This is a genomic window from Parvibaculum sp., from assembly GCF_049651025.1.
GTDB lineage: Bacteria > Pseudomonadota > Alphaproteobacteria > Parvibaculales > Parvibaculaceae > Parvibaculum.
Genome location: NZ_JBASBH010000062.1, coordinates 1 through 55,009, shown reverse-complemented (window position 1 = coordinate 55,009; position 55,009 = coordinate 1). Strand labels below are relative to the sequence as shown.

General features: G+C 60.6%; 60 protein-coding genes and 1 tRNA gene (1 of these 61 cut by a window edge). 28 read left to right on the top strand and 33 right to left on the bottom strand.

The features are described from left to right. From cysW to cysP, 3 genes are all read right to left on the bottom strand, one after another. Positions 1-80, bottom strand: partial view of a sulfate ABC transporter permease subunit CysW gene (cysW, locus tag WA943_RS08685; RefSeq protein WP_424469472.1) — the 5' end (the start) only. Its footprint begins 778 nt before the window's first position; 80 of the gene's 858 nt are visible here — the first part of the coding sequence; the start codon lies at positions 78-80; the stop codon falls past the left edge of the window. Continuing rightward, positions 77-913, bottom strand: a complete 837-nt coding sequence (cysT, locus tag WA943_RS08680; protein WP_424469471.1) for a sulfate ABC transporter permease subunit CysT — start codon at positions 911-913, stop codon at positions 77-79. The genes cysW and cysT overlap by 4 nt, the downstream gene beginning before the upstream one ends. 88 nt (positions 914-1,001) lie before the next feature. Continuing rightward, complete coding sequence (gene cysP / locus WA943_RS08675; RefSeq protein ID WP_424469497.1) at positions 1,002-2,015, bottom strand: thiosulfate ABC transporter substrate-binding protein CysP; 1,014 nt, start codon at positions 2,013-2,015, stop codon at positions 1,002-1,004. 316 nt (positions 2,016-2,331) lie between these two features. Here cysP and WA943_RS08670 point away from each other — a divergent pair, with 316 nt between their 5' ends. Continuing rightward, positions 2,332-3,108, top strand: a complete 777-nt coding sequence (locus WA943_RS08670; RefSeq protein WP_424469470.1) for an enoyl-CoA hydratase/isomerase family protein — start codon at positions 2,332-2,334, stop codon at positions 3,106-3,108. Between the two features lie 46 nt (positions 3,109-3,154). Here the strand turns inward: WA943_RS08670 and WA943_RS08665 are convergent, their stop codons facing one another. Beyond that, entirely contained in the window at positions 3,155-3,880 is a 726-nt protein-coding gene (locus tag WA943_RS08665; protein ID WP_424469469.1) for a histidine phosphatase family protein, read from the bottom strand. A 105-nt stretch (positions 3,881-3,985) separates the two neighbouring features. Continuing rightward, positions 3,986-5,299: an adenylosuccinate lyase gene (gene purB, locus WA943_RS08660; RefSeq protein ID WP_424469468.1), complete on the bottom strand. Its 1,314-nt coding sequence runs from the start codon at positions 5,297-5,299 to the stop codon at positions 3,986-3,988. 163 nt (positions 5,300-5,462) lie between these two features. On the opposite strand from purB, the gene WA943_RS08655 reads away from it, so the two are divergent. Next, positions 5,463-6,941 (top strand): amidase family protein, encoded by a 1,479-nt coding sequence (locus tag WA943_RS08655; RefSeq protein ID WP_424469467.1) that lies wholly within the window; start codon positions 5,463-5,465, stop codon positions 6,939-6,941. 17 nt (positions 6,942-6,958) lie between these two features. Here WA943_RS08655 and radC read toward each other — a convergent pair whose 3' ends face one another. Then, entirely contained in the window at positions 6,959-7,660 is a 702-nt protein-coding gene (radC, locus tag WA943_RS08650) for a RadC family protein (RefSeq protein WP_424469466.1), read from the bottom strand. Beyond that, positions 7,653-8,474 carry a type I methionyl aminopeptidase gene (gene map / locus WA943_RS08645; RefSeq protein WP_424469465.1) on the bottom strand — a complete coding sequence of 274 codons (822 nt, stop codon included), beginning with the start codon at positions 8,472-8,474 and terminating at the stop codon, positions 7,653-7,655. Before map ends, radC begins: the two co-directional genes overlap by 8 nt. Before the next feature lie 154 nt (positions 8,475-8,628). Between map and WA943_RS08640 the strand changes: the two genes are divergently transcribed. The 4 genes from WA943_RS08640 to WA943_RS08625 all read left to right on the top strand — a co-directional run bounded on the left by WA943_RS08640 (position 8,629) and on the right by WA943_RS08625 (position 11,449). After that, the gene (locus WA943_RS08640) at positions 8,629-9,411 is read left to right on the top strand and encodes a competence/damage-inducible protein A (RefSeq protein ID WP_424469464.1); all 783 of its coding nucleotides are present in this window, start codon (positions 8,629-8,631) and stop codon (positions 9,409-9,411) included. A 241-nt stretch (positions 9,412-9,652) separates the two neighbouring features. After that, a complete protein-coding gene (locus WA943_RS08635) occupies positions 9,653-9,904 on the top strand; it encodes a hypothetical protein (RefSeq protein WP_424469463.1) in 252 nt (83 codons plus the stop codon). A gap of 128 nt (positions 9,905-10,032) precedes the next feature. After that, positions 10,033-10,119: transfer RNA gene (locus WA943_RS08630), tRNA-Leu, on the top strand. 40 nt (positions 10,120-10,159) lie between these two features. After that, positions 10,160-11,449 (top strand): NRAMP family divalent metal transporter, encoded by a 1,290-nt coding sequence (locus WA943_RS08625; protein ID WP_424469462.1) that lies wholly within the window; start codon positions 10,160-10,162, stop codon positions 11,447-11,449. A gap of 21 nt (positions 11,450-11,470) precedes the next feature. Here the strand turns inward: WA943_RS08625 and WA943_RS08620 are convergent, their stop codons facing one another. Continuing rightward, positions 11,471-11,719, bottom strand: coding sequence for a zinc-finger domain-containing protein (locus WA943_RS08620; protein ID WP_424469461.1), 249 nt, complete (start codon positions 11,717-11,719; stop codon positions 11,471-11,473). 203 nt (positions 11,720-11,922) lie between these two features. On the opposite strand from WA943_RS08620, the gene WA943_RS08615 reads away from it, so the two are divergent. Together WA943_RS08615 and WA943_RS08610 are read left to right on the top strand one after the other, a co-directional pair. Beyond that, positions 11,923-13,344 carry an MFS transporter gene (locus WA943_RS08615; RefSeq protein WP_424469460.1) on the top strand — a complete coding sequence of 474 codons (1,422 nt, stop codon included), beginning with the start codon at positions 11,923-11,925 and terminating at the stop codon, positions 13,342-13,344. Positions 13,345-13,397: 53 nt separating this feature from the next. Beyond that, positions 13,398-14,762, top strand: a complete 1,365-nt coding sequence (locus WA943_RS08610; protein ID WP_424469459.1) for an MFS transporter — start codon at positions 13,398-13,400, stop codon at positions 14,760-14,762. 2 nt (positions 14,763-14,764) lie between these two features. On the opposite strand, the gene WA943_RS08605 is transcribed toward WA943_RS08610, so the two are convergent. Continuing rightward, positions 14,765-16,027, bottom strand: coding sequence for a M20 family metallopeptidase (locus tag WA943_RS08605; protein WP_424469458.1), 1,263 nt, complete (start codon positions 16,025-16,027; stop codon positions 14,765-14,767). A gap of 101 nt (positions 16,028-16,128) precedes the next feature. Between WA943_RS08605 and WA943_RS08600 the strand changes: the two genes are divergently transcribed. Continuing rightward, positions 16,129-16,875: an alpha/beta fold hydrolase gene (locus WA943_RS08600; RefSeq protein WP_424469457.1), complete on the top strand. Its 747-nt coding sequence runs from the start codon at positions 16,129-16,131 to the stop codon at positions 16,873-16,875. Between the two features lie 112 nt (positions 16,876-16,987). On the opposite strand, the gene WA943_RS08595 is transcribed toward WA943_RS08600, so the two are convergent. The 6 genes from WA943_RS08595 to WA943_RS08570 all read right to left on the bottom strand — a co-directional run bounded on the left by WA943_RS08595 (position 16,988) and on the right by WA943_RS08570 (position 22,547). Then, entirely contained in the window at positions 16,988-17,776 is a 789-nt protein-coding gene (locus tag WA943_RS08595; protein ID WP_424469456.1) for an SDR family NAD(P)-dependent oxidoreductase, read from the bottom strand. Between the two features lie 81 nt (positions 17,777-17,857). Then, the gene (locus tag WA943_RS08590; protein ID WP_424469455.1) at positions 17,858-18,208 is read right to left on the bottom strand and encodes a hypothetical protein; all 351 of its coding nucleotides are present in this window, start codon (positions 18,206-18,208) and stop codon (positions 17,858-17,860) included. Between the two features lie 71 nt (positions 18,209-18,279). Further along, complete coding sequence (locus WA943_RS08585; RefSeq protein ID WP_424469454.1) at positions 18,280-19,137, bottom strand: SDR family NAD(P)-dependent oxidoreductase; 858 nt, start codon at positions 19,135-19,137, stop codon at positions 18,280-18,282. Positions 19,138-19,170: 33 nt separating this feature from the next. Then, positions 19,171-19,965: an enoyl-CoA hydratase gene (locus WA943_RS08580; RefSeq protein WP_424469453.1), complete on the bottom strand. Its 795-nt coding sequence runs from the start codon at positions 19,963-19,965 to the stop codon at positions 19,171-19,173. Between the two features lie 146 nt (positions 19,966-20,111). Then, complete coding sequence (locus WA943_RS08575; RefSeq protein WP_424469452.1) at positions 20,112-21,650, bottom strand: sulfatase family protein; 1,539 nt, start codon at positions 21,648-21,650, stop codon at positions 20,112-20,114. 93 nt (positions 21,651-21,743) lie between these two features. Next, positions 21,744-22,547, bottom strand: a complete 804-nt coding sequence (locus WA943_RS08570; protein ID WP_424469451.1) for an alpha/beta fold hydrolase — start codon at positions 22,545-22,547, stop codon at positions 21,744-21,746. Positions 22,548-22,752: 205 nt separating this feature from the next. Here WA943_RS08570 and cysE point away from each other — a divergent pair, with 205 nt between their 5' ends. Further along, the gene (cysE, locus tag WA943_RS08565; protein ID WP_424469450.1) at positions 22,753-23,595 is read left to right on the top strand and encodes a serine O-acetyltransferase; all 843 of its coding nucleotides are present in this window, start codon (positions 22,753-22,755) and stop codon (positions 23,593-23,595) included. A gap of 152 nt (positions 23,596-23,747) precedes the next feature. Here the strand turns inward: cysE and WA943_RS08560 are convergent, their stop codons facing one another. Beyond that, complete coding sequence (locus WA943_RS08560; protein WP_424469449.1) at positions 23,748-25,025, bottom strand: NAD(P)/FAD-dependent oxidoreductase; 1,278 nt, start codon at positions 25,023-25,025, stop codon at positions 23,748-23,750. Between the two features lie 8 nt (positions 25,026-25,033). Next, positions 25,034-25,318, bottom strand: coding sequence for a hypothetical protein (locus WA943_RS08555; RefSeq protein ID WP_424469448.1), 285 nt, complete (start codon positions 25,316-25,318; stop codon positions 25,034-25,036). A 122-nt stretch (positions 25,319-25,440) separates the two neighbouring features. Here WA943_RS08555 and WA943_RS08550 point away from each other — a divergent pair, with 122 nt between their 5' ends. Together WA943_RS08550 and WA943_RS08545 are read left to right on the top strand one after the other, a co-directional pair. Next, positions 25,441-26,244, top strand: coding sequence for an SDR family oxidoreductase (locus WA943_RS08550; RefSeq protein WP_424469447.1), 804 nt, complete (start codon positions 25,441-25,443; stop codon positions 26,242-26,244). 96 nt (positions 26,245-26,340) lie between these two features. Next, complete coding sequence (locus tag WA943_RS08545; RefSeq protein WP_424469446.1) at positions 26,341-26,553, top strand: DUF3126 family protein; 213 nt, start codon at positions 26,341-26,343, stop codon at positions 26,551-26,553. A 5-nt stretch (positions 26,554-26,558) separates the two neighbouring features. Here the strand turns inward: WA943_RS08545 and WA943_RS08540 are convergent, their stop codons facing one another. Beyond that, positions 26,559-27,323: a hypothetical protein gene (locus WA943_RS08540; protein ID WP_424469445.1), complete on the bottom strand. Its 765-nt coding sequence runs from the start codon at positions 27,321-27,323 to the stop codon at positions 26,559-26,561. Positions 27,324-27,562: 239 nt separating this feature from the next. Between WA943_RS08540 and WA943_RS08535 the strand changes: the two genes are divergently transcribed. After that, positions 27,563-27,856 carry a hypothetical protein gene (locus WA943_RS08535; protein WP_424469444.1) on the top strand — a complete coding sequence of 98 codons (294 nt, stop codon included), beginning with the start codon at positions 27,563-27,565 and terminating at the stop codon, positions 27,854-27,856. Positions 27,857-27,858: 2 nt separating this feature from the next. Continuing rightward, positions 27,859-28,188, top strand: a complete 330-nt coding sequence (locus WA943_RS08530) for a DUF6949 family protein (RefSeq protein ID WP_424469443.1) — start codon at positions 27,859-27,861, stop codon at positions 28,186-28,188. Positions 28,189-28,191: 3 nt separating this feature from the next. On the opposite strand, the gene WA943_RS08525 is transcribed toward WA943_RS08530, so the two are convergent. Continuing rightward, positions 28,192-29,247 carry a hypothetical protein gene (locus WA943_RS08525; protein ID WP_424469442.1) on the bottom strand — a complete coding sequence of 352 codons (1,056 nt, stop codon included), beginning with the start codon at positions 29,245-29,247 and terminating at the stop codon, positions 28,192-28,194. Between the two features lie 154 nt (positions 29,248-29,401). Between WA943_RS08525 and WA943_RS08520 the strand changes: the two genes are divergently transcribed. Genes WA943_RS08520 through WA943_RS08510 form a run of 3 tightly spaced genes read left to right on the top strand, consistent with a single transcriptional unit; the run spans position 29,402 to position 31,965 of the window. After that, the gene (locus WA943_RS08520; protein WP_424469441.1) at positions 29,402-29,932 is read left to right on the top strand and encodes a gamma carbonic anhydrase family protein; all 531 of its coding nucleotides are present in this window, start codon (positions 29,402-29,404) and stop codon (positions 29,930-29,932) included. A gap of 31 nt (positions 29,933-29,963) precedes the next feature. Further along, positions 29,964-30,788 (top strand): enoyl-CoA hydratase/isomerase family protein, encoded by an 825-nt coding sequence (locus WA943_RS08515; protein ID WP_424469496.1) that lies wholly within the window; start codon positions 29,964-29,966, stop codon positions 30,786-30,788. Between the two features lie 25 nt (positions 30,789-30,813). Next, complete coding sequence (locus WA943_RS08510) at positions 30,814-31,965, top strand: hypothetical protein (RefSeq protein ID WP_424469440.1); 1,152 nt, start codon at positions 30,814-30,816, stop codon at positions 31,963-31,965. On the opposite strand, the gene WA943_RS08505 is transcribed toward WA943_RS08510, so the two are convergent. Then, entirely contained in the window at positions 31,962-32,387 is a 426-nt protein-coding gene (locus WA943_RS08505) for an FKBP-type peptidyl-prolyl cis-trans isomerase (protein ID WP_424469439.1), read from the bottom strand. The two genes, WA943_RS08510 and WA943_RS08505, sit on opposite strands and share 4 nt — an antisense overlap. A gap of 115 nt (positions 32,388-32,502) precedes the next feature. After that, entirely contained in the window at positions 32,503-33,162 is a 660-nt protein-coding gene (locus tag WA943_RS08500) for a hypothetical protein (protein WP_424469438.1), read from the bottom strand. A gap of 248 nt (positions 33,163-33,410) precedes the next feature. Here WA943_RS08500 and WA943_RS08495 point away from each other — a divergent pair, with 248 nt between their 5' ends. Further along, positions 33,411-34,187: an enoyl-CoA hydratase-related protein gene (locus WA943_RS08495; RefSeq protein ID WP_424469437.1), complete on the top strand. Its 777-nt coding sequence runs from the start codon at positions 33,411-33,413 to the stop codon at positions 34,185-34,187. A 99-nt stretch (positions 34,188-34,286) separates the two neighbouring features. Here WA943_RS08495 and WA943_RS08490 read toward each other — a convergent pair whose 3' ends face one another. The 4 genes from WA943_RS08490 to WA943_RS08475 form a co-directional block, all read right to left on the bottom strand. After that, a complete protein-coding gene (locus WA943_RS08490) occupies positions 34,287-35,072 on the bottom strand; it encodes a transglutaminase-like cysteine peptidase (RefSeq protein ID WP_424469436.1) in 786 nt (261 codons plus the stop codon). Between the two features lie 373 nt (positions 35,073-35,445). Next, a complete protein-coding gene (locus WA943_RS08485; RefSeq protein ID WP_424469435.1) occupies positions 35,446-35,949 on the bottom strand; it encodes an RT0821/Lpp0805 family surface protein in 504 nt (167 codons plus the stop codon). 83 nt (positions 35,950-36,032) lie between these two features. Continuing rightward, positions 36,033-36,737 (bottom strand): crotonase/enoyl-CoA hydratase family protein, encoded by a 705-nt coding sequence (locus WA943_RS08480; protein ID WP_424469434.1) that lies wholly within the window; start codon positions 36,735-36,737, stop codon positions 36,033-36,035. Positions 36,738-36,806: 69 nt separating this feature from the next. Continuing rightward, positions 36,807-37,409, bottom strand: a complete 603-nt coding sequence (locus WA943_RS08475; RefSeq protein WP_424469433.1) for a PilZ domain-containing protein — start codon at positions 37,407-37,409, stop codon at positions 36,807-36,809. A gap of 299 nt (positions 37,410-37,708) precedes the next feature. On the opposite strand from WA943_RS08475, the gene WA943_RS08470 reads away from it, so the two are divergent. After that, entirely contained in the window at positions 37,709-39,352 is a 1,644-nt protein-coding gene (locus WA943_RS08470) for a choline dehydrogenase (protein ID WP_424469432.1), read from the top strand. Between the two features lie 92 nt (positions 39,353-39,444). On the opposite strand, the gene WA943_RS08465 is transcribed toward WA943_RS08470, so the two are convergent. Further along, on the bottom strand, positions 39,445-40,104 hold the full coding sequence (locus tag WA943_RS08465; protein WP_424469431.1) for a PAS domain-containing protein: 660 nt from the start codon (positions 40,102-40,104) through the stop codon (positions 39,445-39,447). A gap of 485 nt (positions 40,105-40,589) precedes the next feature. Between WA943_RS08465 and WA943_RS08460 the strand changes: the two genes are divergently transcribed. The 3 genes from WA943_RS08460 to WA943_RS08450 all read left to right on the top strand — a co-directional run bounded on the left by WA943_RS08460 (position 40,590) and on the right by WA943_RS08450 (position 42,917). Next, entirely contained in the window at positions 40,590-41,594 is a 1,005-nt protein-coding gene (locus WA943_RS08460) for a hypothetical protein (RefSeq protein WP_424469430.1), read from the top strand. A 189-nt stretch (positions 41,595-41,783) separates the two neighbouring features. Beyond that, on the top strand, positions 41,784-42,101 hold the full coding sequence (locus WA943_RS08455) for a DMT family transporter (RefSeq protein ID WP_424469429.1): 318 nt from the start codon (positions 41,784-41,786) through the stop codon (positions 42,099-42,101). A 456-nt stretch (positions 42,102-42,557) separates the two neighbouring features. Continuing rightward, positions 42,558-42,917, top strand: coding sequence for a hypothetical protein (locus WA943_RS08450; protein WP_424469428.1), 360 nt, complete (start codon positions 42,558-42,560; stop codon positions 42,915-42,917). Between the two features lie 200 nt (positions 42,918-43,117). Here the strand turns inward: WA943_RS08450 and hfaB are convergent, their stop codons facing one another. After that, entirely contained in the window at positions 43,118-44,182 is a 1,065-nt protein-coding gene (gene hfaB, locus WA943_RS08445) for a holdfast anchoring protein HfaB (protein ID WP_424469427.1), read from the bottom strand. A gap of 367 nt (positions 44,183-44,549) precedes the next feature. Here hfaB and WA943_RS08440 point away from each other — a divergent pair, with 367 nt between their 5' ends. The 3 genes from WA943_RS08440 (at position 44,550) to WA943_RS08430 (ending at position 46,347) form a co-directional block, all read left to right on the top strand. Further along, positions 44,550-45,152, top strand: a complete 603-nt coding sequence (locus WA943_RS08440) for a 2-hydroxychromene-2-carboxylate isomerase (protein WP_424469426.1) — start codon at positions 44,550-44,552, stop codon at positions 45,150-45,152. Further along, complete coding sequence (locus WA943_RS08435) at positions 45,145-45,951, top strand: rhomboid family intramembrane serine protease (RefSeq protein ID WP_424469425.1); 807 nt, start codon at positions 45,145-45,147, stop codon at positions 45,949-45,951. Before WA943_RS08440 ends, WA943_RS08435 begins: the two co-directional genes overlap by 8 nt. A gap of 84 nt (positions 45,952-46,035) precedes the next feature. After that, positions 46,036-46,347 carry a DUF4389 domain-containing protein gene (locus WA943_RS08430; RefSeq protein ID WP_424469424.1) on the top strand — a complete coding sequence of 104 codons (312 nt, stop codon included), beginning with the start codon at positions 46,036-46,038 and terminating at the stop codon, positions 46,345-46,347. Here the strand turns inward: WA943_RS08430 and WA943_RS08425 are convergent. Further along, positions 46,344-47,030 carry a TetR/AcrR family transcriptional regulator gene (locus WA943_RS08425; protein ID WP_424469423.1) on the bottom strand — a complete coding sequence of 229 codons (687 nt, stop codon included), beginning with the start codon at positions 47,028-47,030 and terminating at the stop codon, positions 46,344-46,346. The two genes, WA943_RS08430 and WA943_RS08425, sit on opposite strands and share 4 nt — an antisense overlap. An 84-nt stretch (positions 47,031-47,114) precedes the next feature. Here WA943_RS08425 and WA943_RS08420 point away from each other — a divergent pair, with 84 nt between their 5' ends. After that, complete coding sequence (locus tag WA943_RS08420; RefSeq protein ID WP_424469422.1) at positions 47,115-48,560, top strand: carotenoid oxygenase family protein; 1,446 nt, start codon at positions 47,115-47,117, stop codon at positions 48,558-48,560. 3 nt (positions 48,561-48,563) lie between these two features. Here WA943_RS08420 and WA943_RS08415 read toward each other — a convergent pair whose 3' ends face one another. Both WA943_RS08415 and WA943_RS08410 read right to left on the bottom strand, forming a co-directional pair. After that, on the bottom strand, positions 48,564-49,193 hold the full coding sequence (locus WA943_RS08415) for a GDYXXLXY domain-containing protein (RefSeq protein WP_424469421.1): 630 nt from the start codon (positions 49,191-49,193) through the stop codon (positions 48,564-48,566). Continuing rightward, a complete protein-coding gene (locus WA943_RS08410; RefSeq protein ID WP_424469420.1) occupies positions 49,190-50,470 on the bottom strand; it encodes a DUF2157 domain-containing protein in 1,281 nt (426 codons plus the stop codon). Before WA943_RS08410 ends, WA943_RS08415 begins: the two co-directional genes overlap by 4 nt. A 219-nt stretch (positions 50,471-50,689) precedes the next feature. On the opposite strand from WA943_RS08410, the gene WA943_RS08405 reads away from it, so the two are divergent. Further along, positions 50,690-51,118: a CBS domain-containing protein gene (locus WA943_RS08405; protein ID WP_424469419.1), complete on the top strand. Its 429-nt coding sequence runs from the start codon at positions 50,690-50,692 to the stop codon at positions 51,116-51,118. 6 nt (positions 51,119-51,124) lie between these two features. Here WA943_RS08405 and WA943_RS08400 read toward each other — a convergent pair whose 3' ends face one another. The 3 genes from WA943_RS08400 to folE form a co-directional block, all read right to left on the bottom strand. Then, entirely contained in the window at positions 51,125-52,168 is a 1,044-nt protein-coding gene (locus WA943_RS08400; RefSeq protein WP_424469418.1) for a patatin-like phospholipase family protein, read from the bottom strand. Between the two features lie 111 nt (positions 52,169-52,279). Then, positions 52,280-52,735 (bottom strand): phosphoribosyl-AMP cyclohydrolase, encoded by a 456-nt coding sequence (gene hisI, locus WA943_RS08395; RefSeq protein ID WP_424469417.1) that lies wholly within the window; start codon positions 52,733-52,735, stop codon positions 52,280-52,282. 127 nt (positions 52,736-52,862) lie between these two features. After that, positions 52,863-53,486, bottom strand: a complete 624-nt coding sequence (gene folE, locus WA943_RS08390) for a GTP cyclohydrolase I FolE (RefSeq protein ID WP_424469495.1) — start codon at positions 53,484-53,486, stop codon at positions 52,863-52,865. 500 nt (positions 53,487-53,986) lie between these two features. Between folE and cysS the strand changes: the two genes are divergently transcribed. Beyond that, positions 53,987-55,009: cysteine--tRNA ligase (gene cysS / locus WA943_RS08385; RefSeq protein WP_424469416.1), on the top strand; the 1,023-nt coding region annotated here is incomplete at its 3' end.

The window sequence follows — 55,009 nt, the reverse complement described above, 5'->3', positions numbered from 1 at the left end:
GTGATGAGGGTCCATTTGACGCGCGGCGATGCGCCGACGCGATTGCTTGGTTCTTGCCGCGTTCTGGTTTTCACCGTCATGCCTCGGCCTTTTTCGTGTAGCGAAGTTGCCAGACCTGAATGAGGTTTGTGAACAGCATCAGCGCGAAGGCCATGACGAGCAGCACGGTCGCGTAAGCGGCGGCGGCCTGATAATCGAATTCCTCGAGGCGGATGAAGATCAGCAGCGCCGTGATTTCGGTTTGCATCGGCAGATTGCCGGCGATGAATATCACCGCACCGAATTCACCGAGGCTGCGCGCGAAGCCGAGCGTACAGCCTGCAAGGAAGGCAGGCAGGATGGTGGGGAAAATTACGCGGGCGAATATCAGCAGATCGCTTGCGCCGAGCGAGCGGCCTGCTTCCTCCGTTTCGATGTCGATGTCTTCAAGCACGGGCTGCACGCTGCGCACGATGAAGGGGAGGCTCGTAAAGGCCATGGCGATGGCGATGCCCGCGGGCGCATAGGCGATCTTGATCCCCAAGGGTTCGAGATATTGTCCGAGCCAGCCATTGCGTGCGAACAGAGCGGTGAGCGCGATGCCTGCAACGGCGGTTGGCAGGGCGAAGGGCAGATCGACCAGCGCGTCGAGCAGGCGGCGGCCGGGGAATTCATATCGCACCAGAATCCATGCGAGCAGCAGGCCGAAGACGCCGTTGAAAAGCGTCGCGTAAAAAGCGGCGCTCAGCGTTACGCGAAATGATGCGAGCGCGCGGGGCGACGAGATGATGGCATAGAATTCGGCAGGGCTAAGGCTTGCGGCCTTCATCAGCAATGCGGCGACAGGCAACAGCACGATCAGCGCGAGATAGACGCCCGTGGTACCGAGTGTCAGGCCAAGGCCTGGCAGGGCGCGTTTTTGCCGTCGTGACATTGATCTATTTACTCAAGGATCGGAGAGCCCGAAGAGGACGAGGCCGCGCCGGTTGTGGCACGGCCTCCGGTCTTGCCGCCAATGCGTTTTAGCGGAGCGTGAAAAGCTGGTCGAGGATGCCGTCGCTTTTCAGATGTTCATCATTGACGCGCTTCCAGCCGCCGAAGACCTGATCCACGGTCAGAAGCTTCACTTGCGCGAACTGGCCAGCGTTCTTCTTCGCAATCGCTTCGTCGCGAACGCGGTAGAAGTGCCTTGCGATGATCTCCTGCGCGGCAGGCTCGTAAAGGAAGTTCAGATAGGCGGTTGCGACTTTGCGCGAGCCGCGCTTGTCCACGACCTTGTCGACGACGGCGACGGGGAATTCCGAGACGAGGCTCTGCGGCGGCGTCACGACTTCATAGCCGTCCTTCGCATATTGCCGGGCGATGCCATAGGCCTCTGCTTCGAAGGTGATGAGCACATCGCCGATGCCGCGCTCGGCAAATGTCGTCGTCGCGGCGCGTCCGCCCGTGTCGAAGACCTTCACGTTCTTGAAGAATTTGCGGATGAAGTCTTGCGTCTTCTTCACGTCGCCGCCATTCGAGTCCAGTTCCGAGGCATAGGCCGCGAGATAGGTGTAGCGGCCATTGCCGGAGGTCTTGGGGTTGGGGAAAACGATTTCCGTGCCGTCTTTGGCGAGATCGCTCCAGGTCTTGATGTTCTTCGGGTTGCCCTTGCGGACGAGGAAGACCTGCACCGAATAGAAGGGCGAGGCGTCATGCGGGAACTGCTTGCGCCAGTCGGCACTGACGAGGTTGCCCTTGTCATGCAGCACGTCGATATCGGTGACCTGATTGAAGGTAACGACGTCGGCCTGAAGGCCTTCGAGAATGGCGCGGGCCTGCTTCGACGAGCCGCCATGCGACTGGGTGATCGCAATGTCATGCCCGGATTTGGCTTTCCATTCTTTCTGGAAAACCGGGTTCAGCTCTGCGAACAGCTCGCGCGCCACGTCATAGGAGACGTTCAGGATGCTGTCGGCATCGGCGGCTTGTGCAGGCTGGGCCGAGAAGGCGGCGAGCCACATGGCAAGGGCGGCGGCGAGGGATTTCAGGATCATGCGGGGAGGTTGCGTCGAAATGGAGGTCATTAATACAAACTTTAAATGTTATTATGAGGTTAAACTATATCAAAATTGTAGAATATATAAACATCAAAAATTTAACGTGAAATAGACGCCGGACGCCATGCCTCACCCGGGGAAACCGACACGACCGGTTCGCGCCTTGCGGAGGCAAAGAGCGGTCAGTTCATTCTGGTGGACACGACGTAGCACCAATCATGCACAGCATGATTTGGCTTTTGTTCGGGTTTCACCGCTGCGGCTTGCTTTGCTTAATGTAGCATTTGAGCCGAACAAGAAGGGGAGGGCGTCTATGGCCAACTACAATAACGTATCGATTGAAAAGAACGGCGCGGTGGCGCTTGTGAGGTTTGACCGGAAGGGCGCGCGCAATGCGTTCAATCAGGAAACGATCCTTGAGCTGACCGATGTTGCCCGACAGTTTCAGGAGGACCTCACCGTCCAGGCCGTAGTTCTGACAGGAACGCGGGAAGCCTTTTCTGGCGGTATCGATCTAAAGGAGCGCGCTTCGCGGACGGTGACGGCGGGCTCCGATCTTGAATTGCGCCAGACCTATTATCGAGGCGTCAAACTTTGCCAGGCTTGGGAAGACATGCCGCAGATAACGGTGGCGGCGATCGAAGGCATGGCAGTCGGCGCAGGCGTCGCGCTGCCGCTGGCTCTTGACTGGCGCGTGATGGGGCGCGACGCGTTTCTTTATGTGCCGGAAGTGAAAATCGGCATCAATCTGCAATGGGGCGCGTTGCCACGCCTTGTGACACTGGTGGGGCCCGCACGCGCCAAGCGTATCTGCATCCTTTGTGAACGGATGGGATCTGCACATGCGCTTGACTGGGGGCTGGTCGATGAGCTGGCCGACGATGGCAAGGTCGTCGAGGCTGCTTTGGCGCTGGCGGGCAAGGCAGCGGCTATGCCCGCACCTGCGGTACGCATGGTGAAAGAGGCGGTCAATGCAACGGCGAACGCGTTGCACAAGGTGAGCGCTTATGCAGATGCGGACCAGAGCCAGTTGTCCACGAATTTCCGCTCGGCGCAGGCGGAGAGTGACAAGTTCGTGAACAAGAAGTGAGGGCAGGCGGATGGAAATTCATCCATCCGCCCTCATCAAGTTCAAATCACAAGGCAGGAACCGCTTTCCTCAACCGCATGGCGATCTGCTCCAGCGAGAGAAGGTGGTTGCCCTCCTTGGCGACGTCATAGACGGCGGTGTTCACGGAGCGGACGAGCTTGCGAACGATCGCGCCGGTTTCCGGATGCGTATCGACGTCGATGACGTTGAAGCAGCAGGTGTTCTGATCGATGGAGGCGAATGAGGCGAGGCCCGTGTCGAAGGCCCAGCCGAGCACGAGGCGATTGATGCCCCCATGCGCGACGAGGGCGAGCGTGTCCCATGTGTCTTCGGCCAGCAGCAATTCGAGGCCGGCGATGACGCGGGCATTTACTTCTTCAAAGCTGTCGCCGCCGACATAGCGGGCGCCGGGAATGGCGGCATCCTTGAAGGCATAGGCAAGCTGGTTGAGGTCGGTGACGGCATTGCGCGTCGAGCTGTCGCCCTGAAATTCGACGAAGGCATCGTTCTTTTCGACGTCGATGCCGCGGCCTTCGAGGATCAGCGTTGCCGTTTCAACCGAACGCGGGAAGCTTGAAGAGACGGCGCGATCGAAGGGGATGTTCGCCAGCGCCTTGCCGGTCATCGTCGCCTGCTCGCGGCCCCAGGGCGTCAGGGGGACAATGGTTGAATCCGCAACGCGGATGCCCTGATCGTTGATGTAGGAGACGTCGCCGTGGCGAAACAGATAGATGCGGCGGCGGCGCGAGCCGTCGAAAGCGGTGCGAAGCATGAATCAGGCCCTCGAATGAATGTCGATGGCTGCAGTATAGGGCGGAATGTGACGGGGACGTGAAGGAAGATGGGTCCCGGGACCAAGTCCCGGGACGACACCTGATTATTTGCCCGCCTTGCCGAACACGCGCGCGAAAATCGTGTCGACGTGCTTGGTGTGATAGCCAAGGTCGAAGAGGTCTTCGAGTTCCTTGTCGGAAAGCTTCGCGGAGACGTCCTTGTCTGCTTTCAGCAGTTCAAGGAAGTTTCCTTCACCGCGCCAGACGGGCATGGCGTTACGCTGGACGAGGCGGTAGCTGTCTTCGCGGCTGACGCCTTTTTGCGTGAGAGCGAGAAGCACGCGCTGCGAGTGGACGAGGCCGCCGAGCTTGTCGAGGTTCTTCTGCATGTTCTCGGGATAGACGAGAAGCTTGTCGATGACACCGGCAAGGCGCATCAGCGCGAAGTCGAGCGTCACGGTCGCGTCCGGGCCGATCATGCGTTCGACGGAGGAATGCGAGATGTCGCGCTCATGCCAGAGGGCGACGTTTTCCATTGCGGGGATCGCCATGCCGCGCACGAGACGGGCGAGGCCGGTCAGGTTTTCCGTCAGCACCGGATTGCGCTTGTGCGGCATGGCCGACGAGCCCTTCTGGCCTTCGGAGAAGAACTCCTCGGCTTCGAGCACTTCCGAGCGCTGCAGATGGCGGATTTCAGTGGCGACGCGTTCGACGCAGCTTGCGATGACGCCAAGCGTGGCGAAATACATGGCGTGGCGGTCGCGCGGGATCACCTGCGTCGAGACGGGTTCGGGCGCGAGACCCATTTTCTCGGCGACGTGTTCTTCAACGCGCGGGTCGATATTGGCGAAGGTGCCGACCGCGCCGGAGATGGCGCAGGTCGCGACTTCTTCGCGCGCGTGAACGAGGCGCGTGCGGCAACGCTCGAACTCGGCATAGGCTTGCGCGAGCTTCAGACCGAAGGTCGTCGGCTCGGCATGAATGCCGTGGCTGCGGCCGATGGTTGGCGTGTCCTTGTATTCATAGGCGCGGCGCTTCAGGGCGGCGAGCACGGCGTCGATATCCGACAGCAGAAGATCGGCGGCGCGGACAAGCTGCACGTTGAGGCAGGTGTCGAGCACGTCGGATGAGGTCATGCCCTGATGGATGAAGCGGCTTTCGTCGCCGACGAATTCCGACAGATGCGTCAGGAAGGCGATGACGTCATGCTTCACTTCGCGTTCGATCTCGTCGATGCGCTCGACGTTGAACTCGGCCTTGCCGCCCAGTTCCCAGATCTTCTTTGCCGCATCCTTGGGGATGACGCCAAGTTCCGCCAGCGCATCGCAGGCATGGGCTTCAATCTCGAACCAGATGCGGAATTTCGTTTCCGGGGTCCAGATCGAAACCATTTCGGGCCGCGAATAGCGGGGGATCATGGGCAAAGCCTTACGGTAAGTGCAGGGAATGACGAGGGTTTAGCAGATGGGGGGAGGGGGCTCAAGGGCGGCTCCGGTTCAGGCCATTTTGGGGCTGAACCCGGCCATTTCCCGGGTATGCTCAAGCCCTAAAAGGGAGCCGACTCAAAAACAGGGGGAGATAATGACCGTTCGTCTCAATCGCCGCACGTTTCTGGGCACTGCGGCTGCGAGCGCCATTGTTGCGGGCGCTGCGAGCCTCAGGCCGCCATTTGCCTATGCCAAGGAAAACTTCGGCAAGCTTGACGCAATGGCGCAGGCCGAACTCGTGCGTAAGAAGGAAGTGACGGCGCTCGAACTCGTCGACGCAGCAATCGCGCGCATCGAGGCCGTCAACCCCAAGGTCAATGCGGTGGTGACGGAGTTTTTCGACAAGGCGCGGGCGGCGGCCAAGGGCAAGCTGCCGGACAGTCCCCTGTCGGGCGTTCCCTATCTCATCAAGGATCTCGACGATGTGAAGGGCACGCGGCACACAAGCGGCTCGCGGCTTTTTGCAAACATGATTTCGGACAAGACCTCGCCTGTGCCGGAAAGCGCGATCAAGGCGGGGATGGTCATTCTCGGCAAAACCAATACGCCGGAATTCGGGCTGCTCGGCACGACGGAATCGCTGCTGCTCGGGCCGTGTCACAATCCGTGGAATCTCGAACATTCAAGCGGCGGCTCGTCGGGCGGTGCTGCGGCGGCCGTGGCATCGGGCATGTTGCCGGTCGCTCATGCATCGGATGGCGGCGGATCGATCCGTATTCCCGCATCGACGTGCGGTGTTTTCGGCATGAAGCCGAGCCGGGGGCGGATGAATATCGGATTGAAGATGGCCGCCGATATTGGCGTCGAGAACTGTGTCAGCCGCACGGTGCGCGACAATGCCATGGTGTTTTCGCTGTCGGAGGATCGTTCGCCGCTGAAGCCGGTGGGCTTTATCTCCGGCCCGTCAAAGAAGCGCCTCAAGATCGCTTTCAACACGGTCAATTATTACGGCAAGGAGCCGCATGAAGATGTGAAGGCGGCGGTGGAGGCGACTGCAAAGCTATGCGCCGGACTTGGACATGAAATCATCGAGGTGCAAAATCCGGTAAATGGTGAGGAGATGATCGACGCTTTCCTTACCGTCTGGGCGTCTGGCCCGGCCGATCTTCTACAGCTTGCAAAGAGCAAGGGGCTGAAGCCGGAAGACGTGCTGGAGCCCTGGACCATCGGTCTCGCCGAATTCTTTGCAAGGAAGCCGAAGGACGCGCTGCAAAAGTCGCTCGCCTATTTTGCGGAGGCCGAAAAGAAGGTGAATGCCTTCATGGCGAATTACGACACGTGGCTGACGCCGGTGTTGCAGACGCCTGCGCCGAAGCTCGGCGACCAAGCGCCGACGGTTCCCTTCGATACGCTTTACAAGCGCACAATCGAATATGTCACCTACACGCCCATCCACAATATCGCGGGAACGCCCGCCATGTCGGTGCCGCTCGGCATGAGCAAGGACGGCTTGCCGATCGGCAGCCAGTTCGCGGCGGCGATGGGTGGCGAAGGGCTTCTCTACGCGCTCGCATACGAACTTGAGCAGGCACAGCCCTGGGCGGACAAGCACGCGCCGACTTACGCGAGCTGAATTCGCACTCGTAAGCTTCAGATCAACCCAAGCGATCTGAAGCTTGCGTGGCGGCCTTTGCCGATGACGAGGTGGTCGTGAATGGCGATGCCGAGCGGCTTTGCCGTTTCGATGATCTTCTTCGTCATCTCGATGTCGGCGGTCGACGGCGTCGGGTCGCCGGATGGATGATTGTGGACAAGGATGATCGACGATGCATTGAGCGCGAGCGCGCGCTTGACCACTTCGCGCGGATAGACGGGCGTATGGTCGATTGTGCCGGTCTGTTGCACCTCGTCGGCGATCAGCACGTTCTGGCGATCGAGAAAGAGAATGCGGAATTGCTCGAGCGCATTGTGGGCCATCGATACCGAGCAATAGTCGATGAGCGCCGTCCATGACGAAATGACTTCGCGCTTCATCACCTTGGCTTGCGTCAGCCGCAGGCTCGTTTCGCGCGCGATGTGGAAATCGATAATCGTCGCATCCTTAATGCCTTTGACTTCGCGCAGACGAGCGGGGTCGGCGTGAAGCACGGAGCCGAAGCTGCCGAAAAGGGCGATCAGCTCTTTGGCAAGCGGCTTCACGTCGCGGCGCGGAATGGTGCGGAAGAGAATGAGTTCAAGAAGTTCGTAGTCGGGAACGGCATTAGGCGCGGCCATGAAGCGCGCGCGCAGTCGCTCGCGATGGCCTGCGTGATGATCCACAAGTTGAGGGGCAGGCGTCGACGCGTCAGGCATAGGGAGGGAGGTCTAGTCCTGCAGGCGATTTGGTGAAGATTTCGCAGCCGTCAGCCGTAACGCCGATGGAGTGCTCGAACTGGGCCGAGAGCGAGCGGTCGCGCGTGACCGCCGTCCAGCCGTCGGCGAGGATTTTCACGCCCGGTTTGCCGAGATTGATCATCGGCTCGATGGTGAAGATCATGCCTTGCTTCAGCTTTGCGCCTTCGCCGCGTCGGCCGTAGTGCAGAATGTTGGGCATGTCGTGAAAGACGAGGCCGACGCCGTGGCCGCAGAATTCGCGCACAACGGAGCAGCGTTCGCTTTCGGCATATTCCTGGATCGCCGCGCCAATGTCGCCAAGGCTCGCGCCGGGCTTCACAGCTGCGATGCCGCGCATCATCGATTCATATGTAACTTCGCAAAGGCGCGCGGCTTTGCGCGGCACATCGCCGACGTAATACATGCGGTTGGTGTCGCCGTGCCATCCATCCAGAATATAGGTGACGTCGACATTGACGATGTCGCCTTCGCGCAAGGTGCGGTCGCTGGGGATGCCGTGGCAGACGACGTGATTGATCGACGTGCAGCAGGAATGGCGATAGCCGCGATAGCCGAGCGTCGCGGGGAGCGCGCCATTGTCGAGGCCGAACTCATAAACCGCACGATCGATATCGTCGGTCGTGACGCCCGGCTTGATGAAGGGCACGAGCATGTCGAGCGCGGCGCCCGCGAGGCGGCCAACCTTGCGCATGCCTTCGAAAGCTTCCGGGCCGTAGAGCTTGATCTGGCCGGTGTTACGCACCGGGGCGTCGAAAGCGTCGATGTAGTTCATGGACTTGTCCGCGAAATGTAGATTTCTACCAGCATAGGGCTTTGGCGGCCTCCGGCCTAGTGTCTTAAGTTTTACGATGGATTGGCGGTCAGGATTTGTCCGTTGGACCTTCGCGGCGCTATTGTGGCGGGATAATAATTCTTGAGGACAGGTCATGCCGGAAGCTGCGGTGCCATCGCGCCAGAAACTCGTTACAGCCTGTGTGCTGCTGATCGGCGACGAGGTGCTTTCCGGGCGGACGCGCGATTCAAATCTTCCCTATATCGCAAAGCATTTAAACCAGATCGGCGTTCAGGTGCGCGAGGCGCGCATCATTCCCGATATCGAGGCGGAGATCGTCGCCGCGGTCAACGAGGTGCGCGCGCGCTACGATTATGTGTTCACGACCGGCGGCATTGGGCCGACGCATGACGACATAACGGCGGATTCGGTCGCCAAGGCTTTCGGCGTGCCCATAGGCCACCATCCGGAGGCGCTTGCCATTCTGGACGCGCATTACAAGGAAACGGGCGGCGAATTTACCGACGCGCGCAAGCGCATGGCGCGCATCCCTGAGGGCGCGTCCCTGATCGCCAATCCCTTGAGCAAAGCGCCGGGCTTTCAGATCGGCAATGTCTTCGTCATGGCCGGCGTGCCAATGGTCATGCAGGTCATGCTGGACAGTTTGACGGCGCGGCTGGAAGGCGGGGCGACGATGCAAAGCCGCACGGTGAGCGCGCAAGTAGGCGAAGGGCAGATTGCCGAGAAGCTCGGTCAGTTGCAGCAGCGCTACCCGGAGATTGGAATCGGCTCCTATCCCTACTACCGGGGCAAAATATTCGGGACGAGTCTCGTCATGCGCGGCACGGACCCGGCAACGCTCGACCGCGTCGTCGAAGAAGCATCGGAATTGCTGCGAGGCTTCGGTGCGGAACCCATCAGCGGCGATCCGGTCTGACGTCCCCCGGATTGTCGCCATTTTGCAACAGATTCACCCCGACATTACGAAAGATTCAGCTTTCAAACCGTGACTAGGGGATACAATCTAGGCAGAGTCAGTTACAGTTTCCGCCTGACAGGATCTAAAGTTCGCCGAAAAATGTCCCGCAAGGGGCGCCGCTGGGGGGCATCTTAGATCTTGAAAAAATAAGGCTTGAGAACGAGTTTTGGGTCAGCGATACCCGGAGGGAGAGACGCTAATGAAGAAGATGGTTGGAATTTTGGGTCTTGCAGTCGGCGCGACCATGATGCTGTCCAGTTCGGCCTTTGCGCTGGACTCAAGCTTCGACGCCATGTCGAAGGCTGGCAAGCACAGCTTCTACGTCTGGTGCACCGGCGGCAAGAGCAAGGTCGAGAGCGCCGATGGCGCGAACGCCAAGGAAGCTCAGGCGAAGCTCGCCGCTTCCGCCGGCAATAGCTGCTGGCCGGTTTGGCAGGGCCTTGAGGGCTAATTGCCTCTCAACCTGCGAAATTCAACGGCGGTCCCTCGGGGCCGCCGTTTTCTTTTGTGCCAAACAGACGCCGCTGCTGCGTTGCGCGGATCAATTCAAGCGGGCATATGTGGGGGCATTACTAGGCGGGCCCCTTGGCGAAACTGGTATACGCAGCAGACTTAAAATCTGCTTCTCGTAAGGGAGTGCGGGTTCGAGTCCCGCAGGGGCCACCAGTTCGATCGGTTCGTGGCGACAACTTGCGCGCGGGTCTTCATGACAGACAAAGAGACCGTCGACGAAGCCACGGAATCACGCACGCAGCGCATGCTTTCGATTCTGGGGCCGGGGCTTACGACGGGGGCGTCTGACGACGATCCAAGCGGCATCGCCACTTATTCGCAGGTCGGTGCGCAGTTCGGCTATGGGCTTGCCTGGACGCTGGTGTTCAGCATGCCGCTGATGATTGCGATACAGGAAATCAGCGGGCGCATCGGGCGCGTTTCGGGGCGCGGGATCGCAGGCAATCTTCGTCTGTATTACCCACCATCCGTTCTTTACGCCATCGTTTTCCTGCTTGTCGTTGCAAACACAATCAATATCGGCGCGGATCTCGGCGCGATGGCGGCAGCGTTGAAGTTGCTGATAGGCGGGCCGGTGCTTGTCTACGTGGTGCTGTTTGGAACCTTGAGCGTGATAGCAGAGGTTTTCATCAGCTATGCGCGCTACGAGCCAATTCTGAAATGGCTGACGATTTCATTGCTTGCTTATGTGGCAACGGTTTTTGTTGTCGATGTGCCATGGGGGCATGTCGTTCAACTGATCGTCTTGCCGTCCGTTGTTTTCGATGCGAGCTATTTCACAGCCATTGTCGCGATCTTCGGCACGACGATAAGCCCCTATCTTTTCTTCTGGCAGGCGGAGCAGGAGGTGGAGGAGACAGAAGAAAAGCCCGATGAGCGGCCGCTTTTCGACGATCCTGCCTCGGCGCCTCGCGAGTTCCGGCGTATCGACATCGACACCATGGTCGGCATGGTACTTTCCAATGTGATTGCGCTGTGCATCGTCATCACGACGGCGGCGACGCTGCATCTTCACGGCATTACCGATATCCAGACTGCCGAGCAGGCAGCGCAGGCGCTGAAACCGATTGCGGGGCATTTTGCCTTCGCAATTTTCGCCATCGGCATTATCGGCACGGGGCTGCTGGCTGTGCCTGTGCTTGCGGGGTCTGCTGCCTATGCAGTTGGCGAGGCGATGCGCTGGCCGTCAGGTCTTGCGCGCAAGCCGGGCGAGGCCAAGGCCTTTTACGGTGTCGTGGCCGTCGCGACTTTTGTCGGCGTGGCGATGAATTTTTCGACGGCGATCAGCCCGTTCAAGGCACTATTCTGGAGCGCCGTCATTAACGGGCTCGTCGCTGTACCGGTCATGGTGATGATGATGCTGATGACGAGCCGTGAGCAGATCATGGGCGAGTTCACGCTGCCGCGCGGACTGCAGATCATGGGCTGGCTCTCCACCTTCGTCATGGCGCTGACGGCGGCGGGGCTTTTTCTGACGATGTGAAAGGCTGGAGGTCGCCTCGCCTCAGGCGTGCGCCTTGGCGTGGTAGAAAGCGCTTGCGGGCACCGCCTCGCTGGCTTTCAGCGTCGCGTCGAACTTGTAGAGCGTCGAGCAATAGGGGCAGATGCTTTCGACCCCACGACCCATATCGAGAAAAATATGCGGATGGTCGAAGGGCGGGTTCGCGCCGATGCATTCGAACTCCTTGACGCCGATGCGGATTTCAACCGCGCCTGCGTCATTGGTGAACTTCGGTGTGCCTTCGCCGTGCATTGGATCATCCTCGTCGTCTGGATTGGGCGCTAAGCTAGTCTGCCACGCCGGGCTTTTCCAGCCGAAACTCGACTCGGGCCTAAGGCATATGGACGCTGCGTAATGAGGGCTTGGCCCTCGTTTCGGCGTTCGGCATACTCAATGCGGCGGAGCGAGGGGGGCGCGAAGACCTTTCCGGAGCCGCGAGATTTTCGGGAGGATTCATGTCGGCTGGAATGGCGGGGCGCGAAGCGCCCCTATCGCGTTGGACTTTGCTGGCGTTCGCGTTTCCTGCGGCGCCAATTTCAGCCATGGGCTTGCCGCTCGTTGTGCATCTGCCGCCGTTCTATGCCGGGTCGCTCGGGCTCGGGCTGACCGTTGTCGGCGCGATCTTCATGCTGGCGCGCTTCTGGGACGTGATCACGGATCCGGTGCTGGGCGTCGTCTCCGACCGGTTTGAAACAAGATGGGGCAGGCGGCGGCACTGGATCGTGCTGTCTGTGCCGATCATGATGCTGTCGGTCTATATGATCTTCATGCCCCAGGGGCCGGTGACGGCGGGCTATCTCGTCTTCTGGCTATTCGTTCTCTATGTGGGCTGGACGCTGCTCACCATCTCGCATATCTCCTGGGGTGCCGAGCTGACGCCCGACTATCATGACCGGTCGCGTGTGCAGGGCGCGCGTGAATTGCTGTTGATCATCGGCATGGTCTGCGTGCTGGCGCTGCCCGCTGTGATCGAACTCGCCAACCCCGAAAATCTGGCTGCTGCGCGCGTCGCCTCGATGGGATGGTTCGTTCTCATTCTGCTGCCGATTTCCGTCGCCGTCGCGGTCTGGAAAGTGCCGGAGCGCAAGGCGCCGCGGCCCGAGCATGTGCCGTTCGGGCAGGCGGTGAAAGTTCTGATCGAGAACCGCCCGCTGCGTTTCGTGCTGCTCGCCGATCTCATCTCCGGTGTCTCCGGCGGCATTGTCGCAAGCTTGTTTCTCTTTCTCGCCGAGGACGTGTTGAGGCTCGGCAAGTTTTCCAGCGCGCTGCTGCTTTGCTATTTCATATCCGGCGTGATGTTCATTCCGCTCGTTCTCTGGATCAGCCGCCGTTTCGGCAAGCACAGGACGGCAGCGGGTTCGGCGCTTTTCAACGCGATCACAGTGCCGCTCATTTTGCTGATCCCTGCCGGCCATCCGGAGTTGGCGCTTGGCGCCTTCCTGTTGTTTGGCGTCAACATGGCGGCGGGCCCGTTCCTCTTCCGCTCGATCATGGCGGATGTTGCCGATCATGACTCCGTGCAAACGAAGCAGACGCGTACCGGGCTTTTCTTTGCGATGCTGACATCGACGAACAAGGTGGGCGCCGCTGTTGCGATTGGCCTTTCCTACATGATGCTCGACGTGGTCGGCTTTGTTCCCGGCGGTGAAAACAGCGCAGCCGCTCTGGACGGGCTTCGCGCCGTTTACGTCTGGCCGGCGACGATCATCAGCGCGGCCGTTGCGCTGATCCTGTGGCGCTTCCCGCTCGACGAGGCGCAACAAAAGGCCAATCGCGAAATTCTCGACCGACGGATGCTCGATGCCGCTGCGGCGGCTGTCGAGACGCGCACGCTGCACCCCGGCGATGCGCAATCATCCGGCGCACCTGCCGACTGATACTTCAACGGGACATTCGTCGCCGTTGCTCTCACTCCAGGAGCTAACCGGCTATGGCCGACCCTAAACTTTCCGCGATGAGGCTGCTCGCATTCTCCGGGCCGTCCATACCCATCGCTGCGCTTGGACTGCCACTAGCTGTTTATCTACCGCCTTTTTATGCGGGATCCATGGGGCTTGGTCTTGCGGCGGTCGGCACGATCTTCATGCTGGCGCGGCTTTGGGACGTGGTTGTCGATCCGGTACTTGGAATTTTATCCGACAGATTTATCACCCGCTGGGGACGGCGTCGGGTCTGGGTCGTGCTCTCCGTGCCGATCATCATGGTGTCGAGCTATTACATCTTCATCCCCACTGCGCCGGTGACTGCGGAATATCTGCTCTTTGGCCTCCTGGGACTTTATCTCGGTTTCACGATGATCCTGCTTGCCCATATGTCGTGGGGCGCGGAACTCAGCGACGAATATAACGAGCGCTCGCGCATTCAGGCCTGGCGGGAAGGGCTGACGACGCTTGGTGTGCCGCTGGTTCTGATGCTGCCTGCGATCATTGAAAAAGTCGGCGGCGAGAATGTTGAAACCGACCGCGTTGCCGTCATGGGCTGGTTCATCATTATTGCGCTGCCGCTGACGGTGCTGCTCGCCATCTTCAGCATGGGGGAGCGTGAGGTCAGGCCGCAGCCGAAAATTTCATTGGCCAAGGCGATCGGGCCGCTGTTTTCAAATCATGCCTTGCAGCGTCTCGTCGTATCCGATCTGGCAAGCGGCTTCTCCGGCTCGGCGCTTGGCGCGATGTTCATCTATGAAGCGACCTATGTCTGGCAGGTCGGAAATTATGCGAGCCTGTTGCTGCTGCTTTATTTTTTCGCGGGCGTCGGCTTCATTCCGGTGGTGCTGAAACTCAGCTATCGCTTTGGCAAGCATCGCACCGTGATCGGAGCGTCGCTCTTCAACGTCATTTTTGTGCCGACGCTGTTTCTCATTCCGCCGGGGAATATTCTTGTCGCCTCGCTTGTGCTGGTATTTCTCGGCGTCAATGTCGCCAGCCTGACGGTGCTTTATCGTTCGATCATGGCCGACATCGGCGACTATGACGAAGTGCATACGGGGCAGCGGCGCACCGGGTTGTTCTATGCGCTGCTCACCTTCACCGCGAAGGTCGGCAGCGCCATTGCCATCGGCGTTGTCTATTGGGCGCTCGATTTCATCGGGTTCAATCCGACAGGCACGAACAGCGCGGAGACGCTTCAGCACGTCAATATTCTTTATGTGGCTGTGCCGTTCTTCTGCAATCTCTTCGTGATGGCGGTGATGTGGAATTTCCCCATCGGCCTCAAGGAGCAGCAGGAACTCCGCAAGATCCTCGACGAGCGCGTCGTCGAGGAAATTGAGAGCATGGAGATGCCGCCGCTGCAGTAGGCCTAGTGGCCGCCGCAGCCGCACCCGCCGATAAGCGCGTTTCCATGGGCGTCATAGGCGCTGGCAACGGAGCGCGCTGAGGCGTCGGCGCTTGCGGCGAACTCGTCTCGAGCCGCTTGGCGCAAGCTTGCGTCCGTCATGAAGTCGAGTGCCGTCATGGCAAGCGCTTTCGCGCCATCGATGCATGCTTTGTCGCCAAGTTCGCCGCCCGCCCAGCGTGCGAATTCGGGATTGTGAATGACGACATTCGGCGGCGCGCAGGAGATCATCGGATGGATCGAGGGCACGCGATGGCTGACATTGCCCATATCCGTGCTGCCCGCCGACCCGCCCGGCAGTTTTTCAAGCGGGAAGAATTTGCGACCCACGGTATTCATGTTCGCTTCGTATGAACGCGCGATCGGCATACTGGTCTTGAGGTCGAGGTAGTCGGCCATGGCCCATTTGATTTCGACCGTGCAGCCGGTTGCCAATGCGCCCGCCTCGAAGCAGGCCTGCACGCGCTTCTTCAGTGCCGCGAGTTCTTCGGCTTGTGCCGCGCGCACATAGAAGAAACCCTCCGTCTCGTCCGGCACGATGTTCGGCGCATTGCCGCCCTTGGTGATGATGCCGTGAATGCGCTCGGTCGATTTGATGTGCTGGCGAAGCTGGGCGATGGATTGGTAGGCGGTGATGAGAGCGTCAAGCGCATTGAGACCGGCATGCGGAATGGCGGAGGCATGGGCGCTCTTGCCCTTGTAAACGACGACGACTTCCGAAACGCAGATGCAGGGCATGGTGATGAGGTCGATGCCTGCTGGATGCACCATCATGGCGGCGTCGAGGCGGTCGAACGCGCCTTTCTGCGCCATCAATTCCTTGCCGCCGCCACGCTCTTCGGCGGGCGTGCCGAGATAGCGAACGCGGCCGGGAAGGTTTTGCCCGAGCTTTGCAAGCGCCAGCGAAGCGCCGAGGCCCGTCGTTGCAATGATGTTGTGGCCGCAGGAGTGGCCGATGCCGGGCAGGGCGTCATATTCCGAAAGGATTGCGACTTCGGGCTTGCCCTCGGGGCCAAAGCTCGACGCATAGGCGGTCGGCAGGCCGAAGGCGCCGCGCGTTACGGAGAGGCCCGCGGCTTCGATACGCGATGTCAGGAGTTTGGCGGCCTCGAATTCCTGAAAGGCGAGTTCGGGTTTTGCGTGAATTGCGTGGCTCACCTCGATGAGCGCGGGTGCCATCGCGTCGATCGCATCACAAACTTCACGTTTCAAAGTTGCAACTGTCATTGTTCATCCTCCCGATTTTGGTGAATTCTAGCCCCGCGCCGCGCATCTTTCCACCTGTCGTTCCTGTCCCTAGACTGGAGCGATTGTTTGAGAGGTGTCCCATGAAATATTTCGACTCCGACGGATTGAAACTTGCCTATCGCATGGTGGGTGAAGGCTCGCCGATTGTGCTCGTTCACGGGTTTGCCTCGACGCATGAGGTGAACTGGGTGGCGACCGGCTGGTCGCGTGCGCTGGTCGATGCGGGGCGACGCGTCATCATGCCGGACGGGCGCGGACATGGTGCGAGCGACAAGCCGCATGACGCTGCCGACTATACGCTTGAGGCGATGGCAGGCGATGTCATCGCATTGATGGATCATCTGGGTGAGCCGGGCGTCGACCTCATGGGATATTCCATGGGGGGTATGGTGTCACTGGTGGCGGCTGCGACGTGGCCGGAGCGTTTTGACAGGGTGATCGCGGCGGGCGTCGGTGAGCGGCTGCTCGACAAGGACAAGGAATCCGCTTCGGTTGTCGATGCTTTGCTGACTGACGATCCGTCGTCGATCCATAGCCCCGGCGCGAAGCTGTTCCGCACCTTTGCCGATCAGAACAAGCAGGACCACCTCGCGCTTGCCGCTTGTTTTGAGGCGGTTCGCGATGATTTTCCGGCAGACAGCCTTGCGCGCATTACGCGGCCCGTGCTGATCGTTGCGGGGGAAACCGACGATCAGGCCGGACCAGCCGCGCCGCTTGCCGCGCGCATACCCGGCGCGACGAGCTTCACGGTGCCCAAACGCGATCACATGCGAACCGTCGGCGATCACGCCTATAAGGACGCGGTGCTGAAGTTTCTGGAGGAGTGAGGGGAAAATATTTCTGCTGTCATCCCGGGCTCGTTCCGGGATCCAGAGCCACAAACGCAGCGTGCGCGGCCCCTGGACCCCGGGACAAGCCCGGGGTGACAAATAATTGAAACTACCTCGCCACCAGCGGCGCGAAGCCCAGATGCATTCCTGCGTCGGTGATGAGCGTTTCGCCGGTGATGTGGTCCGAGCCTTCGCCGGCAAAGAACACGACGGATGTCGCGATGTCGTGCGGCGTGCCAGCGCGGGCGAGCGGGGTGGAGGCTTCCTGCTGCTTGATGATTTTCTTGTACTGCTCCTCGCCGAAGCGGTCGGAGAACCAGCGCGTGCCGATGAAGCCGGGGCAGACGGCGTTGACGCGGATCACGGGTGCGAGCGAACGGGCGAGCGAGAGCGTCATGGTATTGAGCGCGCCCTTGGACGCTGCATAGGCGACGGAGGAACCGATGCCGGTGACGCCCGCGATTGACGAGATGTTGACGACGGAGCCCTTGCCCGTCTTTTTCATTTCGGGCGCGCAGGCGCGGATCATCTGATAGGCACCGACGACATTCACCTTGTAGATCCAGAGGAAATCCTCCGCCGTCAGTGCGTCGAGATCGGAGTGGCTTGCGAACTGCGTGGTGCCAGCATTGTTGACGAGAATGTCGATGCGGCCCCATGCGTCGACGGCAGCCTGCGCGATTTTCTTGCAGTCGTCGTCATTGCCGACATCGCCCTGGGCGAGAATGGCGTCAACGCCCTTGGCCTTGCAGAGGGCGAGCGTTTCTTTCGCTTCCTTTTCGCTCTTTGTGTAGTTGATGACGACCTTGCTGCCGCGTTCGGCCAGCATGATGGCAACGGCAGCGCCGAGGCCGGTGGCCGAGCCGGTAACGATCGAAACCTTGTCCTTGAGTGTCATGTGAGCTCCCCGGAGGTATGAGTTTTGCGGAGAGTGTAGCGGCTCGGGCGGCTCAGGCCCACAAGCGAGATGCGCCTCTGACTACTCGTCAGGCGGGAAATGGAAGGCGGCCAGGATCAGCTTGTCGGCGAGGCGGTCGCGTTTTTCCGGCGCGGTCGTCAGTTCGATGCAGACGAGGTTGTCTTCGTGACGGACCGCGCGGCCAAGGGCGCAGCCGACATTCGGCACATCAAGCGCGAGCTGCGCGCCAAGCGCGGGGAGGGGCAGGCATTCGACAAGGGCCCCGGTCGCCGACATTTCATGGACGATGCAATCGCTGTCGACGCCCGCAAAGACGATGCGGCCCTCAATGCGTGTACCAATACGTCGAAAGCCGCGGCGGTCGCGGGCTTCATCGGTGCTGACAGGGGGCAATTCGGAGTGTTTCGGCATGGGCATCGTCCCGGACCGGAGCGGTCCGGGAGCGAGCCTAGGCGCGGATGGTTGCCAAAACGTTTCCGGCTTCAGGCGCCTTGTTTCGGCAGGTCCGCCAGGAAGTCGCCGATGACTTTTTCGAAGTCGATCCGCTTGCCGAGCGTGGCCATCGGGCCCGCCGTCAAGCCGCCATCGACGGCGATGGTCTGGCCGGTGACGAAGCTCGATGCGTCGCTTGCGAGGAACAGGGCCGTTTCGGCGATGTCGCTGGGCAGGCCGGAGCGCGGCGTCGGCTGGATTTTGGCGAGGTGGATTTTCATCACTTCGGCGAGCTGGTCGGCAACCTGCGTGCCGAGGCCCAACCCCGAGCCGAAGATCGAGGTGGCGATGCCGCCGGGGCAGATCGCATTCGAGCGGACGAAATGCGGCGCGAGTTGCAGCGCGGCGCAACGCGAGAAGTGATGCACGGCGGCCTTGCAGGCGCTGTAGACGAGGGGGCCGTAGCCCGCCTGCAATCCGGCGACAGAGGCCGTCGAGATGATGCTGCCCGACTGCTGCTTCGTCATATGCGGCACGGCGTATTTATAGCCGAGCACGACGCCTTTCAGCAGTACGCCGACGGTTTCGTCAAAGCCGTTCATGTCGATCTCGTGCAACTCGCCGCCGACGCCGCCATAACCGGCATTGTTGAAGAGTACGTCGAGGCGACCGAACTTGCCGACCGTGTGGTCGACCAGATTTTTTACTTCGGCTTCGATGGCGACATTGGCGCGGCAATAGGAGAAGTTTTCTCCCAGCTCGCGCTCCATCGCTTCGCCCTTGTGATCCTGAAGATCGCCGGCGACAACTTTCGCGCCTTCCTTCAGGAACAGATCGACCGTGCCGCGACCGATGCCGCTGGTGCCGCCTGTGATGATTGCAACTTTGCCTTCTAGTCTTCCTGCCATGATTTTCTCCCTGTGGTGTTTTCTGGTTTTTTGTCAGCGGCCCTTGAAGACGGGCTTTCTCTTTTCCATGAAAGCCGTGCGGCCTTCTGCATAGTCTTCGCTCGCAAAACAGCGGGCGATCAGTTGGTCGCAATAGTTGGCATCGAAATTTTCGGGTGCCTTGCGCGTTTCGTCGACGATCTTTTTCGCCGTCATGACCGTCAGCGGCGCGTTGTCGCCGATGATGGCGCAGGTCGCTCGCGTCTCGGCCTCGAGCGCCTCGCGCTTGAAGACGCGATTGATGAGGCCCATGCCATGCGCTTCCTCATGCGTGAAGCGTCGCGCGGTGAAGAAGATTTCTTTCGCGTAGGCGGGGCCGACGACATCGACAAGACGGCGCGTGCCGGAGGATGCATATGCGAGGCCGAGTTTTGCGGCGGGTATGCCGAAGGTCGATCCTTCGGCGGCGAAACGCAGGTCGCAGGAGAGCGCGATGCCAAGGCCGCCGCCGATGCAGTAGCCGTCGATCATGGCGATGGTCGGGCGCTCGGCACGGGCGATGGTTTCAAAGGCGATCATGGTTGCGTCTTCATAAGTGATGACGCTAGCCGGATCGCCGCGCTGGGCCTCGAACTGGGAAATATCCGCGCCTGCGACGAACGCTTTCCCGCCTGCGCCGGTCAGCACGATCACCTTGATTTCAGGGTCGGCCTCGAAGTCGGCGATGATTTTCGGCACCGCCTCCCACATGTCGAGGCTGACGGCGTTGAGGCGCTCGGGATTGTTGAAAATCATCCAGCCGATCGCGCCGTCTTTTTTCGCGATCATGCGAGGGGTGGGAGAGGGCATGGGGGCTCCGGTCAGTTCACGCTTTTCACTTCTTCGTCATACGCGGGCTTGCCCCGCGTATCCACGTCTTCCTTGCTTCATCACATAAAGAAAGACGTGGATGGCCGGGTCAAGTCCGGCCATGACGATAAGAAAAAGCGTGGGCACTATACCGACGCGACGCATTCCAATCTGGGCTCGCGGACCTCCGGCAGATTGTCCTTCAGGTCCGCAAGCAGGTCGGACTTGAGAGACGCATAGGCCGGGTCGTTCCAGAGATTCCGCCATTGCTGCGGATCGTTCTTGTGGTCGTATAGCTCGCCTTCGCTGCCGTCATAAAGCGTGCCGGGCAGATAGGCGGTGATGGTGTAGCCGTCGCGATAGATGGTGCGAAGGCCGACCGTCGTGCCATCGACATGCGTGCAATCCCATTCGGTGAAGACACGCTCGCGACCCTGTGCTGCGGCTTCCGTTTCCGTTTGCGGCATGGGTTTGCCTTGCATCCAGTCCGGTACGGGCAGGCCCGCGATCTGGCAAAATGTCGGCGCGAGATCGACCTGGCCGACGGGGGCTTCGACGCTGCCGGATGCGACGCCCGCCGACTTCGCCGGACGCCAGATCATCGGCAAGCGCATCAACGCATCGACGTGATAGGGCCCCTTGAAGAGCAGGCCGAACTCGCCCTGAAACTCGCCATGGTCGGTTGTGAAGATCACGTCCACATCATCGCCCCAGCCGCGCTTTGCAATCGCTGCCATGACTTTCGCCACCGCCTCGTCGATCAATTCATTTTCGACATGGGTGAAGGCGTTGATCTCGCGCACCTGATCGGCGGTCATGTCGCAAGCGCGGAACTCGGGCGGTGCTTCGAAGTTCGTCACGCGCTCGCCCTTGTACCACTCCATCCAGTGGCGCGGCTTGCCCGCCAGCACTTCCTCGATCTTGGCTTTCGAGCCGGGATAGAATTCCGGCATCGGTGTTTCTTTCCACGGGTGGCGGCCAAGCTCGCTCGCGGGCGGATCCCACGGGTGATGCGGATCGGGAAAGCTCATCCAGCAGAACCAGTCGTCATCGGCCTTGATGCTGTCGAGCCAGGCGATGGTGCGGTCGGCGACCCAGTCGGTGTGATAGTGCTCGCGCGCAACCTGATTGAAGTGCAACTGGCAGCCGCCCGTTTCGCCGCCGCCTGCTGCGTTCACTTGAAATTTCGCATCGAGGTTTGGATAGAACTTTATGAAAGCATCCGGGTCGTGCGTCTTCAACCATTCGGCGTAATGCAGGATCAGCGGCGAATGGCTTGCAAGCTCCATATGCTCGAAGCCACGATGGGGCCCGTACTCGCCGAGCCGCGCCATCTGGGTCTCATAGAATTGCTGCTTGAAATCCAGCATCGGCTCGAAATGCGCCTTGCCGATCAGCGCCGTGCGATAGCCGCCCTTTTCGTGGAGATATTGCGCGACACTCGGCGCATCGACGGGAAGGGGCACGCCGTTCATCCAGACGCCATGCGTCGAGACATACTGGCCGGTGATCATGGTTGAGCGCGCGGGCATGCAGACGACGTTCTGATTATGCGCGCGCGTATAATTGATGCCGTTCGCGGCAAGTGCATCGATCGCCGGTGTTCGCGCCACCTTGCCGCCATTCGCGCCGATCGCGTCGAAGCGCATCTGGTCGGTGGTGATGAAAAGGATTTTCCGGGCCATCGTGTTTCCTTTATCCGGCTTGGCGACCAATGGATTAATGAAATCAATTAATTTTTAGATGGTGGAGGACGCGGCGGCAAGCCCGATTTGATCTCAGGCCTCGCCTTTGAGGAAGTGGATCATCGCCGGCAGCGCTTCGCGATCCTGAAGCATGAACAGATGCCCACCATTGAAGAAGCGGAGTTCGGCGCCCGGAATGCGGCTCGCCATTTTCTCCTGTGTCTCGGGTAGGGCAATGCCGTCCGTTCGTCCGGCGCAGATCAAGGTCGGGCAGTGGATCTGGTCGAGGCGGTCCCACGCATCATGGGCGGCGCGGGCTTCGAGTTGGCGGCGTTGGCCCATGGCGTGGCCGGGTTCGTCGGCATAGGGATCGGCGGCGGCGAAGGCGACGAATTGTTCGTAGAGGGCGGGATTGGCTTTGGCCCAGGCCGCATCGCGCGTCGTGTCGGAGATGCCGATCATGTGGCGGGCGCGGTCTTCGCGGCTCATGTGCTGGAGCGTGTGGAGGGGATAAGACGCGCCGCCTTCTCCGCCGGGTGAGGTGCAGGCGAGCACGAGCCCTTCGACCATATGAGGATGGCGGATGGCGAGTTCCTGCGCGACCATGCCGCCGAAGGAGACGCCGACGACAAGGGCGGAACCCCAGCCTATGGCGGCCATGAGGCCCACGGCGTCGTCGGCATATTCGGCCATTGTGTAGGGGCGGTCGGGCTTGGACGTGCGGCCCAGCCCCCGCTGGTCATAGGCGAGGGTGTCGAAATGCTTGGGGAAGGGGCCATCCATGACGTTCGGCTTTGCCCTGAGGTCGCTGCCTGTGCCGGAAATAAAGAGCAGGCGCGGGCCGTTTCCGGCGCGTTCATAGTAAATTTCGATGTCGCGGACGTTCGCGGTCGGCATCGGATTTTCCCTTACAAATTTTGTCGGAGGCGACCATATCATCTGAGCCGGGCGGCGAAACGGCACGGTTGCTTGCCAGATTTTTTTAGTTCTCTTTCAGAACTTGGTGTAAATCTGTTTTTGCGCTCGTTATAAAGGTCGCCATGATGCATTGGCTCGCCGGCCCACGCGGTGGGGCGGTTTTGAGGTCAGTAGGGAGCATCGCATGTCGAAGTCTGTGGAAAGAAGCCGCGCCTCGGAAGCGCTCACAGTGTGCGATCCCGTTTGGGAGCGTTTGCGGGCCGAGACACAGGAAATGGCGCTGAGCGAGCCCGCGCTTGCGAGCTTCCTGCACGTCACCGTGCTTCATCACCGCAATTTCAATGCATCGCTTAGTTATCAGCTGGCGCAGAAGCTCGGCACGACCGAGGTTCGGGCGATGCAGCTTCGCGAGATTTTCGAGGAAGCGCTGAAGGAAGATCCCTCCATCGGCGAAGCGGCGCGTGCGGATATCGTCGCCTATTACGAGCGCGATCCGGCATGCCATTCCTATGCGCAGCCGCTGCTGTTCTTCAAAGGCTATGTGGCGTTGCAGAGCTATCGCATTGCCCATTGGCTCTGGATGAAGGGCCGCCGCGCCATGGCGCTTTATCTGCAAAGCCGCGTTTCCGATCTCTTTGCCGTGGATATTCATCCGGCGGCGCGGATTGGCAAGGCCGTGTTCATCGACCATGCGACAGGCATCGTCATCGGCGAGACGGCGGTGGTTGAGGATGAAGTGTCGATGCTGCATGGCGTGACGCTGGGTGGCACGGGCAAGGAAAGCGGCGACCGGCATCCCAAGATTCGTCGCGGCGTTCTTATCAGCGTCGGCGCGAAGGTGCTGGGCAATATCGAGGTCGGCGAATATAGCCGCATCGGCGCGGGTAGCGTCGTGCTGCATGACGTGCCGCCGCATTGCACGGCGGTCGGTGTGCCGGCAAAGCTCGTCGGTTGCGCGGGCTGCGACAAGCCGAGCCATGAGATGGATCAGATGATTCAGAACTCGGATGCCGGCAGCGGGATTTGAGTTCCGGTTGGCAATAGGGGCCTCGTCCTTCGAGACGCGACGCGTTCCGCATCGCTCCTCAGGATGAGGGTTTATTTCAGAGTTTCGAGCGCCTTAAATCCTCATCCTGAGGAGCGGCGAAGCCGCGTCTCGAAGGACGAGGCCCGTACGCCTTACGGCAATCGATCTTTCAGCGTGTACCAGAGAACGCCGAGCATCAGCCCCGGATAGCGCAGCCATGTGCCGCCGGGGAAGTTCGGCACCTTGATTTCGGCCATGCAGTCGAAGCGTTCGGCCTGGCCTGCAACGGCTTCGGCGATGAGCTTGCCGGCAAGTGTTGCGATGTTGATGCCCTGACCTGAATAGCCCTGCGCATAGATGATGTTCGGTGTGAGGCGGCCGAAGTCTGGGATGCGGGGCATGGTGATCGCCAATGTGCCGCCCCAGGCGTAGTCGATTTTCACATCCACCAGTTGCGGGAAGACGCGCAGCATCGGCTTGCGCACAAAGGCGGCGATGTCATTGGGGAAATGCGCTGAATAATTTTCGCCGCCGCCGAAGAGCAATCGGTTGTCGGCGGAGAGGCGATAATAGTCGATGACGAATTTTGTATCCTGCACGCCGACGTCGTCGCGGATGAGCGCGCGGGCGCGGCTTTCGCCCAAGGGTTCGGTGGCGATGATGAAGTTGTTGACGGGCATGATGCGCCCGGCGATGCGCGGCTCCAGCTTTTCAAGATAGGCGTTGCAGGCGAGCACGACATGGCGCGCGGTGACGGTGCCGTTCGCGGTGCGGATATGTGCGGGGTCGGTATGTGTGATGTCGGTCGCGCGCGTGTTCTCGTAGATGCGCACGCCTTTTGACGTGCAGACGCGCGCAAGGCCGAGACAAAAATTCAGCGGGTGGAGGTGTGCCGCGCCGCTGTCGAGCAATCCGCCGTGATAGCGGGGCGAACCCACCATTTCGTGGATTTCTTCCGGCGGCACATAGCGCAATTTTTCGTAGCCATATTCGCGCGCCATATGCGCTGCTTCGGCTTCGAGCCATGGAGCGTCGCCGCGTTTCCATGCGGCATGGAGAATGCCCGGCTTCAGGTCGCAGTCGATCTCGTATCGCGCGATCAGCTCCTTGACCGTTGCGATGCCGTCTTCCGCCAGTGCCCAGAGACGATGCGCCCATTCGCGGCCGAGCTTTTCTTCGAGCGTGCGCTGGTCCTTGCGATGGCCGGAGCCCAGCTGTCCGCCATTGCGTCCCGATGCGCCAAAGCCGACGCGTTCGGCTTCGAGTACGGTCACCGAAAATCCCCGCTCGGCAAGATGGAGCGCGGCGGAGAGGCCGGTATAGCCGGCACCGATAATGCAGACATCCGCCGTTTCGTCGCCACGCAGGGGCTCACGCCGCGGCATGTCCTTGGCTGTGGCGACGTAGTAGGAGGCGGGGTGTCCGCTCATGCGTGCGCTCAGGCTATTTCGTAGGTCGCTTCGTCATGGCTGTCGGCATGAATGTCGTTCAAATCCATGCAGGCTTCCCACGGCGCACTGTCACGCGTGTCGTCCAGCGCTTCGGCGTCGTTCCATTCGGTATAGAAGGCGACGGACTTGCCATCTTTCCCGGCGAGGACGCGCGAGGAGATGAAGCCCTTGGGCGGGTTGCGGTCCAGCTCGCGTTCAACGTAGCCGCGGAGCTGCATCTGGATATCTTTGGGCTTTGCGGTCTTGTAGCGAATGAGATGTGCGACAGGCATTGAGGTTTCCGTAATCAAGGTGTTTCGACTGTCTATAGCACGGTCCGCTGCCGCTTTCCTCCTTTGCGGAAAGGCTGGCGAGCGGTCACAATGCAAAAAAATATAAACAAGGGAGACGTGCTATGGGGCGGGTAACAGGCAAGGTTGCAATCGTGACGGGCGCAGCCAAGGGCATCGGTGCGGCAAGCGCGAAGGCGCTGGCGCGCGAAGGTGCCAAGGTCATTTGCAGCGATTTTGACGAAGCGGGCGGCGAGGCCCTGGCGGCTGAAATTCAGCGTTCAGGCGGCGAAGCCATATTCGCGGCGCATGACGTCACAGATGAAACGCAGTGGGAGCGCGTGGCGAAGCTTGCGGAGGATCGCTTTGGCGGCCTTCACATCGTCGTCAACAATGCGGGCATTGCGCCCGCGGGCGGGCCCATCGAGGAAAAGTCGCTCGAGGACTGGCGGCATACGATTTCGGTCGACCTCGACAGCGTGTTTCTCGGTTGCAAGCATGCGATCCGCACGATCAAGAAGACGACGGCCAAGGGCGCGACCGGCTCCATCATCAATATTTCATCGATCATGGGCTTGGTCGGCTGGACGAATTCGTCGGACTATAATGCGGCGAAGGGCGGCGTGCGCCTTCTCACGAAATGCGCAGCACTGGAATGCGCGGAAGCGGGCTACGGCATCCGCGTCAATTCGATCCATCCGGGCTATATCGACACGCCGCTTGTGCGCAACGTCATCGATCGTGGTGCAGCCGCTCCCGACGGCGTCGGGGCAAATGAGATGATGCAGATGCTTGTGTCGCTGCATCCGATCGGGCGGCTCGGTGTCGCCGATGAAATCGCTAACATGGTGCTGTTCCTCGCATCCGACGAAGCGTCATTCGTCACGGGCGCCGAATTCGTCGTCGATGGCGGCTATACGGCGCGGTGAGAAACACGAAAGCTTGTTTGCGCCGGGACGTGCAAGCCGTTAAAACCTCGGTCGAAGGGACTTTTCCCTCAACCGAAAGATCATTGGAGACAGACTTTGGATAAGGACGAAATCAAGCGCGTTGAAGCGTATCTGCGTCAGAAGTTTCGCCTGCCGTCCATCTCCGTGTTTAAGCGGCCGAACAAGGATGACTCGGCGGAAGTGAACATCGGTGACGAGTTTATCGGCGTTATCTTCAAGGACGAGGAAGACGGCGAGACGTCTTATGCATTCCAGATGGCAATTCTGGATATCGATCTTCCTGAATAAACGCTTCAGTCTGTGATCGTGCCTTCGAGGTCGTTCGGCAAGCCGGGCGCTTCGAAGGACGTGACGATGCGGATCATCAATTCGTCGATCCGTTGCCACTCGACAAGATGCGCGCGCTTATAGCGATAGGTGAGTGCAAGATTCTGCGTCAGCAGCAGGGTGCGCGTGCAGTTCGGGCTTTCGACGATTTTCGTCGTGTGCTGGCAGAGCAGAAGGACGAGGCGCCCGTCGGTATCCGTACCGACCAGCAGGTCCTGATCCTTGTAGCCGGAGTTGGCTCGGAAGCTGAATTTTTCCAGCCCGGTCGGGCCTTTCTCCGGCTTCGAAGACACAAAAAATTTCGAATAGATTTCCCGTAGCCGACGTTCGGCCGGCAGGATCGATGTGGCCTGATGCAGCTGGAAATAGATGACCTCCGCGTCGGGTGAATTGTCGGTGAATTCGGCCTGACGCTCAGGTGAAAAAGGCGCGAAATCCGGCAGCAGCGCGTGCATGGCAATTTCGGGCTGCGCGCCGCCGCTGCGCTGCGAGGGGTAGCGCGTGTAATTTTCAGGGATCAGGAAGCGCGTGCCGCCAACGACCGCCTCGACCTTGCGTCGTTCGGCGCTGGCGCGTGGGGCATGGCCGAGCAGTTCGCCGGGCGTCGGACCGAAATAGTGATAAAGGAAAAAGCCCGAAAAGGTCGTGACCGCCAGGACGACCAAAGCGGGAAGTATCCAGGCCGGGCGTTCGTGAACGAGCTCGCCGCTTCCCTGCTTCTGTCTCGCCACTGGATGTCGCTCCCTCAATCCTTGCCGGTGCGCTTATAGCAGCCGGAATATTAACGTTGCATACCGTGAGGACAATGCGCTGTTTCGCGATGGCACAGATCGCGCGACGCAATCCGGCACGTGTGGCGCCGGTTTGGAGTGTGTCGACCCAGGTCGACTCCCAACCCATTGATTTTCAAAGAATATTTTTTATCGGCGATGGCTGGCGCGAGTGGTACGGGCTTTGCGGATAAGGACGCATGGCAATGTTCATCGTCAAATCGCTCGTCAGCCTCGCCGTCGTCGCAACCCTCTGGGGACCGACGGAAGCATGGCTTGGTTCTCAGCAGCGGGCAGGTTTAGCCTGTAGTTCGGATTTCGCGGCCTGCCGGGTGGCGGGCACCGTGATACCGCTGGTCGACAGATCGTCCGTTCTCGGACGGATTGCCGAGCAAGCGCGCAACGAACCTGCGGAGGATCTGAAGATCGCGATGCGCGATGTGACGATTGCAGCGATCAAAGGCGTTCGAGGAGCGGCTTTGCCGAAAGAATAATCATGGGCGGGTTCAATCCGATGTCTGAATGGGCAGCATTTCTCTTCTCGACGGCGACAGGCTTCGTCGCGGCTGGTCTGACCGGCAGTTTTTATCGGCTGGTGACGAAGAAGCCGCCGAGTTTTCAGGTGTGGTCGGGATCGATGGCGACGCAGGTTGCCGGGATCATGACATTGGTATTTGCCGGGCCGAATGTCATTTTGCGCAATGCACTCAGGGCGCAGGTTTTCGAGAACAGGCCTCCGGCATGGCTTCTGCTCTCATTTTTCATCGCGCTGATGTGGAGCTTCCTCTCGGGTATCTTTCTGCTCAGTCTTTTTCTGGCCGCTTGACGCCTAGGCGGTGCGGCGGCCACGGAAGCGACGGCCAAGCGTGCCGACGAAACCAGCGCCGATCGCCGCGATGATGGCCCAGCCCCAACCCAGCGCCCATAGAACGAGATTGGCGACGGTCTTGAATGCACGAAGGCTGGTCTTGCCGGTAATGTCGATGATACCGCGCGTTTTCGTTCCGAGTTTGCCGCTCATTTTCGTGATGCGCGCGAGATCTTCTCCGTTATCGACATATTTCAGCAGCCGCACGGATTCAGCGGGTCCAACACTTTTTTCAAGGGCGGCGATATTGCCAAGGACGGGCGCGAGCTTTGCGGTCGAGATGCTTCCGGCATAGTCGGTGATCGCGTGGCGCGTCGCCGAGCTGTCGGCGAGATCGACGCTTCGCAGCGTGCCTTTCAGTTTCTCGAAATTCACGGCTTCGTTCAGAATGCGCGTCATGTCGCGGGCAAAGCTTGTGGTGAGCGTTCCAGCTTTCTTTGCAACCTTGAGCAGCGATACGCCGATGCGGGCAGGGAGTGCGCTTCCGCCCGTTGCTATTGTTGCTGTCGTGGCGGCAAGGCCGACGACCGAGAGGCCGAGGATGAGCTGGGAATATTCCTCGCCCTTCAGCATCTTCGTGCCTTCCTGGCCGATGTCGCGCACGTCGCCGACGACCGTCAGATCGGACGTCACAACGCCGACGAAGGAGGCTGTGTCGTTGCCCTCGCCGGTGACGAAACCTTCAAAGAAACTTCCCGTGTTGCGGGCGACGCGGCGGCCAATGCTCTTTTCGTTTTCGAGGCGCTTTGCCGTGCCTGCTTCGATGGGCATATCGGCATAGGTGGCGATGTCGGCATACATCACCGCATCGTCATAGTCGCCAGCCTCCAGCGCCTTGTCGATGCGGCGGCTGAGTTCGGTGCCGCTCGTCGTCTGCGCAAGCTCGGCGCGGATGAAGGGATCGGCGGGGATGCTATCGTCAGGCACGAAGCGGTCGAGAAGGCCGTTCTGGTAGGCCAGTATGAAGACCACCGGCACCAGAAGAATGAAAATCACCGCGTCGAGAAAGAATTTCATGGATGCCCCGCTGCCGTCCGGGCCAAATAGACCCGCAACCCAAGCTTGCGGCATAGGGCGGCGCTGCGCAACCGGCCTCGCGCCTTTCACTCGTCTGGGCGGGGCGCTCGTGGCATAGTCCGTCCCAAACGTAACTCGATAAAGGAATGATCCGATGGCTATTTTCGCCCTTGGCGAGCGCTCTCCCATCCTCCCGCCCGAGGGAGAATACTGGATCGCACCCAGCGCTCAGGTGATGGGCAATGTGAAGCTCGAGCGCAATGCAAGCATCTGGTTCAACGCTGTGATACGCGGCGATAATGAGCTCATCACCATCGGTGAAAATTCAAACGTGCAGGACGGGTCGGTGCTGCACACAGACCCCGGCTCGCCCATCACCATCGAGGCGAATGTGACCATCGGCCATATGGTGATGCTGCATGGCTGCACCATCGGCGCCGGCAGCCTCATCGGCATCGGCAGCATCATTCTCAATGGAACGCGGATCGGGAAGAACTGTCTCATCGGCGCGAATACGCTGATCGCGGAAGGCAAGGATATTCCGGACAACTCGATGGTGCTTGGTGCGCCGGGCAAGGTGATCCGCACATTGACCGAGGAGCAGGGCGCGGCGTTGCAGCTTTCGTCGGACCACTATGTCCAGAACTGGAAGCGCTATATGCGCGAGCTGAAGCAGATCGATTGAACAGATCAGAAAAAGCCACAGGGAGAAGATGATGAGCAAAGCACAGGAAGCCTCTGCCGCAGCGCCCGTTGAGGTGCTCTATGAAGTGTCGGAACATATTGCGACGATCACCTTCAACGCGCCGGAGCGGATGAACACGATTTCGGGGCCGATGCTCGATCAGCTTACGAAGCGTCTGCTCGATGCAAATCAGGACAAGGATGTGCGTTGCGTCATCCTGACCGGCAAGGGCCGTGCTTTCTGCGCCGGGCTCGACCTGCGTCCGCAATCGGGCGGCGTTGCGGGGCTTGCCGGGAGCAGTGGGGCGGTGTCGACATCGCTCGATTTGCGCAATACGCCGCCGACAGTGCTGTTCGAAATGGAAAAGCCGGTGATTGCAGCCATCAATGGCGGTGCGGCGGGCTATGGCATGGATACGGCGCTCGGTTGCGACATTCGCCTCATGGGCAAGTCCGGCAAGCTCGCGGCGGCGTTTTGCAAGCGCGGGCTGGTGCCTGAATCAGGGGGCACCTGGTTCTTGCCGCGGCTGATCGGTTGGTCGAAGGCGGCGGAGCTTGTCTTTACGGGCCGCACGCTCAATGCCGAAGAATGCGTCGAATGGGGCCTCGCCACTGAAGTCGTGGCGGATGACGAGTTGCAGGCCCGCGCCCGTGCGCTTGCCAGGGAGATCGCCGCCAATGCGCCTCTCGCCGTGCAGGCGGCAAAGCGCATGATGCGGATGGGTCTTAACGAGCCGTTTCCAGAACATGTGCATCATGTCTATCTGCAGCTTCTGCCGCTGATGCGGACGGAGGACGTCAAAGAGGGCATGCTTTCCTTCATGGAAAAGCGGACGCCAAACTTCAAGGGACGGTAAGCCGCTTCACGGCGCCGGATGGGGCATGATCGAGACCATGAGGGGGGCGCCGTCCAATCGGCTTTCGGCTGCGCCCTTCATGGCGTTCGCCGCGATGCTCGCCATGCTCCTGGTGGCAGGCATCGCGCAGGCGGCGAGCTTTACCGGCAATTTTCACGGTATCGCGGCGGCCGCAGGCATGACGCTCAATCTGCAGGAGGTGGACGGGCGCGTCGTCGGCCGCTTGTCGGCGGCTGACGGCAAGAAATATGCGCTCAATGGCGAGCGGTCTGCGGACCAGAGCAAGGGCGCGCAAGGCTCGTTGCGGTTTGGCTCATCCGCTGATGCGGTCGGTTTCTTTCGTCTTGAGGAGCGGCCGCTCGGCATTCAGTTTCTCTTCATGCCGGTGAGGGCTGACGGCAAGCCCAATATGGATTTGGCGCGGGATTATTCGTTCCTCGCGCAAGGCGTCGCGGTGGCGGCGAAGAGCCATTTCATGGCCGCTCCGCCAGCGGGTACAAAAATCGACGTGCTGCGTTTCATTGACGAGTATCGGCAATGGGATCCGCGTGACGTCGCGCGCATTTATGCCGGGCTCGACAATCGCGATCAGGCTCTTGTCCAGCTTTACGATCATGCGAGTGCGGATGTTCTCTGGCGCGTCTGCTCGACCAATCCGCCGAACGATGTCGTTTCGCAGGCGATGGTCGACGATCTGCTGGACAGGCAGCGCACATCTTGCGCCGACCTCATGCCGATTGTGCTTGGCGCCCAGTCGGGCGGATTGTTCCCGGAGTTTTTGCGCCGCGCGCGGTTTCAGTTTGAAATCATCCGCGAGACCGTGCTCTGCAATCGCGGGCAATCCTCCACATCCAAATGCGCCGATGTGAGCGCGCTTGGTGCGCCGCTGATCGTGCGTTGGCGCGATGCGGCGTCGATCATGCGCGAATTGTCGAGGATGCCGGAACCGGAGCGCGATATGCCGCCGCAATCGGTTGCCGAACCCGGTGCGATGGCGCCTTATGCGGCAGCGCCTGAGGCGCCTGCGGAAACGGTGAAGACGCCGCCGCTCAGGGCGACCATTGCCGATGTGCCGGCAGAAATGCGCCCCACGAAGCATATACTTCGCGAGGCGCGCAAGGTGGTGAAATCGCGGCGGCTCGGCATACGCCTGCCGCTCGCCGATCCCCGTGTCTAGTTGATGCCGACAAGCTCGATGGCGAAGGTGAGGTCTTTGCCTGCCAGCGGGTGGTTGGCATCGAGGCGGACCGAGTTGTCGTTGATTTCGGTTACGACCAGCGCGATTTCGCGGCCATCGCTGCCGCTCGCGGTCAGGCTCATGCCGAGGAAAATTTCAAGGTCGTCGGGAAGTTCAGTGCGCGGGACATCTTGCGCAAGGCGCGGATCGTGCTCGCCATAGGCTTCTGCGCTCGGGATCGTGAAGGTCTTTTTTTCGCCGATCTCCATGCCGATGACGGCATTGTCAAAACCGGGAATGACCTGACCCGTGCCGACCGTAAAGCCGATCGGCTCGCTGTCGCGGCTCGAGTCGAACACGCTGCCATCGCTCAACGTGCCTGTGTAATGCACCTGCACTGTATTGCCGGATGCTGCTGCCAAGATTGCCGCCTTTCGAAATAAAAAAGGTCTTCAGAAATGTCCTGAAGACCTGATTGCCAATGTCGTGAAGTTTATCATCGGAATTAACGAGGCGTAACCCCGTGTTTGGCCGCGTTCAGAATGCGCGGCGCCAGACGCGACGGATCTTCGCATCGGTTTCCGGGCCGAGATTATGCCAGGCGGTTCTGTCTCGCGTCGCATCGACGATGAACATGCTGTCGGTCTTGCCGATGTGAATGCTGAGTTCATTCAGCAGTCCGGCGGCCGTGGCATTCGTGTTCACGCACCAGATATTCGGCGCCAGCTTGTAGGCAGGCCCGAGAGACATGATCGCCTGCTCAAGCGGGCCGGTGAAGCGGGCCTTGATGTCCATGATGATGATAAAGTTCGCCGTTTCGGCCTGGCGACGACGATCGGTTTGGCCCTTGCCTGCGCCATAGACGGGACGCGGGCTGGAAGCCTGTTCCACGGGTTCGCTGCGCTGCGGTGCTTGCGTCCCTTCCGTTCGGGCAGGTTCCGCGTGTGCCGGTTCGGCTTCGAGTGCGGTTGCAGGAACGGCGCGCCGCGCCGCGTCGAAAAGATCGCTGAAGAATGCAACCGAGGCGGCAGACTGCCATGTCTCGGCGCCGGGGAGGGTGCCTTCAGGCGCAATGAGGCTCTGCGGCACGATGCGGCCTTCGGCGATATAGGCCTGCATCGCCTCCGGGGAATAGGGGCCATAAACGCGGTCGCCGTATTTCAACAGCCACCGTCCGGCATCCTGAGCACGCCACATAGGGGTTCCGGATATTTTCTCGGGTTCAGCCATCGCCATCTTTTATTCGCAAATCGCCTAATAGGGCCGTGAACGCCGAATCGTGCCGTTCGCAGCCAAATCATGGTGCAGCATTTGTAATAAGACGTTCTCGTTACCGTTGCGTCAACGCCGCGATGCTTGCAGGCGAGGCCCCAACCGGGCAGATTTTCGCCAACAAGCGCCTATAAGGCGCGGCCACACACCATTTTAACGACCGGGGAAGCGCTATGACCACTGAACATTGCACCGCCATACGCGAGGGGCATCTGCTCATCGTCACAATCAACCGGCCGGAGCGCATGAATGCGCTGCATCCGCCGGCGAATTTCGAATTGGCGAAGATTTTCGATGATTTCGCCGCCGATCCCGAACTCTGGGTGGCCATCATCACCGGTGCGGGCGAGCGGGCTTTCAGCGCGGGCAACGATCTGCGCTATCAGGCCGAGGGCAACAAGATCGAGGTTCCGCCGTCCGGCTTCGCCGGATTGACGGCGCGTTACGACCTCAACAAGCCGGTCATTGCCGCCGTCAATGGCGTCGCGATGGGCGGCGGTTTTGAAATCGCACTTGCCTGCGATCTCATCGTCGCGTCGGAAAATGCGGTTTTCGCGCTGCCCGAGCCGCGCGTCGGCCTTGCGGCGCTTGCGGGCGGGCTTCATCGCTTGCCGCGCCAGATCGGCACCAAGCAGGCCATGGGCATGATCCTTACGGGCCGTCAGGTGAAAGCGTCTGAGGGCAAGGAACTCGGCTTCGTCAATGAAGTGGTTCCGGCGGCCGATCTGATGGCGGCGGCGAAGCGCTGGGCGGGGCTCATCATGGAATGTTCGCCCATGTCGATCCGCGCTTCGAAGGAGTCCGTTTACAAGGGCCTCGATGAAGCCAATCTCGAAAAGGCAGTCACCGGGAAATATCCCGCCGTTGCGGCGCTTTTCCGCAGCCAAGATCTGATCGAGGGACCGCGCGCATTCGCCGAGAAGCGCAAGCCGAACTGGACCGGCAAGTAACCGTCGAAAGAATACCGCTCCTGTCATGTGGGGATGACAGGAGCGGCCTCGACAGGACCGGACACTTGGGGGGTTAAGGGTCCGGCCGGAGATTAATCATCAGTAGACGGCGAGTGCCGCCGTTGGGGCTTGCGGCAGTTCGGCTGCAAGGCTCGGCCGCAAGTCTTGATCCGTCTTTGCTGGTTCCGTTGCAGCCGTTGCCGTGTGCTTTGTCGCCTCAATAAAGGGAATGGGCGAGCCGAGCGGCGGCAGGGTGTCGTTCGACGCGAGCCGGAACGAGCGCTGATCGAGATTGACCCAGATATAGGGCCGCTCGCGCGATTGACGCTTCACCCATGTGTAGGGCGCGTCCGCCCAGGCGACGATTGCCCAGTTCTTGTTGTCGAGAACATATTCGCCCTTGTCCGTATCGACGACGAGCACCGCATGGCCATCGCCATTCCATTCGCGCACCACGGTCACAAGCACATCCGATGGCGACCAGCCGCGTTCGATCAGCATCTTGCGCTTCAGCAGCGCCAGGTCTTCGCAGTCGCCGCCGCGCTCATTGGGATATGACCAGAGCTCGTTGACGCCGTAATTCGCGACGTCTTCGACCTGCGGGATATTGGTGTTCACGTAGTCGTTGATCTGATTGAGTTCCGCCCAACGCGCCGGGGTCATGGTCATGGCTTTCGGCGCGTCCGTTCCGCCTTCGCATTCCTTCGGGTTGCGTATGCAGAATGCGACATAGCCAAAGGGCGGAACGACCTGTTGCCCCACCGGCATATAGGCACCGACCTTGATGATCGCGCCTTCGTTCACGTTGCCATGCGCAGCGCCGATGCTGCCTGTCGTCTGGCATCCGCTCAGCCAGATGGCGGCACCGGCCACCATCGCAAGCATAAAGAACCGCCCCACTTCAACCACCCCACCTAGCCCGTAGATCGGGATTTCCTGTCCCGGCAAAACTTCCTGTCTTGCGTGCATAAGGTGGCATCAGGAACTTTTTCCCGATTTAAATTGGAAAGTCAGTTTTGAGCCAAGTTCGACACGTTTTTGAATCGAGGTTTCATAAAATTGTATCGAGCGCTTGTCGCTTGGCTGCGCTGAAGCGAAGCGCGTGGATTATTCGTTGCTATTCAAGCAACTAACGCACTTTTGTTTGATGCGGTCGGACACGAGTTGCGGGGCGCAGCGCGTTCGGCCAAAGAAAAATGCCCCGGAAAATTTTCCGGGGCATGGTTAGCAAATTCTGAAAATGCAGGCCGTTCAGCCGTCAGCTGACGATTTTCCAGCTTCCGTCGGGCTGGCGGCAGGCTGTGCCGTAGCCATTTTCCTTTTTACCGCCGACATAAATCGTCTGCTGGTATTCGCGGCAATATTGGCCACTGTCGGAGTTGTAGCTGCGCACCGGCGTAACGTCGCCATAGGTGCCGCTATCGGGATTGCGCCAGCTGACCGGTTGGCCGCTGTCGAGGCTGCGCTGCGTGCTGTTGCCAAGATAGCCCTGGTCTTCGCAGTTCAGCTTTGCGAGGAGGTTGTTGCCGACAAGGCCGCCAGCCAGCGCGCCGCCGATTGTTGCGATCGTCTTGCCCGAACCGCCGCCGATCGTGGAGCCGAGCAGGCCGCCGACCACCGCGCCGCCCAGACCGCCGAGGATGCCGTTGGTGCTTGTTGGGCTGCAATCAGCCTTTGCTGCGCCCGGCAGCGCGATAAATCCGATGGCGAGCATCAGGGACAGGGGAATAAGCCCAAAGCGCTTGAGCGTCTGGAACGGCATTTGACACCTCTGAAGGTCGTGAATCGTTGAATTCGCTAAGTTTACGGTCCGGCCCCGGTTGGAGCCAGAACGTAAACGGGTACTTAACGCGCCGCGCCGTCGAAAGTTCGGCTATCGCTCTTCAATGTTGCACGGATGAGGGCAACGGTGGCCTCACGTTCCTTGCGTTTGGTGTTGCGGAAGGCGGGCTGGGGCAGGGCGCCAAGCTCGCGGGCGCGGGCAAGCGCCGTCTCGAAAAGGGCCTCTGCAGGCGCCGTCTGGTCGAGATAGCCGGCCTTGGCGGCTTCTACCGGATTATAGATGCGCGCTTGCGTGACGGCGGCTGTCAGATGATTTGGCAGAATGCGGTCGCGGGCGAGTTCGAGACCGAAGACCGGCATGGTCATGCCGATGGCGACTTCGGGCAGGCCGATCTTGAAATCCCCTTCAACGCCGACGCGCGTATCGGCGGCGAGCAGCAGCAGCCCGCCAGCGGCGAGCGCATGGCCGGTGCAGCCGATGACGATCGGGAGCGCGTGGGTATAGATGTCCATCAGGAGTTCAGCGCCAGCCGTCACGAGCGGGGCCACATGCTCGGGGCCGGCGGCCATGACTTCGAGGTCGAAACCTGCGCAGAAGCGCTTTTCGCGACCAAGCAGCAGGACGGCCTTGGCTTCGCCCTCGGCGCGGGTGAGGGCGGCCTTGAGGGCGCCGATCATGTCGTGGCCGAGCGCATTGGCGCGACCGTCGTCCATGGTGAGAACGGCGACGCCGTCATTGAGCGTGTAGTTGAGAATCGACGCGGCCATCTTCTTGCCCCCGGAGTTGAAATTCGAGGGCAGTCTAAAGAGGCCTAATCGCAACGCAATGGCGTTGGATCAGCCAAAGGGGCGGGAGAGTGCGCTGGCGCGTTCGGGGATATCGCTGAAGGAGATCGCGATGCCTTCTTCCGTATGCCGGACGACGCGACCTTTCATGCGGCCGATCGAGACATTGGTGCCGATGGGCGCGCGAAGTTCGGTGGCGACGTTGGCGCCGCCAAGCGACATATCGACAATGCGGCAGGGGGATGAGCGGCCATCGGCCAGCGTGAGGATCGAACCTTCTTCGATTCCCGCGTCGGTTGGCGCATAGCGCGGAAAAGCGCGGGCGCCGGAACCGTTGCCGCCCTTGGCAAAGGCAGCGAGGCGTTCGGCGACGCGGTCGCGACGCGCGCCGCTCAGGGCGGTTTCAATGGCAAAGCCGCCGTCGAAGGTCCGCACCACGGGGCCCTCGAAACGGCCGAAATCGTCGAGGTAAACGATCAGATGGGCATCCATGGGGACGGTGGCGTCGGACATCAGAGCGATGCCCGAAAGGGACATGTCGCGAATTTCGCAGGCATGTTCAGACCCGTCGGGGGCGAGGAAGCGGCCTTTCACAGTCACGGGCACACGCGGGTGGCGGCGCCGTTCGTGGCCTGTTTGCTGGTCAGTCTTCATTGCTCAAGCTCTTCTTTAGCACCCTGAATCTACGGGGGCTCCGGGGAACAGGATAGCCTTGCAGGGTTAATGAAAATTTATCGTCAACCCTACGGGAAAGGGGGAATTTCACCTATTTGCTCCCTTTTGACAGGTTTCCAGAGAAATGACGCTTGCGTCAGCTTTCATCATTGCTGACAATTCGGTCAAATCCGACCATTCGGGGGAATCGGGGCCGCTGGCTGCAGCGATCAGGGGCGCGTAGAACGCCCGTTCCGCATTCTTTGCGAGACGAGTAACGAGAAAGTCCAGGAAACACCATGAGTGACTTCGATTACATCATCATCGGCGCAGGCAGTGCCGGTTGCGTTCTAGCCAACCGTTTGTCGGAAAATCCGGCGAACAAGGTTTTGCTGCTGGAGGCAGGCGCGAAGGACACTAATTTCCTCATCCATATGCCGGCAGGCGTGGGTGGCTTGATCGGCACCGACACCGTCAACTGGTACTACTACACCGAGGGCCAGCCGCATCTGAACAACCGCAAGCTTTTCTGGCCGCGCGGCAAGGTGCTTGGCGGATCGTCCTCGATCAACGGCATGATCTATATTCGCGGCCATGCGCGCGATTACGACCTGTGGCGTCAGCAGGGCCTTGATGGTTGGGGCTTTGCCGATGTGTTGCCCTATTTCCGCCGGTCGGAAGGCAATCAGAACGGCAGCAGCGCGTTTCATGGCGGCGACGGCCCGCTCGGCGTTTCGAACGCCATGAAGAGCAACGTGCTTTTCGATGCTTTCGTCGAGGCGGGCAAGCAGGCAGGCCATCCCTATACGGACGACTTCAACGGCCCGCAGCAAGAGGGCATGGGCCCGTATCAGACGACAATCAAGAACAACAAGCGTTGCAGCGCGGCGACGGCCTATCTCGTCCCGGCGCTCGGCCGCCCGAACCTCAAGGTCGAGGTCAAGGCGCTGACGCATCGCATTCTGTTCGAAGGCAAGCGCGCCGTCGGCGTCGAGTATATGCAAGACGGCCAGCTCAAGACCGTCAAGGCGGCAAAGGAAGTCATTCTGTCGGGCGGCGCGGTGAACTCGCCGCAGGTTCTGCTGTTGTCGGGTATCGGCGAGGGCGAATATCTGCGCAAGTTCGGCATCGACGTCGTTGCCGATCTGCCGGGCGTCGGCCAGAACCTGCAGGATCACCTGGACAGCACGGTGATCTATGAATGCAAATTGCCGATCACGCTGCACAGCCAGACGAAGCTGGTGCGCCAGCTTCTCACCGGCATGCAATATACCTTCTTCAAGACCGGCGTTGCCGCTTCGCAGGGGCTTGAATCCGGCGCTTTCCTGAAGACGCGCCCCGAGCTTGAAATCCCCGACATCCAGATCCATTTCGTGGCCGCGATGATGCGCGACCATGCGCGTACGAAGTCTGATCGACATGGCTTTACGGTGCATGTCTGCCAGCTTCGCCCTGAAAGCCGCGGCTATGTGGCATTGAAGTCGCTCGATCCCGCCGATCACGCGCTCATTCAGCCGAACTATCTCGCGACCGAAACCGACCGCCGCACCATGCGTGACGGCGTGCGGATGGTGCGTGAGATCGTTGAGCAGCGCGCGATGGACGCCTATCGCGGGCCGGAGTTCTGGCCGGGTGCCGACAAGCAGTCCGACGCCGAGATCGACGCCTGGGTCCGCGAAAGCGCCGAGACGATCTATCACCCGGTCGGCACAGCCAAGATGGGCAATGACCCGATGGCCGTTGTCGATACGAAGTGCAGGGTGCGTGGCATTGAAGGGCTGCGCGTCGTTGACGCTTCGGTCATGCCGACGCTTGTTGGCGGCAACACCAATGCGCCGACGATCATGATCGCCGAAAAGATTTCGGACGATATTCTTGGCAAGGCAGCACTTGCACCCGAGCATGTCACCATCGCTGAAGATCGTCGCGGCGCCGCAGCTTGAGCTTCAGCGAAGCAGACTGACTAAAAGGGCCGGTATCCTTGATGGATACCGGCCCTTTCGTTTGCGGGGTGCAGCCGCATGGAAAACTTGTATCACTCGCCCGTTATATGAGCCTGCTTGACGAGCCGCAGATAGGCACGCTCGCTGCGAAGCGGTGCGCGACGATTGGCGAGGCTCGGAATATGTGCGGAAATGAGGGGCGGCCTTTCGCGAATGATGCGGCGGGCGGCTTCGGCGGCGCGTTCGCGCTTGGGCATGCGTTCGGGATCGAGAATCTGCAGGCGGTCGATCCATTGGCGGGCGAGGAGACGGTCGCCGATCCAGGGAAATTCGTCGACGGGTACGGCGGCGCCCAGAATGCGGGTGATGGCGCCATTTTCCTGCGCAAGCGGCAGCAGGAGCATTTCGAACGTCGCCTCACGATGATCGTTTGTCGTGGCCGTGTATTCGACGAGACTGATGTTTGCGTTTTCGGTGACGTCGGTCAGAGCATGACGGAGCCTCTCGTGGCAGTCCTCTTGCCACATTGAGAGCAGGTTGTGGTTGCGGAACTCCATTCCGTAAATGCTGCAAAGGCCGGTGCCTGCAAGACGGAAGCGATAAGTCTGCGCATCCTCGCGCTCGAGGATGAAGACATGCGGCAGGCAGCGCTTGATGTCGCCCGGCTGGATTTCACTGCGCAGCGGCGCGGGACGCCCGGCGCGCATGGTGTTCCAGTAGTCGAAAAGCGCGTTTATCGTCTTGTGCTTCATTTTGCTTCAACCCCTGCCCAGGCGTTTTTCGCTTGGCGGGGGATCCCCCGTGGCGCCTTCTTTTCGGAAGGCGCGCCCCATCGCGAAAACCTTAACTCAATCAAATCGGAACGTCCCCTTTTGGGGCGATCTTTTTTGAACTCCTTCCGCCGGGGCCGTCTGTTTCGATGCGAAACAGGATGCGGGACACCGCCGGGTTATGAGGGGGTAAGAGCAGAAAGCGTGCCAGCGCGGTGCGCGAGGCGCTATTGCGCGCGCATCATGGCGGAAAGCCGGGATTTTCCGTGTCTGGAGCAATCGTCGTTAATGAATATTAACGACGCGAGAGGCGGGCGACCTGTCGGCATTCGGCACGAGCCCTGCGAGGCGACGTTTGTCATTCCCGTTGTGGTTCGGTTCCTTAAAGCGGCACGGCTTCTGCAATGGGAGGGCATGCGCGTCAGGTGGCGCACCAGAATGGGCCCATTTGGCCCGGGAGAATGAAGATGAAACATAAAGCCCCCCAGATCTCCACACTCGCGCTCACCTTCGCGATTGGCCTCGGCGCCTTCGTGTTCATGGAAGCCACCCCCGCTGAAGCGGGCGCCGGTCATACGCCTCCGCCACAGGAAGACTGCGGCTGCACCGAGACGCCTCCTCCCCCTCCGCCGCCGCCGGAAGATTGCGGATGCGACGAAGATGGCGGTGGTGGCGGCAAGCATGGCGGCAAGAATTTCAACTGGAACAAGAACTCCAATTGGAACAGCAACAGCAATACGAACACCAACACCAACACCAACACCAACACCAACACGAACACCAATACGAACACCAATACGAACACGAATACCAACAATGTGATCGTCAACGTGAACACGAATGCGAATGCCACGGCGTCTTCCATCGCCACGGCGAATTCGAACCTTGCGAGCACCGTCGCCAACGGCGCAAGCAGCCGCAGTTCCAGCCGTTCCGGCGGTTCGGGCTTTGGCATCGGCAACGGCAATGGCAGCGGCGGCGGTGGCGGCAGCTACTATGTTGCAGCACCGGCTCCGATGTCGATGGGCGCGCTCAATGTCGTAGTTCGTGAGCAGACGGTTATGAAGCCGGTCAAGGGTGTCTGCGTCAGCGCCAAGGGGCTCGAGGAAACGGCGCGTTATTCAACACCGGTTCGCGAATTTTCGCCGCGGGATGAGGTGGAAGTGTTTCACTGCCTTTCCGGTGACATGCTGGTCGCGACGATCGGCCGTATGATCGGCTCCGACGATCAGCGGAACGCCAATTACGATGGCGGCTATGTGATCGAGTGCCATGAAGGCGAGGCGCTTCGCTATGGCGCGAATGGTTTGGCCTGCGCTCCTGCGCAAAGCCGCTCGGCCCGTGCCGAAGTTGGTGGTGAAGGCCGTCCGGGCTATGCGGAAATCTTCATTCGCAAAGCGGATCGGGCTGAGTCCACGGCAAGCGCGGCTGGTGCAGGCATGGCGACCTTCAGCGGCGGTGTCGGGTACTGACGCCAGGCACATCGAGATGAGCAATGACGGGGAGCGCGAAAGCCTCCCCGTTTTGCTATCCGGTGCCGCGACATCTGCTTGATAGGTTGGTCAACTGGCCCTATTTAGTAAGCACGCCGGGACGACCCGGCTCAGATCCCCAAAATACAGGACGAGGACGACCTCGTCGCATTTCCGATGGAGTGCGATATGGCATGGCTCATTCTGGCGGTTGCCGCCGTAATTGAGGTGATCTGGGCGTGGAGCTTGAAGGCCAGTGAGGGCTTCACCAACAAGCCCGTGATCGCCGTGATGCTGGTGGCGATGCTCGCCACGACCTGGCTTCTTTCCATGGCGACGAAGACGCTGCCGCTCGGCACGACCTATGCGGTCTGGACGGGCATGGGCATTATCGGATCCGTCGTCATCGGCATTCTGGTCTATGGCGAGCAGGCGAGCCTGACACGGCTCGGCGCAATTGCGCTCATTATCTGCGGCATAGGCTTGCTCAAGCTGGCGGAAGGGTGAGTTGCTTTTGAGCATCGCGTCTGAAAATAGTCATCCGCATAGTGAATATGCATTTGGCAAGACGGCGACTCGGATGTATGAGACGCCCATGAGCAACGCACTCCATCAATCGACCAAGCGCTTTGGTACTTACTCGCCCTCGGGGCCGGGTCGTATTCGCTTGCGCTGATTGCGTTTTGCGAGATTGACCAAGAGCCCCACCAAACCGGTTGGGGCTCTTGTCGTTTCAGGACTCCCGCCGGTGGTTTCACTCGCGAAATCACGGAGTCCCCATGTTGCCTTTCCATTTCCAGATACCAGAAGACGGTGGACGACTGTCAGTGGGCGGCGAAATCCGTGCGCCGCCGGTCGTCTGATCCAGCACCACTGACGCCATAGAACGATCACTTGCGGAGACCAACGGACGCGAAAACGCGCGGCACCGAACGGCGATCTGCGACCTGGAGGGAGATAGCCATGATTACCTTATCGATCCGCACTTTCAGATGGAGCATCGAGAACGCTCGCAGCGTCGGCGTGGCAGCCGCGTTCGTTTCACTTCTCTATCTGAGGGCGGTGACCAATCCGCCGCGCGATGCATTCGAAGCTCTGGCAGTCGTGCTGCCGGCACTCGAAGTGTCGATGTTTGCGGCGTTCCTCTCCATTTATCGCGACAGCATGCGCGCCGCGAGCGGAGGGATGAGGGAGCTTGGCGCTTTCGCGTTCTGGTTCGCGACCTGCTTTGCGATCATGTGGCTCAACGTTATCTTTGTGCGTGCCGGGATCGACGCCTATGTGCGGCTCGGCGTGCCGCCCGCTATCACCTTTGCCCCGTGAACGACAAAAAGGGGGAGGGCAAAAGCCCTCCCCTGAAGTTTGTCTCGCCGAACCGCTTCGGGTGCCCCCCGTGGGCGGTTCGGTTCTGTCCGATGAAGCCCGGACAGCAGCTCTCAAGACCCGGCCTTGGCCGGAGGCAACCTGAGGGATGGAGCCGGTGGCGTGGCGCGATTTGCAGCGCCATCGGCGAATGGGGTGGATCAGTTCACGCCGCCGCGGAGGCCGCTATTGTCGACTTCGCTGTAATAGGCGTAGGGCGTGTTGTCGGCTTTGGCTGTTTTCGATGCAGCCGGGACGGTGCGCGGTGCGTCGGTCGTGCGAGGTTCGGCCACGGGCGGCATGCGGGCGCCTTCCGGGTTCGACTGACGGTAGTCGATCTTGCCCATCGGGTCGCTGTTGCCCGCGAAGCGCGCGCATTCGGTCGGATTGACGTGGTAGAGCGGCACAAGCATTTTCAGAACGGCGCGTTCGATGACGGAGCGCACGGCGAGCTGGATCGGCTCCTGGGCGCTTTCGCCGCCGCCGATCTCGAAGAGATTGCCGCCGAGGAAGTCGAAGACGCCTGCGCTGACTTCGCGGCCGACGATCTGCTTCTGGTACGAGACGAAATCGATGACTTCGAGCGTGCGGCTGTTCACGAGGCGCAGGTCGAGGCCGATATTCATCACATACATCTTGCCGCCAGCGGCCGCGCCCCAGCCTGTTGCCGAGGAGCTTGCGACAGAGGCGTCGATGCCGCCTGACCGGATGTTGAAGTTCAGTTCGGTGATGCCGCCGACGAGGTAATAGTCGCTGCCACGGATTTCGCCCGCGAAGATCTTGCGATAGTCGCCGCCTTCCGCGTCGCCGATGAGCTTGTTGTTGGTGTATTTGAGTTCGAGTTCGGTGATCGAGGTGTCGTAGCGCTCGACCAGCGGCACGCCAGCCTTGCCGAGAGCCGACATGGCCATGAGCGATGCGCCTTGCGTGATCTTGCGGCCAGAACCGTCGGCTTCTTCCTTGCCGGTATAGTCGCGGATATTGCCGACTGCGATGCGCATGGTTTGCGCGTCGCTGTTCACATGGGTGGCGACGCAGCGCAGTGCGCTTGAATAGGGCGTTTCGTTATTGATGACCGGTGCGTTTCCGACCGGCGATGTGTAGCGACCGTCCGAGCCCGCGTTGGCGCTGATGCAGCCGGTAAGTGCAAAGGCGACGGAGAGCACGCCCAGCGTCCGCGTGGGCAGCTTCCTGTTGGTCAGTATCGTCTTTGCGCTCTTGAACACGGGATCGTCTCCTGGTTGCCATTTGTCGGCGCTTCAGTACTGGCGATCATCGTTGAGTGATGTGATCTGGCTCAGTGCCGTGCGACGTCCAAGTCAGGTCTTTGAGTGCAACCGGTATGCCAGCGGTCATGATTTGTTGGGATTTGCGGAAAGGCGCCGTTTTCTGCGGCTTTGCGAAGCAGGATCGGCGGCGTTTCGATTTTCGCCGCTTGCCTGCCGCCGCATTGGAGGGTTTCGAATGTCCCGCATCGATACGGGGCAAGAATTTCATGGAGCGGCGTCCTTGTGTGGGACGGCCGGGTTGCGGGGCCGCGCGGCGCAGGCGACACTCGCGCCCCGTTAACCCCATCGAGAAGGGAGGTAGTCCTTGGCCACTCTTGAGTTCTTTTTCGATTGCTCCAGCCCCTGGACCTATCTCGCCTTCAGCCGTATCGAGGCTGTGGCGGCGCGCACGGGCGCGACGATCGAATGGCGGCCGATCCTGGTGGGCGGCATTTTCAACGAAGTTAACCAGACGGTTTACGAAACGCGCGCCAATCCGCATCCGGTGAAGGGGCGCTATTACGTCAAGGATCTGCGCGACTGGGCGAAGTTCTGCGGCATCGAGATCGGCCAGCCGCCGGTTTTCCCGGTGCGTGCGGTCGATGCGATGCGCGCAGCCATCGTCGCGGACGAGGAGGGTAAACTGCCCGCTTTCGCCTGGGCGACCTTCCGTGCCTATTGGGGCGAGCTGAAGGATATCAGCCAGCCGGATGTGCTCGCCGAGATATGCCGCAATGTCGGCCTCGACTGGGACGTGGTGAGCAAGCGCATCAAGGACGACGACATCAAGGCGAAGCTGCGCGCCAATACGGAAGAAGTGATCGCGCGGGGCGGGTTTGGTTCGCCGACCATGTTCGTGAACAAGACAGATATGTATTTCGGTAACGACCGGTTGCCGCTCGTGGAGGCGGCTCTCTCTCATGGTTAATTTCGATAACGGGACGTTCCGCGCAAAAGAGCCGCCAGCCTTTAATGCGCCCGCCATCGTGCTTGTGCTCATTGCGGCGATTGCCGGGGCCTATGCGCTTTTTTCATGGTTGCCGAATGAGGCGCAGGAGGAGCTGCTTATCCTCTTCGCGTTGTTTCCTGCGCGCTTCATTCCTCCGGCGGCGCATCCCGACATGGTGTTCCCCGGCGGGCTTGCCGGCGATCTGTGGACGCTGATCAGCTACACCTTCATGCATGGAAGCTGGACGCATGTGATCGTCAACAGCATCTGGCTTCTGGCGTTTGGAAGCCCGGTCGCGCGACGGATCGGCCCGCTGCGGTTCACGCTCTTCTATTTCCTTTGCGGCATTATCGGCGGCCTTACGCATGTCGCGCTCAATGGCGGATCGCTGATGCCCGTCGTCGGTGCGTCGGCGGCGATATCCGGCCTCATGGGCGGCGCGGCGCGATTTGTGTTTCTTGCCGATGGACCCTTGGGCGGCCTTGGCGGCAATGTGGGGCCGAGTTCCGCGCCGCGCGCGCAGGCAAGCATTGGCCGCGCGCTGACTGACCGGCGCGTGCTGATTTTTGCGGGCGTCTGGATCGGTCTCAATTTTCTCTTCGGGCCGACCGGCATCACCATGACGGGCGAAACCGCCAATGTCGCCTGGGAGGCGCATCTTGGCGGGTTCCTTGCCGGACTTTTTCTCTTTGGCTTCTTCGACCCTTACCAGATGTCGCCATCTGGCGGGCCGGGCAATGTCGGCTATGGCGAATGGAGCGGTCGCGACAGGGGTTGAGCGGGCTTATTGAATCGCTGTGTGGAGTAACCACATAGCGAACAGGCCCAAATTGATGGGTGTCACTGGAGGAGGAGAGAGACGATGAGCGACACTTCGACATCTTCCGGCGCGCCTTCGGAACCGGCTGCCGATGTAAGCGTGCAGGAGCCGCTGTGGCTGCGTTTCGTCTATATGCTTGTCTTCGGGTTTTTCGCGCATATCGCCTTTTCTCTGGCGCTCTTTCTGGGCGTGGTGCAGATCGTTCTGCTCGCTATCCAGAAAGAGAAGAACGAGGAGCTGCTGCAGTTCAGCCGCAACCTCGTTCAATATGTCGGCGAGTGCCTGACCTTCATCATCTTTGCACGTGAAGACAAGCCGTTTCCGCTCGGCAAGTTTCCGAATGTCGGCGACTAGGCTCCGGCAAGGGCCTGAAGTTTTGCGAGGCCTTTCTCGGTGAGAAGGCCGCGCATCACCGCAAAGCAGGTGAAGCTGAAGCGCGCCTGTGCAATTTCCGCGCTCGGGTAAAAGCCGGCAAGCTCAAGGCTGCACAGTCCGTGCACGGTTGCCCAGAAGGCATCTGCGATCATCATCGGATCGCCGTCAGGCGCGAAACTTCCATCCGCGACGCAGGCTTCCACCGCGTCGAACAGGTTCTGATACGAAGGGTAGCGTGAGATGCCCCGTGCAGGCGGGTTGGTGATGGAGAGCTCTTCATGGCGCAAGGCTTCGCTCACCGGCATGGTGACGCTGATCATCAGCGCGTAATAGGAGGGATTGGCGAGCGTGAATTGCCGATAGGCGCGTCCCAGCCCTTCAAGCCAGAGCAATGGCTCAGGCGATCTCGGCACGGCGTTTTGCGCATCCGCCAGCCGGTCGAAAGCTTCCTCGAACAACGCCGTAATCAGGCCTTCCTTGCCGCCAAACGCCGTATAGACGGCCATGGTCGACGTGCCGACCCTGGCGGCGAGTTTGCGCAACGAAATAGCGTCAGGCCCGCCGCGCATCAGCATTTCACTGGCGGCATCAAGCAGTGCAGCGCGCTGCGCGTTGCGCCGCTGGTCGGCCGTGCTGGTGTCGGGGGTGTCGTCGAGACTCATTACTTTTTTCTCCGTTCCTCTCTATCGGGCAGGCTTGACGGGCTGTCCAGCCTTTGTTTATAACATCGTTATAACAATGTTCTAATGAAGAGGCGTGCTATGTCGAAACCTTTTCCAAAAGATCCGCTCCTTCAGGAAAACTTCGCTCCTGTCATGGCTGAGTGCGACGCGCCCGACCTGGTGGTCGTGGAGGGGGAGATTCCACAAGGGTTGGCAGGCACGCTCTATAGGAACGGACCAAACCCCATGTTTCCGCCGCTCGGAAATGAACATCATTGGTTTTTAGGCGAGGGGATGATCCACGCGATCCATGTTGAAGGTGGAAAAGCGAGCTATCGCAACCGCTGGGTACATACCGAGCAATATGAGGTGCAGCGCAAGGCGGGGCGTCGCCTCGTCTCGACGGGTTTCGGCGCGCCGTCATTGCCGGAAGCCGATGGCGTCAAGCGCAACGTCGCCAATACCAATATCGTCTGGCATGGCGGCAAGCTGTTTGCCATCGACGAGGGAAATCAGCCTGTCGCCATGGACGGCGACACGCTGGAGACAAAGGGCGCGTGGGACTTTGGCGGCAAATATCAGGGCCCGATGACGGCGCATCCCAAGCTCGATCCGAAGACCGGCGAAATGCTTTTCTTCGGCTATATGGCGGCAGGGCCGGGAACGCCGGATATTTCCTATCAGGTTGTCGATGCGAGCGGAAAGCTGACGCGGTCGGAGATGTTCAAGGCGCCCTATGCGAGCATGGTGCATGACTTCATCACGACCGACGAGCATGTGATCTTCCCGATCTTCCCGGCAACGATCGATGTCGAGCGCATCATGAAGGGCGGGCCGACAATTGCGTGGGACCCCTCGGTTGGAACGCGCATCGGCGTCATGGCGCGCGATGCGAGCGTCGACACGATCCGCTGGTTCGAAGGCGACGCCTGCTACGTCTATCACCCGATGAATGCCTATACGAGCCATGCGGGCGGCAAGACGCGCGTGATCGCCGATGTCATGAAATATGACCGCGTGCCGCTTTTCCCCAATGCCGATGGCAGCAGGGCGGCGTCAGGATTGTCGGATGAGCCCGCAAAGCTCGTGCGCTGGACCTTCGATCTCGACGGCAACAGCAACACCTATACGGAAGAGCCGCTGAACGATCTCGCCGGTGAATTTCCCAGGCTCGACGAGCGCTTCACGGGCCATGATTACCGACACGGATTTTATGCCGCGATGACGGGCGAGCCTGCGCAAGGCAAGCCTTTCGATACGCTGGTCCATGCCGATCTGAAAACCGGACGGCGCACGCAATATGTGCCCGGCGCGGGCAAATATGTGATGGAGCCGGTTTTCGTGCCGCGCAAGGAAGGCGCGGCGGAGGGCGATGGCTGGATCGTTTCGCTTCTCTACGATCGGGCGCGCAACCTCAGCGACTTCATCGTGCTCGACGTCGATGACATTTCAAAAGGCCCGGTGGCGCGGGTCGAGTTGCCGACGCGGGTGCCCTTCGGTTTCCATGGTAACTGGCGCGGTGCGGTCTGATCGTCAGAACAGGGGCTCTTGATAGACGGGTTCACCGTCGATCCGGAGCCCCTTGATCGCCGCTTCGCCATCCGATGCAAGCGCCACATCGACGGAGAGCGCGCTCGCGTTGCGTTCTTCTTCGAGTGTGCGGCCTTCGCCCTCGGGCACGAAATAGCTTTCAATGCCATAGGCGACGCGGATCGAGATGCAGTCCGCGCAGGGGATTTCTTCCATCTGGTTGTTGCGAAGCGGGCGGACGCGCGGCGTACCGCGGGTCAGTTCGACAATGCGGCCACGGATGACCTTGTGGCCTTCGCCCGCCTTCGGGTAGGTGCGATAGACAGCGCCCGCGCGCCATGTATCGCGGGCGGGCACAAGCTCCACATAGATCGTATCGCCCATGTCGAAATCCGTATCGCCGGGCATTCCGTCGAGCGAGAGGCGCGAGACGCCATAGGCCAGCGTTACGTAGTCGCCGCGAAAGAGATCGCGCGGATCGACAGGCTCGCTCTTCAGCGTGACCACATCGCTGGAGCGCAGGATCGAGACACGATCGCCGACCATCCACACCAGAATGAGCGTTTGCACGATGATGAGCGCGAGGACGGCGGCACCAAAGCGTCCGAAACGCGAAATGAGACGCGCGATCATGATGATTTTCCTTCATCGACGGAAGCAACGACGCGACGGCGTATGCGCGCCATCAGGAGGCTGCCCGCAATGAGGATGATGCCGCCCAGTGCGAAGAAAGCGGCGGTGCCGAGAAGCGTGCCGAGCGTCTGGAAATAGAGATAGAGCACCTCGATTGCGAAGGCGACGAAGCCCGCATTGAGCGCGAAGCGATTGTTGCGTCCGGTGCCGAAGGCGACCAGCCAGACGGATAGCGCGATAAAGAGGGCGGCATAGACCCATGCGACTGTACCGGCGCTGGCGGCAAAAAGCGGGTAGAGCGCAGCGCCCAGCGCAAGAGCGCCGATGCCGACGAGATCGCGCACGGACAGGCGGCCCGCATTCAACTCCCGATAGGCGATTGCCGCGATGGCGGCGAGACCGACCAGCGTCAGCACGAGCCAGAAGAGGCCCTCATGACTTTCAGCAGGCGCGGCCTGCAGGATCCAGATGAGTGCGAAGGAAATGACGATGCCATAGCCTTCAAGCACCGATCCGAAACGCAAGGACCGCTCCGAAACGCGCATGCCGACAAGCCAGAGCAGCAGGGCGGCGAGGACAAAGATCACAGCAAGATCGCCGCGTCCGCATCCGATGCTTGCTGCAAGCGGCTCGGCGTTCAGCCCCGCCCAGACCCAGGCGGTGAGGATGGCGAGGTGGAAGCCGGGGAGCCAGCTAAAGCGGATGGTCAGGATGAGGGCGAGCGCCCAGGGCAGGAAGAAAGCCCAATGGGGATGGCTCAGGGCGGGCGGCGACCAGGCCGACCATATGATCGCCAGCAATATGCTGATGGCGAGTGCGGCGCGCGAGGGGAGCGCCCAGGCGGCGGCGAGCGATATGACGCTCCAGAGCAGAACCCAGCCCGGCGCGCCCGCATCGACATGATAGATCTGCGCGATCAGCATGATGTTGCCGCCGAAAAGCGCGAGGCCTGCGACGACGGCGGCTTCTGCGAAAGCGGGGTGACCACGCCGTTCAAGCAGGAAGGCCGCGCCCCATGCCGTCCACAAGGCGGCGAAAAGCAGAGCGAGCTTCACGAGCTTGGGGATTTCGCTCCAGTTCGCAGCGACGAAGCTCATGGCGGCAAAGCCGATCAGCACGGCACCCAGAAGCGCCAGCATTTGCGGAATGCGGCGGATCGTTGCGTCGCCGCTTGACGAAGCGAGGATCGCCTGGGCATTGGCGGGCGTTACCCATCCGCGTTCGATCCAAAGCTCCATGTCGCGCTTCAAGCGCTGAAGGTAGACGCGTTGCCACATGTGAATGCCGCCGAATCGTTAAAGAACTGAAGGGAAATGATAACGAAGCGAATTGCGAACTGGTCGCCGGGGGTGAGTGGAGTGTAGCGCACTTGCACGCTGCGGCGGAATGCCGCATCATCACAAACAGGTAGTTGCCGGCGCAGCCTTAGCGAGCGGTGTTAGCGGTTCGCGCGCCAACGCTTCGTCTGCTGATCCCGAGACAAGGGAGGAGATGCCATGAACGTTGCCACAATCCTGAAGGCCAAAGGCTCCGACGTCGCCAGGGTCGATCCAGACGTGACGCTTGCGGAAGTGGCAAAAATGCTCAGCGAGCGTCGCATCGGCGCGTTGGTTGTCATGCACGGCCGTCAGTTGCTCGGCATCATTTCGGAGCGCGACATTGTAAAGTCTGTCGCACATTCAGGTGCCGAAGCGCTCGAGCGGCCGGTCCGCGATGTCATGACATCGCGCATCGTGACCTGCGAACTCAACGATTCCATCAATGAGCTGATGGATGTGATGACGGAAGGGCGCTTCCGCCATCTTCCGGTCATCGATCGCGGAGAGCTGGTCGGCATTGTTTCCATCGGTGACGTGGTGAAGCATCGCATTGCAGAAACCGTGATGGAGACGGAAGCGATGCGCCTTTACATCACCAATAGCTGACACGCCTTACCGAAGCAGGCTTATCGTTTCACGGATGAGGGGAAGCGCTTCTTCCGTCGCCTCTTCGCCGAGACGGATAAGCTCGTCCGCATGGTCGAAATCCAGCAGTGTCAGGTGGCCGATTTTCGGCGCGATTACGACATCGGGTGGATCACTGGCAAGCCGCGCGCGGGCGAGGCGGTCCTGCACGATATTGAGCGAGGCGAGCAGGACGCTCGCAAATCCCGGTCCGCGATTTCTGCTGCCGATGGCGCGCTTGACGATTTCGCGTTCGGGTTCGCGCGTGCCGCCGCGCAAGCGGCTGAGCGTGCCGCGAATGCCGGCCATGATTGTCGAGTTTTCATCGGCGTCGGCTGCTGCGAGTTCGGCGCTCGCTTCTTCCTCCACCATCTCCGCGATTTCTTCGCTGAGTTCAGAAACGACGGCGACGGGCGGAAAGCTCGACACGTAAAACGGGTTCTGTCCCTGCTCGAAATTGCGGCGCGTCGAGGGATCGAAGGGATCGGTGTTGAGGTTGACCGCGATGACGAGGCGCGCGCCGAGCGCACGGGCGACGGATACCGGCACCGGATTGACGATGGCGCCGTCGATCAGCCAGCGATTGTCGATTGGCACGGGCGCGAAAACGCCGGGCAGGGCGTAGGAAGCGCGGATCGCCTGCACGAGCGTGCCGTCGCGCAGCCAGACTTCGTGGCCGGTCGCCAGTTCGGTTGCGACGCCGACAAAGGTGCGGTCGAGGTTTTCGATAGAGAGGTCGCCGAGGTGTTCGTGCATCAGCGCTTCGAGTTTTGAATCGCCGATGAGGCCGGAGGAGCGAAAGCGAAAGTCGATGAGGCCGAGCAAGCGGCGGCGGTTCAGGCTGCGCGCGAATGCCTCCAGCGGATCGAGCTTGCCAGCAATGTGGCAGCCGCCGACAAGCGCGCCGATCGATGTGCCTGAAATAATGTCGGGGTCGATGCCTGCGCGGGTCAGCGCTTTCAGCACACCGATGTGAGCCCAGCCGCGGGCGACGCCGCTGCCGAGTGCGATGCCGATTTTAGGTCGTGTCATTCGCTGTTGCTTCATTGCCTACGCATTACTCAACGCATCATGCTCCTTCGCCGTTCCGCTTTACAGTGTGTCGCGGGCGGCCGAAGGGCGGAAATGTGTCGGAATGGCGTTTCAGGGATGCTTGTGGCCGTTGCCGGGCAGTTTTGCGTCTTCGATGCGAAGCGTTAACGGACCATCCGCCGGGCCCACAGGCACCGAGCGGAAGAAGCAGGACCGATAGCCGACATGGCAGGCGCCGCCATCACCGCCGACTTCGACCTTGATGACCAGCGCGTCCTGATCGCAGTCGATGCGGATGTCGCGCACGCTCTGCGTCTGGCCGCTGGTCTCACCCTTGCGCCAGAGCGCCTTGCGCGAGCGGCTCCAGTACCAGACATCGCCTGTCCTGATCGTCTTTTCGAGAGCTTCCGCGTTCATCCAGGCAAACATCAGCACGTCGCCCGTATTGGCGTCGGTGGCGACCACGGGGATCAGGCCGTCGGCGTCGAACTTCGGCGCGAAGACCGTGCCTTCTTCGATCTCGGCTTCAGTGCCGCGCGGGCCGAAGAGGGGGGAGGTGGTGCTCATGATCGCTTATACCCTTCAGCGTGATCACCCGATCAGGTCGGGTAATCCATCTTACGACTGAAGACAAAAAGAAATGGCCCGGTCAAGCCGGGCCATGATGATTTTTGCAGAGATGAGCCGTCGATCTTCAGCTGCGGATCATCTGCATGAAGCGGGCTTCCATGCGCGGGTCGTCGCGGAACACGCCGGTGAACTGCGTCGTGATCGTCGCCACGTCAGGCTTCTTGATGCCGCGCGTGGTCATGCACTGATGCTTTGCTTCGATCAGGATGGCGACGCCTGCAGGCTTCAGGGCGCTGGTGATCGTTTCGGCGATCTGGGCGGTCATCGTTTCCTGCGTCTGCAAACGCTTCGCATAAATCTCGATGACGCGGGCCAGCTTTGAAATGCCGACGACCTTGTTGGTCGGGACATAGGCGACATGCGCCTTGCCGAGGATGGCGACCATGTGATGTTCGCAATGCGATTCGACACTGATATCCCGCAGCATCACCATGTCGTTATAGCCTTCGACTTCCTCGAAGGTGCGCGTCAGTTCCTTGTAGGGGTCTTCGTTGTAGCCCTCGAAGAACTCCTCATAGGCGCGGACGACACGGCCGGGGGTGTCGATCAATCCTTCGCGGGCAGGGTTGTCACCCGCCCATGCGATCAGCGTGCGTACAGCCGCTTCCGCTTCTTCGCGGCTCGGCTTCTGCGGGGCTTCGAACTGATCTTTACTCACGCGGGCGCGCAAACCGTCAACTGCGTTCATGTCCATATGACCACTCTCTCCAGGGGTTTCCCAACAGCTCCCCGTTTCAGGCGGGCGATGCAAGCTGCCGGTTCAAGTCACGCGCGGGGGCCTCGCGGCTCCGCCCGTTTTGCCCATCAAGCACGGGGTCTTATGCCATGCTGCCGTTGATGTGACATTGTCTGAAAGTTGCATATAGCCTTGCAGAAAGCCGCTATCAAGACCGGTCAGTCCATTAAACGGCGCAAAATGGGGCGCCGCGAGCCAACCCATATCCTTCTAGACGAGCCGAATCCGCCAACGGTTCTCCGATGTGGCGATCTATTTTTGGCTTGTTAAGCCTTGCCGATGAGGATCAAGGCGATTAACAAATGACGGTCGCTCCTATTTTGCGGGGTGATCTTGGGAAATTGGCCATGACGACCTGTCGCACCTGCGGACGAGTGACTACCGCCGCCTGAGGTCCCTTCGGTGGGACCGAGGCGATTTCCGCATGCTGTTCCAGACATCAGGCCCGTGACATGACTTCGACGCTCCCCAAACTCGCCTTCTACAACACGCTGACGCGCAGCAAGGATATTTTCGAGCCGGCCGATCCCGCTCGCGTGACGATGTATGTCTGCGGACCGACCGTTTACAATTATGCGCATATCGGCAATGCGCGGCCTGCCGTCGTCTTCGACGTGCTGGCGCGCTTGCTGCGGCGGCTTTATCCCAAAGTCGTCTATGCGCGGAACATCACCGACATTGAAGACAAGATCATCGCCGTCGCCAAAGAGCAGGGCGTCGAGATCGGCGTCATCACGGAGAAATACGCGCAGATTTATCGCGACGACATGGGTACGCTCGGCGTGCTCGCGCCCGACATCGAGCCGAAGGCGACGGATGCCATTGGCAGCATGATTTCGATGATGGAGCGGCTTGTCGCGAGCGGACACGCCTATGCGGCGGAAGGCCATGTGCTTTTCAATGTCGCGGCCTATCCAGACTATGGCCATCTTTCGCGTCGCGACATGGACGACATGATCGCGGGCGCGCGCGTCGAGGTTGCGCCATACAAGAAAGACCCGGCGGACTTTGTGCTCTGGAAGCCTTCGACGCCGGAACAGCCGGGCTGGGACAGCCCGTGGGGCCGCGGGCGTCCGGGCTGGCACATTGAATGCTCGGCGATGATCGAGCAGCATCTCGGCGAGACCATCGACATTCACGCGGGCGGCATCGATCTTCAGTTCCCGCATCATGAAAACGAAATTGCGCAGTCGACATGCGCGCATGGCGGCAAGCTCTTCTCGCGCTTCTGGTTGCATAACGGCTTCGTGAACATCGAAAAGGAAAAGATGTCGAAGTCGATCGGCAATGTGTTGCTGGTTCACGACCTGATCAAAGAAGCGCCCGGCGAAGCGATCCGGCTCGCGCTGCTGAACGGGCATTATCGTCAGCCTCTGGATTGGACGGCGGATGGGCTTGCCCAGTCGCGCCGTATGCTCGACCGTCTTTACGGCGCGTTGCGGACGCTTGGCGACGTCAGGGCCGATGGCAATGGC

Coding starts and splice junctions, on each gene's coding strand:
- cysT (WP_424469471.1), bottom strand. CDS start 913: ATGTCACGACGGCAAAAACGCGCCCTGCCAGGCCTTGGCCTGACACTC.
- cysP (WP_424469497.1), bottom strand. CDS start 2,015: ATGATCCTGAAATCCCTCGCCGCCGCCCTTGCCATGTGGCTCGCCGCC.
- WA943_RS08670 (WP_424469470.1), top strand. CDS start 2,332: ATGGCCAACTACAATAACGTATCGATTGAAAAGAACGGCGCGGTGGCG.
- WA943_RS08665 (WP_424469469.1), bottom strand. CDS start 3,880: ATGCTTCGCACCGCTTTCGACGGCTCGCGCCGCCGCCGCATCTATCTG.
- purB (WP_424469468.1), bottom strand. CDS start 5,299: ATGATCCCCCGCTATTCGCGGCCCGAAATGGTTTCGATCTGGACCCCG.
- WA943_RS08655 (WP_424469467.1), top strand. CDS start 5,463: ATGACCGTTCGTCTCAATCGCCGCACGTTTCTGGGCACTGCGGCTGCG.
- radC (WP_424469466.1), bottom strand. CDS start 7,660: ATGCCTGACGCGTCGACGCCTGCCCCTCAACTTGTGGATCATCACGCA.
- map (WP_424469465.1), bottom strand. CDS start 8,474: ATGAACTACATCGACGCTTTCGACGCCCCGGTGCGTAACACCGGCCAG.
- WA943_RS08640 (WP_424469464.1), top strand. CDS start 8,629: ATGCCGGAAGCTGCGGTGCCATCGCGCCAGAAACTCGTTACAGCCTGT.
- WA943_RS08635 (WP_424469463.1), top strand. CDS start 9,653: ATGAAGAAGATGGTTGGAATTTTGGGTCTTGCAGTCGGCGCGACCATG.
- WA943_RS08625 (WP_424469462.1), top strand. CDS start 10,160: ATGACAGACAAAGAGACCGTCGACGAAGCCACGGAATCACGCACGCAG.
- WA943_RS08620 (WP_424469461.1), bottom strand. CDS start 11,719: ATGCACGGCGAAGGCACACCGAAGTTCACCAATGACGCAGGCGCGGTT.
- WA943_RS08615 (WP_424469460.1), top strand. CDS start 11,923: ATGTCGGCTGGAATGGCGGGGCGCGAAGCGCCCCTATCGCGTTGGACT.
- WA943_RS08610 (WP_424469459.1), top strand. CDS start 13,398: ATGGCCGACCCTAAACTTTCCGCGATGAGGCTGCTCGCATTCTCCGGG.
- WA943_RS08605 (WP_424469458.1), bottom strand. CDS start 16,027: ATGACAGTTGCAACTTTGAAACGTGAAGTTTGTGATGCGATCGACGCG.
- WA943_RS08600 (WP_424469457.1), top strand. CDS start 16,129: ATGAAATATTTCGACTCCGACGGATTGAAACTTGCCTATCGCATGGTG.
- WA943_RS08595 (WP_424469456.1), bottom strand. CDS start 17,776: ATGACACTCAAGGACAAGGTTTCGATCGTTACCGGCTCGGCCACCGGC.
- WA943_RS08590 (WP_424469455.1), bottom strand. CDS start 18,208: ATGCCGAAACACTCCGAATTGCCCCCTGTCAGCACCGATGAAGCCCGC.
- WA943_RS08585 (WP_424469454.1), bottom strand. CDS start 19,137: ATGGCAGGAAGACTAGAAGGCAAAGTTGCAATCATCACAGGCGGCACC.
- WA943_RS08580 (WP_424469453.1), bottom strand. CDS start 19,965: ATGCCCTCTCCCACCCCTCGCATGATCGCGAAAAAAGACGGCGCGATC.
- WA943_RS08575 (WP_424469452.1), bottom strand. CDS start 21,650: ATGGCCCGGAAAATCCTTTTCATCACCACCGACCAGATGCGCTTCGAC.
- WA943_RS08570 (WP_424469451.1), bottom strand. CDS start 22,547: ATGCCGACCGCGAACGTCCGCGACATCGAAATTTACTATGAACGCGCC.
- cysE (WP_424469450.1), top strand. CDS start 22,753: ATGTCGAAGTCTGTGGAAAGAAGCCGCGCCTCGGAAGCGCTCACAGTG.
- WA943_RS08560 (WP_424469449.1), bottom strand. CDS start 25,025: ATGAGCGGACACCCCGCCTCCTACTACGTCGCCACAGCCAAGGACATG.
- WA943_RS08555 (WP_424469448.1), bottom strand. CDS start 25,318: ATGCCTGTCGCACATCTCATTCGCTACAAGACCGCAAAGCCCAAAGAT.
- WA943_RS08550 (WP_424469447.1), top strand. CDS start 25,441: ATGGGGCGGGTAACAGGCAAGGTTGCAATCGTGACGGGCGCAGCCAAG.
- WA943_RS08535 (WP_424469444.1), top strand. CDS start 27,563: ATGGCAATGTTCATCGTCAAATCGCTCGTCAGCCTCGCCGTCGTCGCA.
- WA943_RS08530 (WP_424469443.1), top strand. CDS start 27,859: ATGGGCGGGTTCAATCCGATGTCTGAATGGGCAGCATTTCTCTTCTCG.
- WA943_RS08525 (WP_424469442.1), bottom strand. CDS start 29,247: ATGAAATTCTTTCTCGACGCGGTGATTTTCATTCTTCTGGTGCCGGTG.
- WA943_RS08520 (WP_424469441.1), top strand. CDS start 29,402: ATGGCTATTTTCGCCCTTGGCGAGCGCTCTCCCATCCTCCCGCCCGAG.
- WA943_RS08515 (WP_424469496.1), top strand. CDS start 29,964: ATGAGCAAAGCACAGGAAGCCTCTGCCGCAGCGCCCGTTGAGGTGCTC.
- WA943_RS08510 (WP_424469440.1), top strand. CDS start 30,814: ATGATCGAGACCATGAGGGGGGCGCCGTCCAATCGGCTTTCGGCTGCG.
- WA943_RS08500 (WP_424469438.1), bottom strand. CDS start 33,162: ATGTGGCGTGCTCAGGATGCCGGACGGTGGCTGTTGAAATACGGCGAC.
- WA943_RS08495 (WP_424469437.1), top strand. CDS start 33,411: ATGACCACTGAACATTGCACCGCCATACGCGAGGGGCATCTGCTCATC.
- WA943_RS08490 (WP_424469436.1), bottom strand. CDS start 35,072: ATGCTTGCGATGGTGGCCGGTGCCGCCATCTGGCTGAGCGGATGCCAG.
- WA943_RS08485 (WP_424469435.1), bottom strand. CDS start 35,949: ATGCCGTTCCAGACGCTCAAGCGCTTTGGGCTTATTCCCCTGTCCCTG.
- WA943_RS08480 (WP_424469434.1), bottom strand. CDS start 36,737: ATGGCCGCGTCGATTCTCAACTACACGCTCAATGACGGCGTCGCCGTT.
- WA943_RS08475 (WP_424469433.1), bottom strand. CDS start 37,409: ATGAAGACTGACCAGCAAACAGGCCACGAACGGCGCCGCCACCCGCGT.
- WA943_RS08470 (WP_424469432.1), top strand. CDS start 37,709: ATGAGTGACTTCGATTACATCATCATCGGCGCAGGCAGTGCCGGTTGC.
- WA943_RS08465 (WP_424469431.1), bottom strand. CDS start 40,104: ATGAAGCACAAGACGATAAACGCGCTTTTCGACTACTGGAACACCATG.
- WA943_RS08460 (WP_424469430.1), top strand. CDS start 40,590: ATGAAACATAAAGCCCCCCAGATCTCCACACTCGCGCTCACCTTCGCG.
- WA943_RS08455 (WP_424469429.1), top strand. CDS start 41,784: ATGGCATGGCTCATTCTGGCGGTTGCCGCCGTAATTGAGGTGATCTGG.
- WA943_RS08450 (WP_424469428.1), top strand. CDS start 42,558: ATGATTACCTTATCGATCCGCACTTTCAGATGGAGCATCGAGAACGCT.
- WA943_RS08435 (WP_424469425.1), top strand. CDS start 45,145: ATGGTTAATTTCGATAACGGGACGTTCCGCGCAAAAGAGCCGCCAGCC.
- WA943_RS08430 (WP_424469424.1), top strand. CDS start 46,036: ATGAGCGACACTTCGACATCTTCCGGCGCGCCTTCGGAACCGGCTGCC.
- WA943_RS08425 (WP_424469423.1), bottom strand. CDS start 47,030: ATGAGTCTCGACGACACCCCCGACACCAGCACGGCCGACCAGCGGCGC.
- WA943_RS08420 (WP_424469422.1), top strand. CDS start 47,115: ATGAAGAGGCGTGCTATGTCGAAACCTTTTCCAAAAGATCCGCTCCTT.
- WA943_RS08415 (WP_424469421.1), bottom strand. CDS start 49,193: ATGATCGCGCGTCTCATTTCGCGTTTCGGACGCTTTGGTGCCGCCGTC.
- WA943_RS08410 (WP_424469420.1), bottom strand. CDS start 50,470: ATGTGGCAACGCGTCTACCTTCAGCGCTTGAAGCGCGACATGGAGCTT.
- WA943_RS08405 (WP_424469419.1), top strand. CDS start 50,690: ATGAACGTTGCCACAATCCTGAAGGCCAAAGGCTCCGACGTCGCCAGG.
- WA943_RS08400 (WP_424469418.1), bottom strand. CDS start 52,168: ATGACACGACCTAAAATCGGCATCGCACTCGGCAGCGGCGTCGCCCGC.
- hisI (WP_424469417.1), bottom strand. CDS start 52,735: ATGAGCACCACCTCCCCCCTCTTCGGCCCGCGCGGCACTGAAGCCGAG.
- folE (WP_424469495.1), bottom strand. CDS start 53,486: ATGAACGCAGTTGACGGTTTGCGCGCCCGCGTGAGTAAAGATCAGTTC.